At 66.5% G+C, this 56,645-nt stretch carries 53 protein-coding genes and 1 tRNA gene (1 of these 54 cut by a window edge); 35 read left to right on the forward strand and 19 right to left on the reverse strand.

Features of this window, described 5'->3' with window-relative positions; translation table 11 throughout:
• Positions 1-49 precede the first annotated feature (49 nt).
• Complete coding sequence (locus KO490_RS08855; protein WP_216019052.1) at positions 50-1,063, forward strand: GSU2403 family nucleotidyltransferase fold protein; 1,014 nt, start codon at positions 50-52, stop codon at positions 1,061-1,063.
• Here the strand turns inward: KO490_RS08855 and KO490_RS08860 are convergent.
• A complete protein-coding gene (locus tag KO490_RS08860; RefSeq protein ID WP_216019053.1) occupies positions 1,060-1,818 on the reverse strand; it encodes a DeoR/GlpR family DNA-binding transcription regulator in 759 nt (252 codons plus the stop codon). The genes KO490_RS08855 and KO490_RS08860 overlap by 4 nt on opposite strands.
• A gap of 262 nt (positions 1,819-2,080) precedes the next feature.
• Here KO490_RS08860 and glpD point away from each other — a divergent pair, with 262 nt between their 5' ends.
• The 14 genes from glpD to KO490_RS08930 all read left to right on the forward strand — a co-directional run bounded on the left by glpD (position 2,081) and on the right by KO490_RS08930 (position 17,151).
• Entirely contained in the window at positions 2,081-3,658 is a 1,578-nt protein-coding gene (gene glpD / locus KO490_RS08865; RefSeq protein ID WP_216019054.1) for a glycerol-3-phosphate dehydrogenase, read from the forward strand.
• A gap of 37 nt (positions 3,659-3,695) precedes the next feature.
• Positions 3,696-4,778 (forward strand): ABC transporter ATP-binding protein, encoded by a 1,083-nt coding sequence (locus KO490_RS08870; RefSeq protein WP_216019055.1) that lies wholly within the window; start codon positions 3,696-3,698, stop codon positions 4,776-4,778.
• A gap of 9 nt (positions 4,779-4,787) precedes the next feature.
• Entirely contained in the window at positions 4,788-5,858 is a 1,071-nt protein-coding gene (locus tag KO490_RS08875) for an ABC transporter ATP-binding protein (RefSeq protein WP_216019056.1), read from the forward strand.
• A 26-nt stretch (positions 5,859-5,884) separates the two neighbouring features.
• Positions 5,885-6,754 carry a carbohydrate ABC transporter permease gene (locus tag KO490_RS08880; RefSeq protein ID WP_216019057.1) on the forward strand — a complete coding sequence of 290 codons (870 nt, stop codon included), beginning with the start codon at positions 5,885-5,887 and terminating at the stop codon, positions 6,752-6,754.
• Positions 6,755-6,757: 3 nt separating this feature from the next.
• Positions 6,758-7,570, forward strand: coding sequence for a carbohydrate ABC transporter permease (locus tag KO490_RS08885; protein WP_216019058.1), 813 nt, complete (start codon positions 6,758-6,760; stop codon positions 7,568-7,570).
• A 14-nt stretch (positions 7,571-7,584) separates the two neighbouring features.
• Positions 7,585-7,857 carry a DUF2160 domain-containing protein gene (locus KO490_RS08890; protein ID WP_216019059.1) on the forward strand — a complete coding sequence of 91 codons (273 nt, stop codon included), beginning with the start codon at positions 7,585-7,587 and terminating at the stop codon, positions 7,855-7,857.
• A 63-nt stretch (positions 7,858-7,920) separates the two neighbouring features.
• Entirely contained in the window at positions 7,921-9,630 is a 1,710-nt protein-coding gene (locus KO490_RS08895) for an ABC transporter substrate-binding protein (protein ID WP_216019060.1), read from the forward strand.
• 75 nt (positions 9,631-9,705) lie between these two features.
• Positions 9,706-11,184, forward strand: a complete 1,479-nt coding sequence (gene glpK / locus KO490_RS08900) for a glycerol kinase GlpK (RefSeq protein WP_216019061.1) — start codon at positions 9,706-9,708, stop codon at positions 11,182-11,184.
• Positions 11,185-11,304: 120 nt separating this feature from the next.
• Positions 11,305-12,417 carry an FAD-dependent oxidoreductase gene (locus tag KO490_RS08905; RefSeq protein ID WP_216019062.1) on the forward strand — a complete coding sequence of 371 codons (1,113 nt, stop codon included), beginning with the start codon at positions 11,305-11,307 and terminating at the stop codon, positions 12,415-12,417.
• Between the two features lie 60 nt (positions 12,418-12,477).
• Positions 12,478-13,428, forward strand: coding sequence for a nucleoside hydrolase (locus tag KO490_RS08910; RefSeq protein ID WP_216019063.1), 951 nt, complete (start codon positions 12,478-12,480; stop codon positions 13,426-13,428).
• Between the two features lie 148 nt (positions 13,429-13,576).
• On the forward strand, positions 13,577-13,828 hold the full coding sequence (locus KO490_RS08915; RefSeq protein WP_216019064.1) for a hypothetical protein: 252 nt from the start codon (positions 13,577-13,579) through the stop codon (positions 13,826-13,828).
• 96 nt (positions 13,829-13,924) lie between these two features.
• A complete protein-coding gene (locus tag KO490_RS08920; RefSeq protein ID WP_216019065.1) occupies positions 13,925-14,806 on the forward strand; it encodes a LysR family transcriptional regulator in 882 nt (293 codons plus the stop codon).
• 58 nt (positions 14,807-14,864) lie between these two features.
• The gene (locus KO490_RS08925) at positions 14,865-15,824 is read left to right on the forward strand and encodes an NAD(P)/FAD-dependent oxidoreductase (protein ID WP_216019066.1); all 960 of its coding nucleotides are present in this window, start codon (positions 14,865-14,867) and stop codon (positions 15,822-15,824) included.
• Positions 15,814-17,151 (forward strand): AarF/ABC1/UbiB kinase family protein, encoded by a 1,338-nt coding sequence (locus tag KO490_RS08930; protein ID WP_216019067.1) that lies wholly within the window; start codon positions 15,814-15,816, stop codon positions 17,149-17,151. Before KO490_RS08925 ends, KO490_RS08930 begins: the two co-directional genes overlap by 11 nt.
• Here the strand turns inward: KO490_RS08930 and KO490_RS08935 are convergent.
• Positions 17,148-17,402 (reverse strand): hypothetical protein, encoded by a 255-nt coding sequence (locus KO490_RS08935; RefSeq protein ID WP_216019068.1) that lies wholly within the window; start codon positions 17,400-17,402, stop codon positions 17,148-17,150. The genes KO490_RS08930 and KO490_RS08935 overlap by 4 nt on opposite strands.
• Positions 17,403-17,492: 90 nt before the next feature.
• On the reverse strand, positions 17,493-19,637 hold the full coding sequence (locus KO490_RS08940; protein ID WP_216019069.1) for a malate synthase G: 2,145 nt from the start codon (positions 19,635-19,637) through the stop codon (positions 17,493-17,495).
• Positions 19,638-19,649: 12 nt separating this feature from the next.
• On the opposite strand from KO490_RS08940, the gene KO490_RS08945 reads away from it, so the two are divergent.
• The 3 genes from KO490_RS08945 to KO490_RS08955 are packed head-to-tail and all read left to right on the forward strand — an operon-like array spanning position 19,650 to position 22,185.
• A complete protein-coding gene (locus KO490_RS08945) occupies positions 19,650-19,826 on the forward strand; it encodes a hypothetical protein (RefSeq protein ID WP_216019070.1) in 177 nt (58 codons plus the stop codon).
• A gap of 41 nt (positions 19,827-19,867) precedes the next feature.
• Positions 19,868-21,103 carry an SRPBCC family protein gene (locus KO490_RS08950; protein ID WP_216019071.1) on the forward strand — a complete coding sequence of 412 codons (1,236 nt, stop codon included), beginning with the start codon at positions 19,868-19,870 and terminating at the stop codon, positions 21,101-21,103.
• A gap of 5 nt (positions 21,104-21,108) precedes the next feature.
• On the forward strand, positions 21,109-22,185 hold the full coding sequence (locus KO490_RS08955) for a hybrid-cluster NAD(P)-dependent oxidoreductase (RefSeq protein WP_216019072.1): 1,077 nt from the start codon (positions 21,109-21,111) through the stop codon (positions 22,183-22,185).
• Here KO490_RS08955 and KO490_RS08960 read toward each other — a convergent pair.
• The 7 genes from KO490_RS08960 to KO490_RS08990 all read right to left on the reverse strand — a co-directional run bounded on the left by KO490_RS08960 (position 22,182) and on the right by KO490_RS08990 (position 29,635).
• A complete protein-coding gene (locus tag KO490_RS08960; RefSeq protein ID WP_216019073.1) occupies positions 22,182-23,027 on the reverse strand; it encodes an SMP-30/gluconolactonase/LRE family protein in 846 nt (281 codons plus the stop codon). The two genes, KO490_RS08955 and KO490_RS08960, sit on opposite strands and share 4 nt — an antisense overlap.
• On the reverse strand, positions 23,024-23,629 hold the full coding sequence (locus tag KO490_RS08965; RefSeq protein ID WP_216019074.1) for a 2-dehydro-3-deoxy-6-phosphogalactonate aldolase: 606 nt from the start codon (positions 23,627-23,629) through the stop codon (positions 23,024-23,026). Before KO490_RS08965 ends, KO490_RS08960 begins: the two co-directional genes overlap by 4 nt.
• 4 nt (positions 23,630-23,633) lie before the next feature.
• Positions 23,634-24,524, reverse strand: coding sequence for a 2-dehydro-3-deoxygalactonokinase (locus KO490_RS08970; RefSeq protein WP_216019075.1), 891 nt, complete (start codon positions 24,522-24,524; stop codon positions 23,634-23,636).
• The gene (locus KO490_RS08975) at positions 24,521-26,572 is read right to left on the reverse strand and encodes an alpha-galactosidase (RefSeq protein ID WP_216019076.1); all 2,052 of its coding nucleotides are present in this window, start codon (positions 26,570-26,572) and stop codon (positions 24,521-24,523) included. The genes KO490_RS08970 and KO490_RS08975 overlap by 4 nt, the downstream gene beginning before the upstream one ends.
• Positions 26,569-27,414: a carbohydrate ABC transporter permease gene (locus tag KO490_RS08980; RefSeq protein WP_216019077.1), complete on the reverse strand. Its 846-nt coding sequence runs from the start codon at positions 27,412-27,414 to the stop codon at positions 26,569-26,571. Before KO490_RS08980 ends, KO490_RS08975 begins: the two co-directional genes overlap by 4 nt.
• 3 nt (positions 27,415-27,417) lie before the next feature.
• Entirely contained in the window at positions 27,418-28,332 is a 915-nt protein-coding gene (locus KO490_RS08985; RefSeq protein WP_216019078.1) for a carbohydrate ABC transporter permease, read from the reverse strand.
• A 61-nt stretch (positions 28,333-28,393) separates the two neighbouring features.
• Positions 28,394-29,635, reverse strand: a complete 1,242-nt coding sequence (locus KO490_RS08990) for an ABC transporter substrate-binding protein (RefSeq protein WP_216019079.1) — start codon at positions 29,633-29,635, stop codon at positions 28,394-28,396.
• Positions 29,636-29,738: 103 nt separating this feature from the next.
• Between KO490_RS08990 and KO490_RS08995 the strand changes: the two genes are divergently transcribed.
• From KO490_RS08995 to KO490_RS09015, 5 genes are read left to right on the forward strand one after another with little or no spacing between them, the layout of a single operon-like run.
• Positions 29,739-30,539, forward strand: a complete 801-nt coding sequence (locus KO490_RS08995) for an IclR family transcriptional regulator (protein WP_371822295.1) — start codon at positions 29,739-29,741, stop codon at positions 30,537-30,539.
• A gap of 7 nt (positions 30,540-30,546) precedes the next feature.
• Positions 30,547-31,602, forward strand: a complete 1,056-nt coding sequence (locus tag KO490_RS09000; RefSeq protein WP_216019080.1) for an ABC transporter ATP-binding protein — start codon at positions 30,547-30,549, stop codon at positions 31,600-31,602.
• On the forward strand, positions 31,599-32,516 hold the full coding sequence (locus tag KO490_RS09005; protein WP_216019081.1) for a Gfo/Idh/MocA family protein: 918 nt from the start codon (positions 31,599-31,601) through the stop codon (positions 32,514-32,516). Before KO490_RS09000 ends, KO490_RS09005 begins: the two co-directional genes overlap by 4 nt.
• A 4-nt stretch (positions 32,517-32,520) precedes the next feature.
• The gene (dgoD, locus tag KO490_RS09010) at positions 32,521-33,669 is read left to right on the forward strand and encodes a galactonate dehydratase (RefSeq protein ID WP_216019082.1); all 1,149 of its coding nucleotides are present in this window, start codon (positions 32,521-32,523) and stop codon (positions 33,667-33,669) included.
• Positions 33,670-33,671: 2 nt separating this feature from the next.
• Complete coding sequence (locus KO490_RS09015; protein WP_216019083.1) at positions 33,672-35,885, forward strand: glycoside hydrolase family 2 TIM barrel-domain containing protein; 2,214 nt, start codon at positions 33,672-33,674, stop codon at positions 35,883-35,885.
• Here KO490_RS09015 and KO490_RS09020 read toward each other — a convergent pair.
• The 3 genes from KO490_RS09020 to KO490_RS09030 are packed head-to-tail and all read right to left on the reverse strand — an operon-like array spanning position 35,864 to position 39,066.
• Positions 35,864-36,814, reverse strand: coding sequence for an aldose epimerase family protein (locus tag KO490_RS09020; RefSeq protein ID WP_216019084.1), 951 nt, complete (start codon positions 36,812-36,814; stop codon positions 35,864-35,866). The two genes, KO490_RS09015 and KO490_RS09020, sit on opposite strands and share 22 nt — an antisense overlap.
• Positions 36,815-36,865: 51 nt before the next feature.
• Positions 36,866-37,633, reverse strand: a complete 768-nt coding sequence (locus KO490_RS09025; RefSeq protein ID WP_216019085.1) for a hypothetical protein — start codon at positions 37,631-37,633, stop codon at positions 36,866-36,868.
• Positions 37,634-37,647: 14 nt separating this feature from the next.
• Positions 37,648-39,066, reverse strand: coding sequence for a dihydrolipoyl dehydrogenase (locus KO490_RS09030; protein WP_216019086.1), 1,419 nt, complete (start codon positions 39,064-39,066; stop codon positions 37,648-37,650).
• Positions 39,067-39,271: 205 nt separating this feature from the next.
• Here KO490_RS09030 and fdnG point away from each other — a divergent pair, with 205 nt between their 5' ends.
• The 7 genes from fdnG to KO490_RS09070 all read left to right on the forward strand — a co-directional run bounded on the left by fdnG (position 39,272) and on the right by KO490_RS09070 (position 48,370).
• Complete coding sequence (gene fdnG, locus KO490_RS09040) at positions 39,272-42,349, forward strand: formate dehydrogenase-N subunit alpha (RefSeq protein WP_368500148.1); 3,078 nt, start codon at positions 39,272-39,274, stop codon at positions 42,347-42,349.
• On the forward strand, positions 42,346-43,329 hold the full coding sequence (gene fdxH, locus KO490_RS09045; protein ID WP_216019089.1) for a formate dehydrogenase subunit beta: 984 nt from the start codon (positions 42,346-42,348) through the stop codon (positions 43,327-43,329). The genes fdnG and fdxH overlap by 4 nt, the downstream gene beginning before the upstream one ends.
• A complete protein-coding gene (locus tag KO490_RS09050; protein ID WP_216019090.1) occupies positions 43,329-44,015 on the forward strand; it encodes a formate dehydrogenase subunit gamma in 687 nt (228 codons plus the stop codon). The genes fdxH and KO490_RS09050 overlap by 1 nt, the downstream gene beginning before the upstream one ends.
• A 42-nt stretch (positions 44,016-44,057) precedes the next feature.
• Positions 44,058-44,972, forward strand: a complete 915-nt coding sequence (fdhE, locus tag KO490_RS09055) for a formate dehydrogenase accessory protein FdhE (protein WP_216019091.1) — start codon at positions 44,058-44,060, stop codon at positions 44,970-44,972.
• On the forward strand, positions 44,972-46,348 hold the full coding sequence (selA, locus tag KO490_RS09060) for an L-seryl-tRNA(Sec) selenium transferase (protein ID WP_216019092.1): 1,377 nt from the start codon (positions 44,972-44,974) through the stop codon (positions 46,346-46,348). Before fdhE ends, selA begins: the two co-directional genes overlap by 1 nt.
• Positions 46,345-48,213 carry a selenocysteine-specific translation elongation factor gene (selB, locus tag KO490_RS09065; RefSeq protein WP_216019093.1) on the forward strand — a complete coding sequence of 623 codons (1,869 nt, stop codon included), beginning with the start codon at positions 46,345-46,347 and terminating at the stop codon, positions 48,211-48,213. Before selA ends, selB begins: the two co-directional genes overlap by 4 nt.
• Before the next feature lie 61 nt (positions 48,214-48,274).
• A tRNA-Sec gene (locus tag KO490_RS09070) sits at positions 48,275-48,370 on the forward strand.
• 1 nt (position 48,371) lies between these two features.
• On the opposite strand, the gene KO490_RS09075 is transcribed toward KO490_RS09070, so the two are convergent.
• The 5 genes from KO490_RS09075 to KO490_RS09095 form a co-directional block, all read right to left on the reverse strand.
• Positions 48,372-49,013, reverse strand: coding sequence for an NrsF family protein (locus KO490_RS09075; protein ID WP_216019094.1), 642 nt, complete (start codon positions 49,011-49,013; stop codon positions 48,372-48,374).
• A complete protein-coding gene (locus KO490_RS09080) occupies positions 49,010-49,576 on the reverse strand; it encodes a sigma-70 family RNA polymerase sigma factor (RefSeq protein ID WP_252727086.1) in 567 nt (188 codons plus the stop codon). Before KO490_RS09080 ends, KO490_RS09075 begins: the two co-directional genes overlap by 4 nt.
• Positions 49,577-49,650: 74 nt before the next feature.
• Positions 49,651-49,815: a hypothetical protein gene (locus KO490_RS09085; RefSeq protein WP_216019096.1), complete on the reverse strand. Its 165-nt coding sequence runs from the start codon at positions 49,813-49,815 to the stop codon at positions 49,651-49,653.
• A gap of 304 nt (positions 49,816-50,119) precedes the next feature.
• Entirely contained in the window at positions 50,120-50,764 is a 645-nt protein-coding gene (locus KO490_RS09090) for a DsbA family protein (RefSeq protein WP_216019097.1), read from the reverse strand.
• A gap of 28 nt (positions 50,765-50,792) precedes the next feature.
• A complete protein-coding gene (locus KO490_RS09095) occupies positions 50,793-51,461 on the reverse strand; it encodes a GntR family transcriptional regulator (protein WP_216019098.1) in 669 nt (222 codons plus the stop codon).
• A 118-nt stretch (positions 51,462-51,579) separates the two neighbouring features.
• Between KO490_RS09095 and KO490_RS09100 the strand changes: the two genes are divergently transcribed.
• The 5 genes from KO490_RS09100 (at position 51,580) to KO490_RS09120 (ending at position 56,208) form a co-directional block, all read left to right on the forward strand.
• Entirely contained in the window at positions 51,580-52,893 is a 1,314-nt protein-coding gene (locus KO490_RS09100) for a malonyl-CoA decarboxylase domain-containing protein (RefSeq protein WP_252727087.1), read from the forward strand.
• 19 nt (positions 52,894-52,912) lie between these two features.
• A complete protein-coding gene (locus tag KO490_RS09105; RefSeq protein WP_216019099.1) occupies positions 52,913-54,433 on the forward strand; it encodes a malonyl-CoA synthase in 1,521 nt (506 codons plus the stop codon).
• 72 nt (positions 54,434-54,505) lie between these two features.
• The gene (gene madL, locus KO490_RS09110; RefSeq protein ID WP_216019100.1) at positions 54,506-54,898 is read left to right on the forward strand and encodes a malonate transporter subunit MadL; all 393 of its coding nucleotides are present in this window, start codon (positions 54,506-54,508) and stop codon (positions 54,896-54,898) included.
• Between the two features lie 3 nt (positions 54,899-54,901).
• Positions 54,902-55,666: a malonate transporter subunit MadM gene (madM, locus tag KO490_RS09115; RefSeq protein WP_216019101.1), complete on the forward strand. Its 765-nt coding sequence runs from the start codon at positions 54,902-54,904 to the stop codon at positions 55,664-55,666.
• 86 nt (positions 55,667-55,752) lie between these two features.
• Positions 55,753-56,208: a DUF302 domain-containing protein gene (locus KO490_RS09120; protein ID WP_216019102.1), complete on the forward strand. Its 456-nt coding sequence runs from the start codon at positions 55,753-55,755 to the stop codon at positions 56,206-56,208.
• A gap of 7 nt (positions 56,209-56,215) precedes the next feature.
• On the opposite strand, the gene KO490_RS09125 is transcribed toward KO490_RS09120, so the two are convergent.
• Positions 56,216-56,645 carry the 3' end of a YafY family protein gene (locus KO490_RS09125; RefSeq protein ID WP_216019103.1) on the reverse strand. 551 nt of this gene lie beyond the right edge of the window, so only the last 430 of its 981 coding nucleotides appear in the window; its start codon lies beyond the right edge, outside the window; it ends in the stop codon at positions 56,216-56,218.

Raw genomic sequence — 56,645 nt, forward strand, 5'->3', positions numbered from 1 at the left:
GACAAGTGTTGAACACGGGCGTATTCAACAGTTCAAACGATTGTTGAACATGATGCTGAAACCCCATTCCTCCATCGCTCATGCGGCCTACCACGATCTTTTGCGTTCCCTGCGCGAAGAGGCCGTGGCCGATCTGCGCGGCACGCCGACCCTCGTGACGCGGAACGGGCGCGGATACTGGTATGACAGCTTTCGCGTAGGGGCCGAGGTCCGCAAGCGTTACCTGGGCGAGGACGATCCGCGCATGACCGCCCGGATGGAGGCCGCACGGCAGGCGCGCGAACCGGCCGAGGCGCGGCGCCGCGCACGGGCGCGGCTGGTGCGGCTGCTGCGGGCCGAGAGGTTCCTGGGGCTCGACCCGACGACCGGCAGCCTGATGGCCGCCCTGGCCGGGGCAGGGGTGTTCCGCCTGGGCGGGACGGTGGTGGGCACCCATGCCTTCCGCCTCTACGAGGGCGAGCTGAACCTCGCCCTCTCGTTGGAGCAGACTGCCCAGACCGACGATATCGACATTGCCAGCTTCGAGCGCCTGTCGCTTGCGCTGGAGGATGCGGCCGCGCCGCCGGTGCAGGACGTGCTGCGCGATTTCGATTTCGCGCCGGTGCCCAGCCTGGAACCGGGCCGCACATGGCGCTGGCGACAGACGCAGGGGCAGGCGCTGGTCGAATTCCTGACCCCCGCCTTCGGCGAGGAGGGGCTGCGCGATCTGCCCGCCCTGGGCGTCCAGGCCCAGGCGCTGCGTCACCTGAACTGGCTGATCGCGGAACCGATCCCCGCGGCGATCCCCTATCGCAGCGGCGTGCTGGTCCAGATCCCGCGCCCCGAGCGTTTCGCCATCCACAAGCTGATCGTGGCCGAACGGCGCCAAGGGCAGTCCCGGCTGAAGGCCGCCAAGGACCGCGCGCAGGCCGAATGGCTGATCGAGGCGCTGGCGCGCGACCGTCCCGACGACCTTCTGGACGCGTTGGAGGATGGCCGCGACCAGGGACCGCGCTGGCGCGAGCGGATCGAGGCCAGCCTGCAGCGGATGCCTGATACGGCCGCGCTGTTGCGATCGCTCTAGGCGATGACGACCTCGGTCCCCCAATCGGCGCAGGACCGGGTCAGTTCGCGGGGCAGGGGGCGGTCGGTGAAGACGCTGTCCAGCGCCGAGAGCGAGGCGATGCGCGCAGGCGCGCTGCGCGACAGCTTGGAATGATCCGCCACGAGGAAGCTGCGCCGCGACTGGCGCAGGACCGTCTGGCTGACGCCGACCTCCTGGATGTCGAAATCCAGCATGTCGCCGTCGCGGTCCAGCGCGGAACAGCCGATCACCGCCAGATCGAACTTGAACTGACGGATCGTGTCGGCGGCCAGGTTGCCGACCAGACCGCCATCGGCGCGCCGCAGGCTGCCCCCCGTGACCACGACCTGGCAATCGGGGTTCTGGGCCAGGATGTTGGCGACATTGATGTTGTTCGTCACCACCAGCAGGTTGCGATGGTTCAGCAATTCGCGGGCCACGGCCTCGGTGCTGGTCCCGATATTGAGAAACAGCGAGATGTTCTCGGGGACCTCGGCGGCGCAGGCGCGCGCGATCGCGGTCTTGGCGGCCTCGTGCAGCGAACGGCGTTCCTCGTAGCCGATATTGGCCACCCCCGAAGGCAGGATCGCGCCGCCATGGACACGTTCGAGGCGGCCCGCCTCGGCCATGTCGGTCAGGTCGCGGCGGATCGTCTGCAGGGTGACGCCGAAATGCTGGGCAAGCCCCTCGACGGTGACCTTGCCGTCGCGGCGGGCGATCTCGAGGATCTCGGGCTGGCGGAAGGTTTGCGACATGATGCGTCCCCGTGGCTGTCCCGAATCTGTGCCATGCGGGGCAGGGGCTGGCAAGATGTTCGGTTTTGCGCGGTTTCGCGCATGGCGGCGATGGGGACGGGGTTTATGCATGGTTAAAACGGGTCATGGTTGCTGTCCTGCCACGCGCAAGCCACTGCAGGGTATGGTTTTTCACCAAGCGAACAGGAAGGAACGATGCCGGGTTTCCTTTTTGCGCGAAATGGGTCAGTCTTGTGACCGATCCAGAGACAAGAGGTGGCCCATGTCCGCGCCAGACGACCTGTTCATCATCGGAGGCGGCATCAACGGATGCGGCATTGCCCGCGACGCGGCGGGGCGCGGCCTCAGCGTGACGCTGGCCGAGATGGGCGATCTTGCGCAGGCGACGTCCTCGGCATCGACCAAGCTGTTCCATGGCGGGCTGCGATACCTGGAATATTTCGAGTTCCGCCTGGTCCGCGAGGCGCTGATCGAACGCGAGACCCTGCTGCGCGCGATGCCCCATATCAGCTGGCCCATGCGCTTCGTGCTGCCCTTCCATCCCGACATGCGGTTCGAGAACGACACGCCCACCTCGAAGCTGATGGGCATGGTGATGCCCTGGATGAAGGGCCGGCGCCCGTCCTGGCTGATCCGGCTGGGGTTGTTCATGTACGACAATCTGGGCGGTCGGAAGATCCTGCCCGGAACGCGGACCCTGTCGCTGGACGGCACGCCGGAAGGTGCGCCGCTGCAGGAGCGTTTCCACCACGCCTATGAATACAGCGACTGCTGGATCGAGGATGCGCGGCTGGTCGTCCTGAACGCCCGCGACGCCGAGGCCCGCGGCGCGCGCATCATGACCCGCACCCGCGTCACCGGCGCCGAGCAGCGCGACGGGTTGTGGCATGTCACGGTCGAGGGCGCGGACGGCACGACCCGCACCCATGTCGCGAAGATGCTGGTCAATGCGGGCGGCCCTTGGGTCGGCGACATCATCCAGGGCAAGCTGCGGCTGAATTCGAACGAAGGTGTCCGGCTGGTGCGCGGGTCGCATATCGTGACGAAGCGCCTTTTTGATCACGACAAGTGCTATTTCTTCCAGGGGACCGATGGGCGGATCATCTTCGCCATCCCCTACGAGACCGACTTCACCCTGATCGGCACGACCGACAAGGAACATACGGACGCGGGGCAGAAGCCCGAATGCACGCCCGAGGAACGCGATTATCTGCTGAACTTCGCGAACCAGTATTTCCGCCAGGACCTGACGGCCGAGGACGTGGTCTGGACCTATAGCGGGGTGCGCCCCCTGTATGACGATGGCGCCAAAAGCGCGACGGCGGCCACGCGCGATTACGTGCTGACCGTGGATCAGAGCGCGGGCGCGCCGGTGCTGAACGTTTTCGGCGGCAAGATCACCACCTATCGCCGGCTTGCGGAATCCGCGCTGGAAAAGATCGGCAAGCACCTGAGCCTGTCCAAGGGCGAATGGACGGCGGGCGTCGCGCTGCCCGGCGGCGATTTCCCGGTGGACGGGGTCGAGTCGCTGATCGCGGATCTGCGCGCGGCCCATCCCTTCCTGTCGGATCGGTGGGCACGCCGCCTGATCCGGGCATATGGCACCGAGGCCGCGCAGATCACCGGCTCGGCCAAGGATGCGGGTGATATGGGCGTTTCCTTCGGTGCGGACTTGACCGAGGCCGAGGTGATCTGGCTGATGGATCGTGAATACGCCGCCCGCGCCGAGGACGTGGTCTGGCGTCGCAGCAAGCTGGGCCTGCGCGTGGAGGATGCGCAGATCGCGGCCCTGGACGAATGGATGCTGGCCCGCGCGGGCCGTACGGAGGGGGCTGCCTGAGGCCACACCTCCATCCCTGGGGAGGGGGATGGGCAAGATGACACTGGAACTGCGAGGCGCGGCCAAATCGGTCGAGGGGCAGGTGCATATCCACCCCACCGATCTGCGGCTGGAAAAGGGCACGATGAACGTGCTGCTGGGGCCGACCCTGTCGGGCAAGACGTCGCTGATGCGGCTGATGGCGGGGCTGGATCGTCCGACCGAGGGCCGCGTCTTCTGGGAAGGGCGCGACGTCACCGGGATGCGCGTGCAGGACCGCAAGGTCGCGATGGTCTACCAGCAGTTCGTGAATTACCCGGCGATGACGGTCTTCGACAACATCGCATCACCCCTGCGCCTGATGGGCGTGCCCCGCCCCGAGATCGAGCGCCGCGTCCACGAGGCGGCCGGGATGATGCGCCTGACGCCCCTGCTGGATCGCAAGCCGTTGGAACTGTCGGGCGGGCAGCAGCAGCGCTGCGCCCTTGCGCGCGCGCTGGTCAAGGATGCCGGCCTCGTGCTGCTGGACGAGCCGCTGGCGAATCTCGACTACAAGCTGCGCGAGGAATTGCGGGTCGAGATCCCGCGCATCTTCGAGGCCTCGGGCGCGATCTTCGTCTATGCCACGACCGAACCCGAAGAGGCGCTGCTGCTGGGCGGCAATACCGTGACCCTGTGGGAGGGCCGCGTGACGCAGTTCGGACCGACCGCGCAGGTCTATCGCCGCCCGGTGGATGCGACCACGGCGCGGGTCTTCTCGGACCCGCCGATGAACTTCATCGACCTTGTGGTGACGGGCGGGCAGGCGAGGGCCGACGGGGTCCCGCTGCGGGGCGCTCCGTTCGAGGGGCTGGCCGATGGCAGCTATCGCGCGGGGTTCCGGCCCAACCACCTGATGATCGCCGATCCGGGCGCGGACGCGCTGAGATTCGAGGGCAGGCTGGGCGTGACCGAGCTGACCGGATCCGAGACCTTCATCCATCTGGACCGGGGGCGGGAACGGTGGGTCGGACTGGTCCACGGCGTCCATGACCTGCCCATCGGGCAGATCATGCCGGTCTGGCTGATGCCGCGCCATGTCTATGTCTTCGCGGCGGACGGGGCGCTGGTCACGCCCGCCGCCTATGCCGATGCGGCCTGAGGGGGAAACATGGCACAGATCACGCTGGACAACCTTGCCCATTCCTATCTGCCCGATCCGAAATCCTCGGACGATTACGCCCTGAAGGAACTGAACCACGTCTGGGAGGACGGCGCCGCCTATGCGCTGCTGGGCAGTTCGGGCTGCGGGAAATCGACGCTGCTGAACATCATCTCGGGGCTGCTGCGTCCGTCGCAGGGGCGCATCCTGTTCGAGGGGCAGGATGTCACCGATGCACCCACGGCGGAGCGCAACATCGCGCAGGTGTTCCAGTTCCCCGTCGTCTACGACACGATGACGGTCCGCGACAACCTGGCCTTTCCCCTGCGCAACCGGGGCCGCCCCGAATCCTACGTGGCCGAGCGCGTGGCCGAGATCGCGGCGATGATCGGGATGGAGCATATGCTGGACCGCAAGGCGCGCGGCCTGACGGCGGATGCCAAGCAGAAGATCAGCCTGGGGCGCGGCATGGTCCGCAAGGACGTGAACGCGCTGCTGTTCGACGAGCCGCTGACCGTGATCGACCCGCACATGAAATGGGAGCTGCGCACGCAGCTGAAGAAGCTGCATCACGATTTCGGCCATACGATGATCTATGTCACCCATGACCAGACCGAGGCGCTGACCTTTGCCAACAAGGTGGTGGTGATGTATGATGGCCGCGTCGTGCAGATCGGCACCCCCGAGGAGCTGTTCGAGCGGCCCGAGCATACCTTCGTGGGATATTTCATCGGATCACCCGGCATGAACCTGCTGCCCGCCGAGGTCGCGGGGTCCGAGGCGCGCATTCCGGGCGGCACCGTGCCCCTGGCCGCGAATTACGGATCGCCCCGGGGTCGCCTGCAGCTGGGCATCCGCCCCGAGCATCTGCGGCTGAGCGCGACGGAAGGCCTGCCCGTCACCATCCGCCGGATCGAGGATGTGGGCCGCCACCGCATCCTGCGCGCCGATCTGGCTGGGCACGATCTGAACATCATCGCGCCCGAGGATCAGCCCGTGGCCGAGGGCGCGAACCGGGTCGTCGTCGATCCCGCCAGGATCGGCATCTATGCCGACGACTGGCGCGTGACCGCCGCCTGAGGCGCGAAAGGGGAGGGGGGAGAGACATGGACAAACCCGTCAATCACAAGGCCTGGTTCCTTGTCCTGCCGGTGCTGGTTCTGGTGGCGTTCTCGGCGGTGATCCCGCTGATGACGGTCGTGAACTACTCGGTGCAGGACACGTTCGGCAACAACGTCTTCTTCTGGAACGGCCTCGGCTGGTTCCAGGATCTTCTGGCATCCGAGCGGATGTGGAACGCGCTGGTGCGCCAGCTGATCTTTTCTGGCGTGATCATCGCGATCGAGATCCCCCTGGGCATCTTCGTGGCGCTGAACATGCCCAAGCGGGGCGTCTGGGCCAGCGTCGTGCTGGTCCTGATGTCGCTGCCGCTGCTGATCCCGTGGAACGTGGTCGGGACGATCTGGCAGATCTTCGGGCGCGTCGATATCGGCCTGCTGGGCTACGGGCTGGACGCCTTGGGCATCGACTACAACTATACCCAGAACCCGATCCATGCCTGGATCACGGTGGTGGTCATGGATGTCTGGCACTGGACCTCGCTGGTGGCGCTGCTGGCCTATGCGGGGCTGCAATCCATCCCCGACGCCTATTATCAGGCGGCCAAGATCGACCAGGCCAGCCGCTGGAAGGTGTTCCGCTTCATCGAACTGCCGAAGATGGCGGGCGTGCTGATGATCGCCGTGCTGCTGCGCTTCATGGACAGCTTCATGATCTATACCGAGCCCTTCGTGCTGACGGGCGGCGGTCCGGGCAATGCCACCACCTTCCTGTCGATCGACCTGGTCAAGATGGCGCTCGGGCAGTTCGACCTGGGACCGGCGGCGGCCTTTTCGTTGATGTATTTCCTGGTCATCCTGCTGATCTCGTGGGTGTTCTACACGGTGATGACCAATCTGGACAAAAGGGGGGGCTGAGCCATGGCGACGCGAAGCGCACGCGGCAGTGCGGTGGTGATGACCCTCTATCTGCTGTTCCTGATGCTGCCGATCTACTGGCTGCTGAACATGAGCATGAAGACCAATACCGAGATCACGGGCACCTTCAGCCTGTGGCCGCGGGATCTGACGCTGCAGAACTATGTCACGATCCTGACCGATCCCAGCTGGTACATGGGTTACGTGAACAGCCTGGCTTATGTGGCGATGAACACGGTCATCTCGGTGGGCGTGGCGCTGCCTGCGGCCTATGCGTTCAGCCGCTACCGGTTCATGGGCGACAAGCACCTGTTCTTCTGGCTGCTGACGAACCGGATGGCGCCGCCCGCCGTCTTCGCGCTGCCGTTCTTCCAGCTCTATTCCTCGGTCGGGCTGTTCGACACGCATATCGCGGTCGCGCTGGCGCATTGCCTGTTCAATGTGCCGCTGGCCGTCTGGATCCTGGAGGGCTTCATGCGTGGCGTCCCCAAGGAGATCGACGAGACCGCCTATATCGACGGCTACGGCTTCGGGCGTTTCTTCGTGCGGATCTTCATGCCGCTGATCTCGTCCGGCATCGGGGTTGCCGCCTTCTTCTGCTTCATGTTCAGCTGGGTCGAGCTGCTCTTGTCGCGCACGCTGACCTCGGTCGCGGCGAAACCGATCGCGGCGACGATGACCCGGACGCAAGGGGCGTCGGGGGTCGATTGGGGGGTGCTGGCGGCGGCGGGCATCCTGACCATCGTGCCGGGTGCCCTGGTCATCTGGTTCGTGCGAAACTACATCGCCAAGGGCTTTGCCCTGGGCCGCGTGTAAGGGGGGGAACGCGCATGTCCTGGATGGCCTGGACCCTGCCGACGGGGATCTTCTTCGGCACCATCGCCTGCCTGCTGGTGATCTTTTCGGTCCTTGCGGTCCGTTACCCCGAAACGCCGCGCACCGGCGTTCTGGGGATCGAGACCACGCGGGGCGATCGCCTGTTCATCACGCTTCTGGGCTCGGCCTTCATCAACCTGGCGTGGCTGGGGTTGACGGGGATGCCGCAGCCCTGGGCGTTGCTGGTCTGCCTGATCTGGGCCGCCGCCGTCTTCCGGTGGGTCTGATCGGGAACGAATGCCGGGGCTGGAGGGGCCCGGCACAATGCAGAAGCTTCAAGGGAGGGTAAGATGAAGCTCAAACCGCAATTGGCGACCACCACCGCATTGGTGCTGGCGATGGCCGGCCCCGCGCTGGCCGACATGGAGGCCGCGAAGGCCTTCCTCGATTCCGAGATCGGCGACATGTCGGTCCTGAACCGCGAGGAACAGGAGGCCGAGATGCAGTGGTTCGTCGACGCCGCCGAACCGCTGCGGGGCATGTCGATCAACGTCGTGTCGGAAACCATCACGACGCATGAATACGAAAGCCGGGTTCTTGCGCCCGCCTTTACCGCCATCACCGGAATCGAGGTGACCCACGACCTGATCGGCGAGGGCGACGTGGTCGAGAAGCTGCAGACCCAGATGCAGACCGGCGAGAACGTCTATGACATGTATGTCAACGATGCCGACCTGATCGGGACGCATTGGCGTTACCAGCAGGTCCGCAACATGACCGACTGGATGGCGGGCGAGGGGGCCGATTTCACCAACCCCGATCTCGACCTGGACGATTTCATCGGGCTGGCATCCACGACCGGGCCCGACGACAAGCTGTATCAGCTGCCGGTCCAGCAATTCGCCAACCTCTACTGGTTCCGCCACGACTGGTTCACCGACCCCGAGATCATGGCCGCCTTCAAGGAGGAATACGGCTATGACCTGGGCGTCCCGGTCAACTGGTCGGCCTACGAGGACATCGCCAAGTTCTTCACCGGGCGCGAGATCGACGGCCAGACGGTGTGGGGCAACATGGATTACGGCAAGAAAGACCCCAGCCTCGGCTGGCGCTTCACCGATGCCTGGATGTCCATGGCCGGCATGGGCGACAAGGGCGAACCCAACGGCTTTCCGGTCGATGAATGGGGCATCCGCGTCAACGAGAACTATCAGCCGGTGGGGTCCTGCGTGGCGCGCGGCGGGGCCACGAACAGCCCCGCTGCCGTCTATGCCATCGAGAAGTATATCGACTGGCTGAAGAACTATACCCCGCCAGCGGCAGGCGGCATGACCTTCAGCGAGGCGGGTCCGGTTCCCGCGCAGGGCAATATCGCCCAGCAGATGTTCTGGTACACCGCCTTCACCGCCGACATGGTCAAGGAAGGCCTGCCCGTCATGAACGAGGACGGCACGCCCAAATGGCGCATGGCACCGTCGCCCTATGGCGCCTACTGGGAAGAGGGGATGAAGGTCGGATACCAAGATGTGGGTTCGGCCACGCTGATGAAATCGACGCCGGTCGATCGCGCGCAGGCTGCATGGCTCTATGCGCAGTTCATCGTGTCGAAGACCGTGGACACGAAGAAGAGCCATGTCGGCCTGACCTTCGTGCGCGACAGTTCCGTCCGCCACGAGAGCTTTACCGAACGCGCGCCGAAGCTGGGTGGCCTGGTCGAGTTCTACCGCTCGCCCGATCGCACCCGCTGGTCGGATACCGGTCTGAACGTCCCTGACTATCCGCGCCTTGCGCAATTGTGGTGGCAGAATATCGGGGACGCGTCCTCGGGGGCCAAGACCGCGCAAGAGGCGCTCGACGCGCTGTGCGAACAGCAGGAATCGGTTCTGGACAGGCTTGAACGCTCGGGCGTTCAGGGCGATCTGGGGCCGGTCCTGAACGAGGAACAGGATGCCCAGTACTGGCTGGACCAGCCCGGCGCCCCGAAGCCCGCGCTGGAAAACGAGAAGCCGGAACCGCAGACCATTTCCTACGAGGAACTGATCACCCGCTGGCAGGAATGAGCCTGCCCGCTTGATGACGGAAGGGGCGCGATCCGTTCGCGCCCCTTCCAGATGCCGCAGAAAGGATACCAAGGCATGACCCACATTTTGGCCATCGACCAGGGAACGACATCGTCCCGCGCCATCGTCTTCGACGGCGAGATGGGCATCGTCGCGCAGGCGCAGGAGGAATTTCCCCAGCATTTTCCGCGCTCGGGCTGGGTCGAACACGATCCGGGCGACCTGTGGGCATCGACCGCCGCGACCTGCCGGTCCGCCATCGAGAAGGCGGGCAACCCCGCCATCGCGGCCATCGGCATCACCAACCAGCGCGAGACGACGCTGGTCTGGGACCGCAAGACCGGCAAGCCCGTCCACAACGCCATCGTCTGGCAGGACCGCCGCACCGCCGAGTTCTGCCGAGAGCTTGAGGCCGAGGGCCACGGGCGCATGATCACCGACCGCACGGGGCTGCTGGTCGATCCCTATTTCTCGGCCACCAAGCTGAAATGGATCCTCGACAACGTGGATGGCGCGCGGGCGCGTGCCGAGGCGGGCGATCTGGCCTTCGGCACCGTGGACAGCTGGCTGATCTGGAAGCTGACCGACGGCAAGGTCCATGCCACGGATGCGACGAATGCCGCGCGGACCATGCTGTACGACATCCACAAGGGCCGGTGGAGCACGACGATCTGCAAGCTGTTCGGCATCCCGCAGGCCATGCTGCCCGAGGTGCGCGACTGCGCCGCCGATTTCGGAGAGACGCGGGCCGACCTGTTCGGACGTCCGATCCCGATCAGCGGGGTCGCGGGTGATCAGCAGGCCGCGACCCTGGGGCAGGCCTGCTTCCAGCCGGGCATGATGAAATCCACCTATGGCACGGGCTGCTTTGCGCTGCTGAACACCGGCGACAAGCCCGTCGCCTCGACCAAGCGGCTCTTGACCACCATCGCCTATCAGCTGGACGGCAAGCCGACCTATGCGCTGGAGGGGTCGATCTTCATCGCGGGCGCGGTGGTGCAATGGCTGCGCGACGGGTTGCAGATCATCCGCAACGCCGCCGAGACGCAGCCCCTGGCCGAACGGGCCGACCCGGAACAGAACCTGGTGCTGGTGCCCGCCTTCACCGGGCTGGGGGCGCCCTATTGGCAGCCCGATTGCCGCGGCGCGATCTATGGCCTCACGCGCAATTCCGGCCCCGCCGAATTCGCCCGCGCCGCGTTGGAGAGCGTGGGCTATCAGACCCGCGACCTGCTGGAGGCGATGCAGGCCGACTGGGACCCCGAAGGCCAGCCCGCCCTGCGCGTCGATGGCGGGATGAGCGCCTCCGACTGGGCGATGCAGTTCCTGTCCGACATCCTGGGAACGCAGGTCGATCGCCCGAAGGTGCTGGAGACGACGGCCCTTGGGGCGGCATGGCTCGCGGGGCGGCATAACGGGCTCTATCCCGACCAGGAAGGTTTCGCGAAGGCCTGGGCGCTGGATCGCAGCTTCGAGCCGCAGATGGAAGCAAGGGATCGCGACGCCCGCGTGGCCCGCTGGAAGCGCGCGGTGGATGCGACCATGTCGATCTGAGCGCCCGGGCCGTCGTCGCGGCATCGTGTGCAGGCCCGTCAAATCGCGGGAAATTTCGGGATTGCGTGACGGGCTGCCTCGGGGCAGTTTCGGGGCGCAATCCTGAAGGGACGTTCCCCGATGACTTCCAACGACCCGTCCGCGCCGGTCAATATTCTGCTGGTCGGCGCGGGCCATGCGCATCTTGTGGCGATCCCGGCACTGCGGCGGGCGCTGCCCCATGCGCGCATCACCCTGATCGATCCGGGGTCCGAAGCCGCATATTCGGGGATGCTGCCCGGCGTGGTGGCGGGGCATTACCCGGTGGCCCGGATGATGGCGCCGCTGGACCGGATCGCGCGGATGCACAAGATCCACCTGCTGCGCGCCAGCGTGACGGGCATTGATCCGGAGCGTCGCCTGATCACGCTGATCGGACCGCAGGGTGCGGGGACGCGCAGCTATGACATCGCCTCGGTCGATATCGGGTCGCATGCCTGCCTGGGCGACATGCCGGGGTTCCGCGAACACGGCGCACCGGTCAAGCCGGTCGGGCCGTTCCAGCGCCGTTGGCAGCAGTTTCGCGAAACCGCCCCGCCGCGAAGCCCCGTCGTCCTGATCGGCGCGGGCCTTGCCGGGGTCGAGATCGCCTTTGCCATCCAGCATGTCCATGACGGCCCGGTGACCGTGATCGACAGCGGTCGCGCGCCCCTTGCGGGTCTGCCCCCGCGCGCGGGGGCACTGTTGCGGGGGTCCATGGCCGCGCAGGGGATCGTGCTGGTATCGGGTCGCCGCGTCGCGCGGGTCGGTTCGGATCACGTCGAACTGGATGACGGTCAACGGATCGCTTGCGCCTTTGCCATCGGGGCGGGGGGCGCACGCGCCTATGACTGGCCCGGCGCGACTTTGCCGGTCGACGGTTCCGGCTTCATCCGCGTGAATGCCGATCTGCGCGTCATGGGGCGCAACGATCTGTTCGCCGCCGGCGATTGCGCGGTGCAGGCCAATGCGCCCCGGCCCCGGGCCGGGGTCTATGCCGTGCGGCAGGGGCCGGTGCTGGCCGCCAATATCGCGGCGCTTGCCGATGGGCGGGCGCTTCAGGCGTTCCAGCCGCAGCGCGACTATCTCAAGCTGATCTCGCTTGGGGGGCGGCAGGCGGTGGCCGTCTGGAAAGGGATGTCCATCCGGGGGCGCGCGGCCTGGATGCTGAAGGATCGCATCGACCGCAGCTTCATGGCATCGCTTGCCGATTAGACCCCTCGCCCGTGCGGGCGAAACCGGCTAAGCATGGCGCGACAACGGAAGGAGCGCGACATGAGCCAGAAGGTCATCTTCGATACGGATCCCGGCGTGGATGATGCGCTTGCGCTCTATTACCTGCTGCGCCATCCGCAGATCGACCTGCTGGGCGTCACCACCGTCTTCGGAAACGCCCCGATCGAGGTGACGACCCGGAACGCGCGCTGGCTGCTGCGCGAATGGGGCCGTGACGACATCCCGGTCCATGCCGGGGCATCGGCGACCATGACGCGCGACATGGCGGACGAATCCTTTCCGACGCATATCCACGGGTTGAACGGGCTGGGCGACATTCCCATCGACATGCCCGCGGGACCGGTCAGCGAAACCGCCGCGCGCTTCATCGTGGAAACCGTGCGCGCCAATCCGGGGCAGGTCCGGATCCTTGCCGTGGGGCGCATGACGAACCTTGCGCGCGCGCTGGCGCTGGACCCCGGCATCGCCGGGCTGGTCCGGGATGTCGTCATCATGGGCGGCGCCTTCCGCGTGCCGGGGAACATCACCCCCGCAGCCGAGGCGAATATCTGGGGCGATGCGCAGGCCGCCGATATCGTGTTCGGTGCCAGATGGCCCGTCACCGCGATACCGCTGGACCTGACCACGCAGACCTTCATGGATGCCGCGACGCTGCACGATCTTGCCCGGCGCGGGGGCGAGGGGATGCGCCTCGTGGCCGAGCTGTCGCAGGACTATGTCGGCTTCTATCGCGGCGCGGGCTATGACGGGATGCTGGTGCATGATTGCTGCGCGGCGGTCTTCCTGACCGATCCCGACCTGTTCGCGCTGACCCATGGCGAGGTGCGCGTCGTGGATCGCGGCATCGCCCTGGGGCTGACGATCATGAATCCCGAGGATCGCAAGGGCCCGCCCGCCGATTGGGAGGGGCGGCCCCGCCAGTCCCACGCCCATGACGGCGATGCGGCCGCGATCCTTGCCCGCATCGACGAGGTCTGCACTGCACGCTGAGCAGTCATGCAGCTGTCGCATTGTACACCGAGAGCGAATTCAGAAGGCAGTAAACGAAGTCTAATCTTTCCCGATCACGGGGACTATCTCCCTCTCATCGGAACGGACCTGACCGCAGGCCGTACCCACGACATTCAGGAGATATGACATGAAAACCATCGTTTACGCATTCGCCGCCCTCGCCCTCGCAACCGGTGTCGCACAGGCCAGCAGCCAGGGCCCGATCGACGGTTCCGAACGTGCGGCTCAGCCGACCGTCACCGTCGAAGTCCCCGCAGGTTCGGTCATGACCACCCGCGAACTGGCCCAGGCAGGTCTTGACGCCGATACCCTGGTCCAGGTGACCAAGGTTGCCGCACCGCAAGGCACGGTTGATAATTCGAGCCGCGGCTACTACTAATCCGTGACCGAACAGCCCTGCCTTGCGCAGGGACCATCGGACCGCCCGCCCCGGCTTCGGGGGCAGGCGGTCCTTTTTGCATTTGCGGAGCCTGTCATGGATCTCAAGCCCCTTCGCGCCTTCGTCGCCATCATCGAGGAAGGCAGTTTTGCGGGGGCCGCGCGCAGGCTGGGCATTTCCAAGAGCATGTGCAGCAAGATGATCGCGGATCTCGAGGCCGATCTTGGCGGGCGCCTGCTGTCGCGATCGACACGCGCCGTGAAGCCCACCGCCGTGGGCATCGCCTTTCATGCCGAACTGACGCAGATCCTGGCGCAGCTGGATGCGGCCGCCGAGGCCGTCAAGGCGGCGGGCGAACATCCGGCCGGTCCGCTGAGGATCGCGGCCCCCGTGCAATACACGCTGAAGGTGCTGCAGCCGCATCTGTTCCGTTTCATGGACGATCACCCCGACATCCAGCTGGAACTGGTTCTCGAGGATGGACGATCCGAGATGGTCCGCGACGGTTTCGACGCGATGATCCGCATCGGAGAGCTGGAGGACAGCGCCCTTCATGCGCGCAGGTTGGACGATGCGCATATCCTGCTGGTCGCGGCCCCCGATTACATCGACCGGCATGGCAGCCCGCGCGTGCCCGCCGATCTGCGCGATCACGCCTGCCTGCATTATACCAATCTTCGCGGTCCGGGGACCTGGCCGCTGCGCAACGGAAACGAGGTGATCTATCAGAAGATCACCCCCGCCTTTTCCAGCAACAATGGCGATCTGCTGCGCGCCATGGCCGTGAACGGGCGCGGCATCGCGCTGGCCCCCGGTTTCCAGGTGGCCGAGGATCTGGCCGAGGGTCGGCTGGTGCAGGTCATGGCGGATTACGCGCTGCCGGGTGTTCCGGTCCATGTGCTCTATTCCAGCCGCAAGCTGGTCACCGCGGCACTGTCACGTTTTCTGGACTTTCTGGGTGGGCTCAAGCTGGTCTAGACTGTCCGCGCCATGATGCCGCAGTGTCGTGCCATCCGTTTGCGGCCATGTTCACCACATGGAGGGTCTGGATGTGTCCGTGGAGGATATCGCGATTGTCGGGGCCGGCATAACCGGGATCACCTGCGCCCGGGCGCTTTCGGGCCGCGGGATGCGGATCAGGCTGTTCGACAAGGGCCGTTTCATCGGGGGCAGGCTGGCTTCGTGCTGCACCGGCGACAACATGCATTTCGATCACGGCGCGCAGGGCATTCAATGCTCGACCCCGGAATTCCGGGCCTTCCTGGAAAAGGCGGGGGCGAAGCTTGCGCATTGGTCCATCGGGCCGGGCGACGAATGGTGCATCGGGACGCCGACCATGGTCGATCTGTCGCGCGCGCTGGCATCCGGTCTGGATGTGCTGCAGGGCGTGACCATCGAGAGGCTGCAGCGCGACGACGGGCTGTGGCACCTGTTTGCGGGGAACGACATGTTCCGCGCCCGCCAGCTGGTCCTGGCCATTCCCGCGCCGCAGGCCGCACGGCTTCTGGGGCCTGACCACGCCCTGCACGACCGGCTGTCGGCGGTGCGCTTCAATGCCTGTGCCACGCTGATGGCCGGGATCGACGCGCCGCCGCCCTTCACCACGAGGCTTGGCAGGGGCGCGGTCGCCTGGGTCGCGAATGACGGCGCCAAGCCCGGACGGCAGGGGCAGCGGCTTACGACATGGGTGGCGCAGGCGGATCCGGTGTTCAGCGCGCGCCATGTCGATACGCCCCTGGACGAGCTGGCGCGCATCATGGCGCCCGAGCTTCTCCGCGTCGTCGGCGCTCCCGAAGAGGCGCTGCAGCATGCGGTGGCGCATCGTTGGCGATATTCGCAGGTTTCGGTTCCCCTTGGCGCGCCATTCGTGGCCGATGCCGCGACGTCGGTGATCGTCGGCGGGGACTGGACGCTTGGCCCCTATGCCGAGGATGGCTGGGCCAGCGGTCGAGAGATGGCAGGACATCTTCTGGCGCGGGGCGTGGATGAGCGATGATCCCCGCAGCAGGCCGGTCCCCACGGGGCGGCTGTCGCGCATGGCGCGGATCGGGGGCCTGGCTGGCGGGATGGGCGCGCGGGCAGTGGCGCAGGGTCTGCGCGATCTGGGCAAGGGTCGGCGTCCCTCGGCATCCGATCTGTTCCTGACGCCGGCGAATGCGCTGCGGATGACCGATCAGCTGTCGCGGATGCGCGGCGCCGCGATGAAGCTGGGTCAGCTGATCTCGATGGATGCGGGGGCGGTCCTGCCGCCGGAACTGGCCGAGGTCATGGCGCGTCTGCGTGCGGATGCGGATCACATGCCGCCCAAGCAGCTGCGCGCGCAACTGGATGCGGCATGGGGGCAGGGCTGGATCCATCGGTTCGACCGTTTCGAGACGCGCCCCATCGCGGCGGCCTCGATCGGGCAGGTGCATCGCGCGCGGCTGAAGGACGGTCGCGATCTGGCGATCAAGGTCCAGTATCCGGGTGTCGCCGGCAGCATCGACAGCGACATCGCCAATCTGGGACTGCTGCTGCGCATGCCGGGCGTGACGCCCGCGGGGATCGATCTGCCGGTCCTGATGGCGGAAGCCCGGACGCAGCTGCGGCAAGAGGCCGACTACCTGCAAGAGGCCGAGGCCATGCGCGCCTATGCCCGGCATCTGGGCGACGATCCGGGCTTCATGCTGCCGCGTCCCGTGGAGGAGCTGACCACCAGCTCGGTCCTGGCGATGGATTTCATCGACAGCCAACCCATCGAGGTTCTGGCCGACGCCCCGCAGGAAACCCGCGACAGGGTTGGTCATCGGCTTGCGCAGCTGGTCACGAAAGAGTTGTTCCTGTTCGACCACATGCAGACCGATCCGAATTTCGCGAATTTCCGGTGGCATCCAAAATCCGAACGCATCGTCCTTCTGGATTTCGGGGCCACGCGCGGGTTCCGCCCCGAGGTCGCGCCGCAATACCTGGCGATGCTGCGGGCAGGCCTGTCGGGCGACCGGGATGCCATCGCGGCAGCGGCAGTGGATATCGGGTATTTCCGGGACAGGACCGCCCCCGATCATCAGGCGGCATTGCTGGACATGATGCAGATCGCCTTCGCGCCGCTGCGGCAGGGCGGGGTCTTCGACGTGGCGACGACGCAGATCCCCCAGCAGATCGCGGACTTGGCGCTGGATCTGGCGCGCAGCCGCGCGGCGGCTGAGATGCCGCCGCCCGACATCCTGTTCCTGCATCGCAAGTTGGGCGGGCTGTATCTGCTGCTTGCACGCCTGCATGCGCGGATCGATCTGGACCTGCTGTTCGATCCCGCAACGCTTCAGGCGATGATCGACAGGCGTTAGCCTTCGTTCAGGCGGTCGCCCACAAGGCGATCGATGCGGCGGAATTCATCGGCCATCGCGTGATCCAGCGCCTGCCCGACCGAAGGAACGGCGCCCGGATCCTCTTGCCCGTCGCGGGGCAGAAGACGGTCGGTCATGAAGCCGCGAATATCCTCGCGCGCGGCATCGGGCATGGCGGCGATCAGCCGCGCCAGCAACCGGCGCTGTGCCAGAAGGCGGCCTTCGAATTCGGAAATCTGTCGGTCGTCCATGATGTCCCCCGTTTGATGGCGGCCCCAGACGGCGGGGGCGCGCAAGGGAAATCCCCCGCGCGCCCGAACGGTTCCCGCAAGGCGGGTGGGTCAGCCCTGGGCCTTGGCCTCGGCCCGGCGGGCATGAAGCGCGGGTTCGGTATAGCCCGAGGGCTGGCGCGTGCCCGTCAGGATCAGATCGCGCGCGGCCTGGAAGGCGGGACCGTCAAAGCCCGGTGCCATGGGACGATAGGCCGGATCGCCCGCATTCTGCGCATCGACCTTGGCGGCCATGCGGCGCAGCGCATCCTCGACCTGATCGGTGGTCACCAGGCCGTGTTCCAGCCAGTTCGCCAGGTATTGCGCGCTGATGCGGCAGGTCGCGCGATCCTCCATCAGGGCCACGTCGTCGATATCGGGCACCTTGGAACAGCCGATACCCTGATCGACCCAACGCACGACATATCCCAGGATGCCCTGCGCGCTGTTTTCCAGCTCGCGCTCGATCTGGGCCTGGGACATGGGTTCGGTCGCCAGCGCGGGCGTCAGCAGCGTGTCCAGATCGGGCAGGGGGTTGGCGGTCATCCGATCCTGCACCTGGCCCACATCGACGGCATGGTAATGCATCGCATGCAGCGTGGCCGCCGTCGGGCTGGGCACCCAGGCGGTCGTGGCCCCCGATTTCGGGTGGCCGATCTTGGCCTCCAGCATCTCGGCCATGGCGTCGGGCTTGGCCCACATGCCCTTGCCGATCTGGGCGCGGCCCCGCATCCCGGCAGCAAGGCCGATCAGCACGTTGCGATCCTCGTAGGATTTCAACCAGCCGGCCGATTTCATCCCGTCGCGACCGACGAAGGCGCCCGCCTGCATCGAGGTGTGGATCTCGTCCCCGGTGCGGTCGAGGAAGCCCGTGTTGATGAAGAAGATCCGGTCGCGGATGGCATGGATGCAGGCCGCAAGGTTCGCGCTGGTGCGGCGTTCCTCGTCCATGAGGCCCAGCTTGACGGTATTTGCGGGCAGGCCCAGCACCTTCTCGACATGCGCGAAGATGCGATTTGCGAAATCGGCCTCGGCCGGGCCGTGCATCTTGGGCTTCACGACATAGATCGCGCCGCAGCGGCTGTTGCGGGGACCTTCGGTCTTGGCCAGATCGTGCATGGCGCAGGCGGTCGTGACCATCGCGTCCATCATGCCCTCGGGCGTGGGCTGGCCGTCCTTCAGCACCGCATCCGTCGTCATCAGATGGCCCACATTGCGCACCAGCAGCAGCGCACGGCCCTGCAGGGTCAGTTCGGATCCGTCGGGGCGCGTGAAGACGCGGTCGCCCTGCAGTCGGCGGGTCATGTCCTTGCCGCCCTTGCGGAACGTCTCGGCCAGATCGCCCTTCATCAGGCCCAGCCAGTTGGCATAGACGGCGGTCTTGTCCTCGGCATCCACCGCGGCGACGCTGTCCTCGCAATCCTGGATCGCGCTGAGCGCGGCCTCCATCACGACGTCGCGCAGGCCGGATTTCGATGCCGCCCCGATCGGGTCGGTCGGGTTGATCACCAGTTCGACATGCAGGCCGTTATGGCGCAGCAGGTATCCGGTATCGCCTCCATCGGTACGCGTGCCGATGAAGGCCGCCGGGTCGGCCAGGCGCACGGGCTGACCGCCGATGGTGGCGACAAGGCCCTGATCATCCGCGCCGTACCCCTCGACCGCGGTATGGCTGCCGCCGGTCAGCGGGAAGGTCTCGTCCAGGAAGGCCGCGACGCGGGCCACGACGGCATCGCGGCGATCCGCGTCGAACCCGCCCGAGGGGGCAGGCCCCATCACGTCGGACCCGTACATCGCATCATAGAGCGAGCCCCAACGCGCATTCGCCGCGTTCAGCGCGAAGCGCGCATTGCTGACCGGAACCACAAGTTGCGGACCTGCGAGGGTCGCGATCTCGGGGTCGATATCGCCGTTCTCGATGGTGAAGGGCGCGGGTTCGGGGACCAGGTATCCGATCCGGGTCAGGAAGGCGCGATAGGCGGCGGCGTCCCAGGACTGGTTGCCGCGCGCGCGATGCCAGTCGTCGATCTGGGTCTGCAGTTCCTCGCGCTTGGCCAGCAGGGCGCGGTTCTCGGGGGCGAAGCCGTCGATCAGGTCGGCATAGCCGCGCCAGAAGCGGTCGGCATCCACGCCCGTTCCGGGCAGGACGCGGGTCTCGATGAAATCGGCAAGCTGTGCGTCCACGGACAGGCCGTGGCGGTCGAGGCGTTCGGACATGGTTCCCCCTTCATGGCGCAGGAATTTCCCTTGGCATCCTGTCTAGGGCAGCGCGCGGAACTTGCCAAGAAAATAATGGAATGTTTTTCCATTGATGCGCGGAACATTGCCATGCCGGATCGCATGTCCGTTTTCGCGCCCGGAATGTCGCAAATCGGCAAAACCGCCACGGGGCGCCGATTATCGTGAGGGGGAAGGATGCACCCAGCCAGCAGGAATCGCGCCGCGCCATGACCAATCCGACCCCCACGGCCCAGCTTATCGCGCAGCGGCAGGCGAAGCATTCGCTGCCCCGCGATCTCTATTGCAGCGAGACGACCTATCGCGACGATCTGGAGATGATCTGGTACCGCGAATGGCTGTTCGCGGGGCCCGCGGCCGAATTGCCGAAGACCGGCAGTTTCACCACGATGCAGGTGGGCGAATACCCGGTGATCGTGACGCGGGGTGCGGACGGGCGCGTCCGGGCGTTCCACAATGTCTGCCGTCACCGGGGTCAGCGGCTTTGCGCGACGGCCAGCGGGACGAACCCCAAGCTGGTCTGCCCCTATCACCAATGGACCTACGACCTGGACGGCAAGCTGATCTTCGCCCGCGACATGGGCCCGGATTTCGATCCCTCGAAATACGGACTGAAGCCCGTCCATTGCGTGGACATCGCCGGGCTGATCTTCATCTGCCTTGCGAAGATCCCGCCGCCCATCAACGAGATGGCGGCCCAGATCATGCGCTATGTCGGGCCGCACGGGCTGAAGGATGCGCGCATCGCCCACAGCTCGACCATCGTGGAGCGGGGCAACTGGAAGCTGGTGATCGAGAACAACCGCGAATGCTATCACTGCGGGGGCAGCCATCCGTCGCTGTGCCGGACCTATTCCGACGACCCGTCCATGACCGCGATGGAGGGGCCCGACAGCGCCAGCCCCGAGATCATCGATCACTGGAAGCGCTGCGAGGGGGCCGATCTGCCGTCGCGCTTCGTGCACCATCCGCAGATGCAGTGGCGGCTGGCCCGCATCCCGCTGCTGAACCACGCCGAAAGCTATACCCTCAGCGGCAAGGCCGCCGTTCGGCAGCGCATGGGAACGGTTCCCTTCGCGGATGCGGGGGCGCTGCTGTTCTTCAACTATCCCAACACCTGGAACCACTTCCTGGCCGATCATTCCGTCGTCTTCCGCGTCGTCCCCATCGGTCCGACCGAAACGCAGGTGACGACGCATTGGCTGGTCCACAAGGACGCGGTCGAGGGGGTGGATTACGACCTGGCCGACCTGACCCATGTCTGGATGCACACGAATGACGAGGACCGGATCGTGGTCGAGGAGAACCAGGCGGGCATCCTGTCCCCGGCCTACGAGCCCGGACCCTATTCGACGCTGCAGGAAGAGGGCGTGATCCAGTTCACCGACTGGTATTGCGCGACGATGGCCGAACGGCTGGGCCCGCAGACGATGGCGGCCGAGTGATGGCGATGAAGCGGATGCGCCTGAACTGGTCGGCCGAACCCTGGTCGGACGACGAACAGCTGGAATGCGTGATGGTCACGCCCGAGACGCGGGATTGCGCGACATTCACCTTCCGCGCGCCTTCGGGGGCCTGGTTCGATTATTCGCCAGGGCAGTTCATCACCCTCGACCTGCCGGTTCCGGGCGGGAACGTGCAGCGAACCTATACGATCAGCTCGTCGCCCTCGCGGCCCTTGTCGATCTCGGTCACGGTCAAGGCGCAGCCGGATTCGGTGGGCACGCGCTGGATGCTGGACAAGCTGCGCCCCGGGATGCGGCTGCGCGCATTCGGCCCCGCGGGGATCTTCAGCTTCCATCGGCATCCGGCGCGGAAATACCTGTTCATCTCGGCCGGGTCGGGGATCACGCCGATGATGTCGATGACGACATGGGCCTGGGACCAGCCGCAGGATACCGACATCGTCTTCGTCCACGCGGCCCGCACCCCGTCCGAGATCATCTTCCGCGACCGGCTGGAGCAGTTCTCGTCTCGTGTGCCCGGGGTCCAGCTGCGTTTCACGGTCGAGGAGCTGGAGCCCTATCGGACCTGGCACGGATACCAGGGCCGCCTGTCGCAGATCATGCTGGGCCTGATGGCACCCGACTATCTTGACCGGGAAGTGTTCTGCTGCGGCCCCGAGCCCTTCATGCAGGCGGTGCGAGAGATGCTCGCATCGCTCGGCTACGACATGGACCGCTATCACCAGGAGAGCTTCGGCGCGCCGGTTGCGACCCTTGCCGAGGCCCCGGTGCTGGACGACGTGTCGCCCGACGAGGATGCGCGCGCCCAGGTCGTCTTTGCGGGCAGCGGCGTGGCGGCGGCCTGTTCGGAAACCGACACGGTGCTGGCCGTGGCCAAGCGCGCGGGCCTGAACATCCCCTCTGGCTGCACCTTCGGTCTGTGCGGCACCTGCCGGATCCGGAAACTGTCCGGCGAGGTGCATATGGTCCATAACGGCGGCATCAGCGACGAGGATATCGAGGAAGGCTGGATCCTCGCCTGCTGTGCCAATCCGATGGGTCGGATCGAGGTCGAGGTCTAGTCGATCAGGACCCGGTATTCGGGCTGACCGGCGATGCCTGCCGGGGCGTGGAAGACGCAGCCGTCTTCGGGTGCCGGATCGTCCAGACCCTGCAGGGCCGATGTCGCGAACAGCGTCGTCAGGTCCGGGCCGCCGAAGGCGGGGCAGCTGACATGGCGGGCGGGCATGTCGATCGCGCGGTCGAAACGACCTTCGGCATCATACCGCGCCACGCGCGACGCGCCCCATTGCGCGGTCCAGAAGCCGCCCTGCGTGTCGATCACCGCGCCGTCCGGGTTCAGCCCCTCGGCCGACAGGTCCAGCCATGGCTGGGGGTCGCCCGCGGGCCAGCCATCGGCATCCAGCGCGACGCGCCAGACGGTCGATCTGGCCGTGTCCGCGAAATGCGCCATGCGCCCGTCGGGCGTGAAGCAGATCGCGTTGGTGATCGTGATGTCCGGGAACAACCGCCGGATTTCGCCCTTGTGATAACGCCAGATCGATCCCGCGCCCTCTTCGGCGCTCAGGCCGATCGTTCCGATCCAGAAACCGCCCTGCGGATCGGCGCGGCCATCGTTCGATCGGGTGACGGGCTTGTCGGCCTCCAGCGGGACCAGTTCCTGGCTGGTGCCGTCGCGCAGGTCGAACAGCGACAGCGCACGGCTCGAGGCGACCAGCAGGCGGTCGCGATCCACGATCCCCGCCGCCGAGACGTGATCGTCGAAGCGCCATTCCTGCCGGTCGCTGTCAAGCGCCCGCATGAACATGCGGCGGCCCAGGATGTCGAACCAGATCAGCGCGTCGCGATCCGAATGCCACAGGGCGCCTTCGCCCAGGGCGCATTGGCGGTCGTCGAAGATCATGCTGCGACCTCGTCCCATGCGGCGACCATGCGGCGGGCCTTCTCGGCCACGATCCCGGGGGTGTCGCCCGGCTTGTACATCGACGACCCGATGCCGAATCCCGCGGCCCCGGCCTTGCGCCATTCGGCCATGTTGTCGGCGGACACGCCGCCCACGGCCCAGCATTCGGTGCCCTGCGGCAGGATCGCCCGCATGGCGCGCAGACCCACGGGGCCGATCAGTTCGCCCGGAAACAGTTTCAGCCCCGACGCCCCGGCATTCAGCGCGACGAAGGCCTCGGACGGGGTCATCACGCCCGGAAAGCTGTCCATGCCCGCCTGACGGGTGGCACGGATCACGTCTGCATCGCAATTGGGCGACAGGACCATCCGCCCGCCCGCATCTGCCACGGCCGCGACCTGATCGACATTCAGCACGGTGCCCGCGCCGATGGTGGCATCCTGCCCGAATTCGCGCGCGATCAACCGGATGCTGTCGATCGGATCGGGCGAATTCAGCGGGACCTCGATCCGGGTGACGCCCGCCTCGATCAGGGCGCGGGCGATGGCGGGGGCCTCGGGCGGGGTCAGGCCGCGCAGGATGGCGATGAGGGGTCGTGACATGGGGTCAACCTTCCGATCTGAAGCGGTCATATGCGGCGCTCAGCCCGGCCAGGGTCGCGTCCTCGACCGAGACGCTGCGGGGGGCCAGCCCCTGCGCGCTCAGCGCTTCGGAATAGAGCCGGGCCAAGCTGGATGCGCCGATGATGGTGATGTCGCTGCCAAGCCACCAGGGCTTGGTCGCCGCCAGTTCCCAGCCGATCAGCGTGCCCGACAGGCGCGCGCGGGCGATCTGGGGCGGCAGGTCGCCCAGCAACCCCTCGGCGCGGATCTGAAACAGGTTGCCATAGCCGCGCTCGGGGCGGGCCAAGGCGTCCGATACGGCGGCAAGGAAGGCGGGCATGTCGCATTCGCCGCCCTCGACCGAATGGCGCAGGACCGATTGTCCCGCGATCAGGCCGAAGATCTCGCCTGTCATGACGGATTTGAAGTTGCAGATCTCCTCGGCGGAAATGCGGACCCATTTGGTATGGGTGCCGGGCAGGCAGGCCACGCCGTCGAACTTGGGATGGGCGGCCAGAAGCCCCGCGATCTGGGTTTCCTCTCCACGCATGACATCGGCGGGATCGTCCTGCCGGAGGCCGCAGACGATGCGCACGGGCCGCCCGCCGGGGTCGCCCGGCACCGGCACGAGGCGCGGCGTGGCCGGACAGGGGACGGGGGCATAGGGGGCCTCGGACCAGCCCTGGCGCGACCCGACCATGCCGCTGGCGATGACCGGAACGGCGGGCCAGCCCGCGGTCGCCTCGGTCAGGACGGTGCCGTAATCCCCGGGCGCAAGGCCGCTCATGCCGCGGGGGTCGGTCCGGGCCTCGACGGGCACGCGGCCCGACATGGCCCAGAGCCGCAGGTTGGTCGTGCCCCAGTCGGCGGCGATCCAGTCGATCGTTCCTGTCACAAACGCTCTCCTTCGATGACGGCGATGGACTGCGGGAAGGCGGGCGGCAACGCAACCCCCTGCGCCATGAGAACTGCGCCGGACAGGGTGATTTCCCCCTCGGTCAGCGCGACACGAGAGGTCGCATGCCGCAAGGGCGCCTCGATCAGGCGCAGGCGATAGGTCGCGTCCGCGTCCAGCCCGGTCAGCCGCAGCAGCGGCGGCTGCAGCGCGACGGGCGCGGTGATCTGGGCCGCGAAGACCGCGAAGCGCGACCTGTCGGCGGCCAGCTGCATTTCGGCCAACGCGTCGTCGGGGCGGTCCAGCCGCCAGATGTCGCCCGCCATCATCCAGTCGCGATTGGCCTTCCACCAGGCGGTGACGCGGGTCAGGGTTGCGGCCTCGTCCTCGGTCAGCTCGTGGGGGTCCATCTCGAAGCCCATGTGCCGCTGCGCCGCGGTCCATGCGCGCAGGGCCATCGGCAGGACGCGGTGGCTGGTGTGACAGTCGCGCGGGCCGACATGGCTGCCCGTCGCGCAGGCGGGCAACAGCGATGCCGCGTGATGCTGAATGCGCAGCCGTTCCAGCGCGTCGTTGCTGTCCGACAGCCAGACCCGTCCGCAGCGGGTCAGGATACCCGCGTCGATGCGCCCCCCGCCCGAGGCGCAGCTTTCGAATTCGACGCCCGGATGCGCCGCCCGCAGCCGGTCCAGCAGGGCATAGACACCGCGCGTCTGGGCCGCGTCGGGGAAGGGCGTCAGCCGGTTGTGGTCCCATTTGACGTAATCGATGTCGTTATCGGACAGCACGGCGTCGATGCGGGCGAACAGGTGGTCGCGCACGTCCTTGCGGCTCATGTCCAGGTGCAGTTGGTTGCGGCCCCGGATCTGATCGGCGGGGCCCATGACCCAGTCGGGATGCGCACGGTGAAGGTCGCTGTCCTCGTTGATCATCTCTGGTTCGAACCACAGGCCGAAGCGCATGCCCAAGGCACGCACATGATCGATCAGCGGGCTGAAGCCTTCGGGGTGCTTACGCGGGTCGATGACCCAGTCCCCAAGCGACGAGGTGTCGTCGTCGCGCAGCCCGAACCAGCCATCGTCCAGCACGAAGCGCTCGGCCCCCAGTTCGGCGGCGCGGTCCGCGATGCGGCGCAGCTCGGCCTGGTCGTGGCGGAAATAGATCGCCTCCCACCCGTTGTAATGGACGGGGCGGGGCTGGCGCGCGGGCGGCAGGTGGTCGCGGATATGGCGCTGGAACGGGATCGCCGTGCCGTTCAGGCCCTCGTCGCTGCGTGCGACGATCATCTCGGCGGTGGCGAAGGCCGTGGCCGGGGCGCGTTCCGACCCGGTGACATGGCCCAGCTGCAACTGGCGGCGACCCTCGGGCAGGGTTTCGACCACCATGCGGTGACCGCCCGACCAGCCGTAATGAATGGCCAGGTTCTCGCCCCGCGTGTTGGTCGTGCCCTGGGCCGCAAGGATCATGTGCGGCGGATGTTCATGCCCCGAGCGCCCGGTGCGGGCCTCGCGCACCCGCATGCCGTGGTCCAGCACCGTCGTCACCGGTTGCCATTCGCGCGTCCAGCGACCCGCGAATTCGGTCAGCCGGTCCAGATGCGCGGGCAGGGGCAGCGCCCCCGCCGTCAGCCAGTGCAGCCGGATCGGCAGGTCGGATCGCAGCTGCGCCGAGATCGCGACAAGCCCGTGATCCAGCGCGCGGATGGTGAAGTCCAGCGCCAGCCCCTGCGCCTTGTGGCGCAGGGCAAGCGTGCCGCCGTCATGGTCCGCCCCGGCGAATTGCCATTCGGGTTCCAGCTGCGCGCCGTCGGGTCCGAAGGCCACCAGCCCCGGCTGCCCCGGAAAGCTGCGTCGCGCCTCGGGGGCCAGCGACAGGGGCGGCACCTGGTCCAGCATGCCGCCGGTGATGCCCCCGCGTCCCGCCGCGACCATCGCGGCAAGGTCGGTGCCGTCGGGCAGGGGCGCGCCCCAGTAGTGGCAGCAGGCAAGCCCGCCATCCGATCCGAAGACCAGCGTCTGTGTCGGGGTGTCGATACGCCAGAAGCTCATTTCACGGCACCGAGCGTCAGACCGGCGATGAAGTGCCGCTGCATCAGGAAGAACATCAGGACCGGCGGAAGCGCCGCCAGGATCGAACCCGCGCTGACGAGGTGCCAGGCCGCGATCCACTGTCCGTTCAGGCTGTTCAGACCCGCCGTGATAGGCTGCGTGCTGGCACCGGTGGTCAGGACGGTGGCCCAGAAGTAATCGTTCCAGATGAAGGTGAAGATCAGGACCGACAGCGCGGCGATGGCCGGACGCACCAGCGGCATGACGATGTGCCAGAAGATCTGCCACTCGCTCACGCCCTCGACGCGGGCGGCCTCGATCAGCTCCTTGGGCAGCGCCTTGATGAAGTTGCGCATGAACAGCGTGCAGAAGCCCGTCTGGAACGCGATGTGGAACAGCGCCAGCCCGGTGATGCTGTTGTACAGCCCCATGTTCACCGTCAGGTCGCGCACCGGCACCATCAGGATCTGGAAGGGCACGAAATTGCCCGCGACGAACATGAAGAACACCACCATCGACAGGCGGAACCGGTACACGGCCAGCGCGAAGCCTGTCAGGCAGGACAGCCCGACCGCGCCGATGACGACCGGAATGGTCACGCGGAAGCTGTTCCACAGGTATTGCGCGAAGGGCGAATTGCGGAACACGTCCAGATAGTTCTCGAAGGCGATGCGCGAGGGCATGCCGAAGTAGTTGCCCTGGGCCAGGTCGCTCGAAGGCCGGAACGAGGTCAGCGCGACCCCCAGAAGCGGCAGCAGCCACAGGATCAGCATGATCGGCAGGGCGATCTTGTATCCACGCTGCGCGGCAGGCGACAGGGTCTGGATGGGACGGGGAAACATGGGTCAGACCCCTCTCTCGTCGCGCCACATCTTCCAGATGAAGCCCGAAATGAAGATCATCATGATGGCGAACAGCACCACGGCGATGGCCGCGCCGTAACCCATCCGGTAGCCGTATTCCGACAGGGCCTGTTCGTACATGTAGTAGGACAGCACGCGCGACGACCCGAAGGGGCCGCCCGCGGTCATGATCGACACGAGGTCGAAACTGCGCAGCGCGCCGATGACGGTGACGACCACGGCGATGAAGGTCGCGGGACGCAGCTGCGGGATGACGACGTGCCACAGCATCCGCCAGCCCTTGGCACCGTCCAGACGCGCGGCCTCGATCTGGTCGGGTGCGACGGCGTTCAGGCCCGTCAGGTACAGGATCATGCAATAGGCGATCTGCGGCCACAGGCCGGCCGCGATGATGCCGTAGGTGACGAAGCGTTCATCGGCAAGGATCGCGACGCCGTTCCCGGTCACGGCCTCGATCAGGGTGTAGAAAAGGCCGAAATCGGGGGCGTAGAACCACGAGAACATCAGGCCCACGACGACCTGGCTGATCACGAAGGGGAAGAAGAACAGTGACTTGTAGATGCGAATGCCGCGCACGGTCTGGTTCAAGAACAGCGCGATCAGCAGCCCCAGGGGAACTGCCAGCATGTAAAGGACCAGCCAGATGATGTTGTTCTTCAGACTGGTATAGAAGGCGTCGTCCCACCACAGCTCGGAATAGTTGGAGAGCCCGACCCAGCTTGCCTCTCCGATGCCGTCCCAGGAATGGAACGAGATCCAGAAGGACTGGAAGATCGGGATGACGACATAGACGGCAAACATCAGGATGCCGGGCGCAAGGAACAGCCAGGGCGTCAGCTGGTTGCGGCGACGCTTGCGCGGCGCAGGCGTGCCGAAGGTGTCGGGGGTGAGGGACATCTCGTCCTCCGGATGGGGTGGGCGTAAGGGAGGGGGCGGACAGGCCGCCCCCTGTCAGGCATCACTTGCCGGCAAGGCGCTGACGCTGGCGTTCCAGACGATCGAGGATCTGGTCGAGGCGTTCGGGGCGGACCATGAATTCCTGGAAGCCCTCCATCCCGGCCTTGGCCATCTCGGGGCTGGCGTCGCGGTCGAAGAACTGCGCGATCCCGCCCTCGGCCGAGGACAGCATCTCGAAGCCCTGCTGCAGATAGGGGTCGTCGACGACCGTGCTGTCGGCGTTGATCGGCAGCTGGCCGAGCGTCTCGTTCATCTTGGTCTGGACGTCGGCGCGGGCAAGGAAGGCCAGGAACAGCTTGGCATCCTCGGGGTTCTTGGCGCCTGCGGGGATGTGGATGGTGTCGGTGGGCGCATCCTCCGCCCGGGCGATGCTGTCATCGATGGTCGGGAAGGGCATGAAGCCCAGGTTCTCGTCGGTCATGCCGCCATCCTTGAAGGCCGCGACCGCGAAGTTCCCCATGACATAGTTGGCGGCCTTGCCCTGGACCAGGTTCGCCACCGCGTCCTGCCAGTCGATGGCCGCATGGTTGTCGGTGGTATAGGGCAGCACCTTTTCCCAGTTCGCGAAGGCCGCCTTGACGCGATCGTCGGTCCAGGGAACCTCGCCCGAGGTCAGCTGCATGTGGAAATCGTAGCCGTTCGTGCGCAGGTTCACATAGTCGAAGATCCCCGCGATAGGCCACAGCGCCTTGCTGCCGGTGGTCAGGCAGTCGATGCCGGCGGCGTCGATCTTCTCGCAGGCGGCGATGAAATCGTCCCAAGTCTCGATGGATTCGGGGTCCACGCCCGCCTGCGCATAGGCGTCGCGGTTATAGTAGATGCCCCACTGGTAGTAGGTGTAGGGCACGCCCCATTGCTTGCCGTCGATGGTCATCGAGGATGCGGCGGAATGCAGGCTCTCCTCCAGCCCGTTTTCCGCCCAGACATCCGACACGTCCATGAACTGGTTCGCCTCGACGAAGGGGCGCATGCGGTTGCCCGCGTACCAGTTCGCCAGATCCGGCGCGTCGGCCGTCAGGAAGTTGCGGATCGCGGTCTTGTACCCCTCGTGATCGAAGACGTTCACCTCGACCTTGATGTCGGGATACTCGGCCTCGAAATCCGCGATCAGCTGCTCGAACGCCGCCTTGGGGGCGGGGTCGGACGCGTCGGTGTTCATCACCAGCGTCCGCGTCTGCGCGAAGGCCGGTGCGGTCGTGCCCAGCAATGCCGCCAACACCAGTCCGTGCTTAACCTGGAACATGGTCTCCTCCCGAGTTGGTTCCATTATTTGAAACTTGGTTTTGAATATTGAAACTATGCTGCGAATCGACTAGCCTGTCAACAACAGCCAGAGCGGGAGGGGGATCGACGTGACGGCGCATGATCGCGAAACTTCGGACGGGACGGTGGGTCGCACCCTGGCGGTGCTGGACCTCGTGGCCGAATTCGGCCGGCCCGTGCGCTTTGCGGAAATCATGCCGCGCGCGGGCCTGCCCAAGGCGACGCTCTATCGTTTCCTGCAGGTGCTGGCGAACCAGGACATGCTGCTGTTCGACGAGGATCGCCAGACCTATGCGCCGGGCATGCGCCTTGTGCGCCTGGCGCATTCGGCCTGGGCGCAATCCAGCCTGGCGCCCCTGGCCAAGGGCATCATCGACGATCTGGCCGACCGGATCGGGCAGACGGTGCACCTGGCGCAGCTGGACAACGGTGCCGTCCTTTATGTGGACAAGCGCAACGCCCGCCAGCCGGTCGAGATGTTCTCGCAATCGGGCAAGATCGGACCGGCCTATTGCACGGGTGTGGGCAAGGCGATGCTGGCCCATCTGTCCGATGCGCGGCTGGAACAGGCGATATCCCGGCAATCCTTCCACGGGCATACGCCCCGGACCATCACCACCCCCGAGGCGCTGAAGGCCGAACTGGCCCTTATCCGCGACCGCGGATACGCGCTGGACGACGAGGAACACGAGGCGGGCATCGCCTGCATCGCCGTGCCGATCCTGTCGAAATCGGGGCGCATGCTGGGCGCGCTGTCGGTAACCACCACCACCGCCGCCACCTCGCGCGATCAGCTTCTGGCGCTGGCCGGTCCCGTGACCGATGCCAGCGCAGCCATCGCCGCCGCCGCCGAGGCGTGGCGCTTTCCTGAAACCAAGCAATGAGGTCCGCATGTCCGGCGTACAGCTGAACCGCGTCACCAAGGATTTCGGCCCCGTGCGGGTCATTCACGGCGTCGATCTGAAGGTCGAGCAGGGCGAATTCTGCGTCTTCGTCGGGCCTTCGGGCTGCGGCAAGTCCACGCTGCTGCGCATGATCGCGGGACTGGAGGAGACCAGCGACGGCCAGATCCGTATCGAGGATGACGATGTCACCCATGCGGAACCTGCCGATCGCGGCGTGGCGATGGTCTTCCAGACCTACGCGCTCTATCCGCACATGACCGTGGCCGAGAACATGGGTTTCGGCCTGAAGATGAACCGCCATCCCAAGGCCGAGATCCGCGACAAGGTCGCCGAGGCCGCGCGCATCCTCAAGCTGGAACCGCTGCTGGATCGCAAGCCTGCCGCCCTGTCGGGCGGTCAGCGCCAGCGCGTCGCCATCGGTCGCGCCATCGTGCGGGGGCCCAAGGTCTTCCTGTTCGACGAACCGCTGTCGAACCTGGACGCCGAATTGCGGGTCGAGATGCGGGCCGAGATCGCGCGCCTTCACCGCGAGATCAAGGCCACGATGATCTATGTCACCCATGACCAGGTCGAGGCGATGACCATGGCCGACAAGATCGTCGTCCTGCGGGCGGGCCGGATCGAGCAGGTCGGCGCGCCCATGCATCTGTACGACGATCCGGACAACCGCTTCGTGGCGGGCTTCATCGGCAGCCCCTCGATGAACTTCGTGCAGGGGCAGGTGAAGGACGGCCGGCTGGACGTGCCCGCCTTCGCGATGCCGATCCCCCATTCGAACGGCAACCTGCTGGAGGGGCGCAAGATCGAGATGGGCCTGCGCCCCGACGTTCTGAAGATCGAGGGCGACGGGCCCTTCCGGGTCGAGCTGGCCGAGAACCTGGGCGGGATGACCTTCGCGCATCTGACCGCCCCGTCGGGCGAGAAGCTGGTCGTGCAGACCGACAAACGCCTCGACCCGGCGGGCGGTGGCACCGTGGGGCTGACCTTCGACCCTGCGGCGGCCTATTTCTTCGACGCCGAGACTGGGCAGCGCCTGAGATGAGCGATCTGAAGCTTGGCCTTGTGGGTCTGGGGACCATTGCCCGGGCCCAGCACCTGCCCGCCATCGATGCGACGCCGGGCATCGTGCTGACCGATATCGCCAGCCGCAACGCACAGGCCGAAGGCGTGGCGAACCATTCCGATGTCGATGCGTTGCTGGCGGCGGACAGCGTCGATGCCGTGTCGCTCTGCACGCCCCCGCAAGGTCGGTTCGAACAGGCCATGTCGGTCCTGCGCGCGAACCGCCACCTGATGCTGGAAAAGCCCCCCGGTGCAACGCTGTCGGAACTGGAACTGCTGGCGGCCGAGGCGAAATCGCGCGGCCTGACCATCTTCGCGACCTGGCACTCGCGAGAGGCCGCGGCGGTCGATGCCTGCCGCGACTGGCTTGCGGGCCGCACCCTGCGCCGCACCCATATCGACTGGGCCGAGGATGTGCGCAAATGGCATCCGGGTCAGCAATGGATCTGGCAGGCGGGCGGGCTTGGCGTCTTCGATCCGGGAATCAACGCGCTGTCGATCCTGACCGCCGTGCTGCCCGCGCCCGCCCGCATGGTCGGGGCCGAGCTGCACATTCCCTCGAACTGTCAGACCCCCATCGCCGCCGATCTGGTGCTGGATGCGGGTCACCCCGTCACCGCGCGTCTGGATTGGCGCCAGCAGGGCGCGGATATCTGGCAGATCCGCTTCGAGACGGATGACGGCACCGCGATCCTGGCCGATGGCGGGGCGCGCCTGATCGTCGACGGAACCGAGATGCAATCGGGCGGGAACCGCGAATATGCTCGGCTCTATGCCCGTTTCGTCGAACTGGTCGCCCGTGGCGAGAGCGATTTCGACCTGGCCCCGCTGCGCCTTGTCGCGGATGCATTCATGAACGGCCGCACCCACGCGGCACCCGAATTCCAGGACTGAGACCATGAAGATCACCCAGATCGAAACCTTCATCGTTCCGCCGCGCTGGTGCTTCGTCAAGATCAGCACCGACGAGGGCATCAGCGGCTGGGGCGAGCCCGTGCTGGAAGGCCGCGCCGCATCCGTCGCCGCCTGCGTCGAAGAGCTGTCGGATTACCTGATCGGCCGCGACCCGCGCCTGATCCAGGATCACTGGACGGTCATGTATCGCGCGGGCTTCTATCGCGGGGGCGGCATCCACATGTCGGCCATCGCGGGCCTCGACCAGGCGCTGTGGGACATCAAGGGCAAGGATCTGGGCGTTCCGGTCCATGCGCTGCTGGGCGGCCAGCTGCGCGACCGGATCCGGGTCTACAGCTGGATCGGCGGCGACCGTCCGGGCGACACGGCACGCATGGCGCGCGATTGCGGCGACCGGGGCTTTACCGCCGTCAAGATGAACGGCACCGAGGAGATGCAGTTCGTCGATACCCACGCCAAGGTCGATCAGGTGCTGGAGCGCGTTCAGGCCATCCGCGACGAGATGGGCCAGGATTTCGGCATCGGGATCGATTTCCACGGGCGCGTGCATCGCCCGATGGCCAAGGTGCTGGCGCGCGAGCTGGAGCCCTTCCGCCTGATGTTCATCGAGGAGCCGGTCCTGTCCGAACATGCCGAGGCCCTGCGCGAGATCGCCAATCATTGCTCGACCCCCATCGCCCTGGGCGAGCGGCTGTATACGAGGTGGGATTTCAAGGCGATCCTGCAGGGCGGCTTCGTTGACATCGTCCAGCCCGATCCCAGCCATGCAGGCGGCATCACCGAAACTTATCGCATCGCGTCCATGGCCGAGGCGCATGACGTCGCGCTTGCGCTGCACTGCCCGCTTGGGCCGATCGCGTTGGCCGCGAACCTGCAGCTGGATGCGGTCTGCTACAACGCGTTCATCCAGGAACAGTCGCTCGGTATCCATTACAACGAAGGCAGCGACCTGCTGGATTACCTGGTCGATCCGAGCGTCTTCGACTACGAGGACGGTTTCGTGAAGATCCCGCAGGGCCCGGGCCTGGGCGTCGAGGTGAACGAGGATAAGGTCCGCGAGATGGCCGCACAGGGCCATCGCTGGCGCAACCCCGTCTGGCGCCATGCCGACGGCAGCTTTGCAGAGTGGTGATCATGCGCGAGACGCTGAAACTGAATGACGGCTGGACCTTCGCGCCCGGCCATTCCAACCCTGCAGCGGTTCTGGCGGGACAGGCGGTGCGCCTGCCGCATAACGCGGTGGACATGCCGCTGACCTATTTCGACGAGGCGTGCTTTCAGAAGCCCTTCACCTATCAGCGGGTGATCGACGCCGATCCGGCATGGCTGGGCCGCCATGTGCGCCTGCGGTTCGATGGCGCGATGGCGGATTCGAGGGTCTTCGTGAACGGGGTGCAGGTCGCGGCCCATGCCGACGGCTATACCCCCTTCACCGCCGATCTGACCGATCACCTGGGCGACGGCCAGGCGGTGGTGACCGTGCATCTGGACGGGTCGGAAAACCCCGCGATCCCACCCTTCGGCGCGCAGATCGACTATCTGACCTATGCCGGCATCTATCGCGATGTCTGGCTGGAGGTTCTGCCCGAACGGCATCTGACCAACGCGCGCATCCTGACGCCGGACGCGCTGTCGGACGAAAAGACCGTCGTGATCCGCCCCGAGGTCACGGCCCCCGGCCCGGTCCGCGCCCGCCTGCTGGACGGCGACCGGGAAATTGCCGCGACCGAGGGCGAGGGAGAGCTGATCCTGTCGGGCCTGACCGGCCTGCGCCTGTGGTCGCTGGATGATCCGGCGCTCTATACCGTGGAACTGACGCTGCCCGACACGGGCGACGTGACGACCCACCGCTTCGGCTTCCGCACCGCCGAATGGACCCCCGAGGGGTTCGTGCTGAACGGCCAGCCCGTCAAGCTGCGCGGCCTGAACCGGCATCAGAGCTGGGCACATGCGGGCTATGCCGCCGGGCGTCACGCGCAGGAACGCGACGCCGAGATCCTGAAGCGCGATCTGGGCTGCAACATGGTGCGCACCTCGCATTACCCGCAGAGCCCGTGGTTCATCGACCGCTGCGACGAGATCGGCCTGCTGGTCTTCGAGGAGATCCCCGGCTGGCAGCATATCGGCGATCAGGCATGGCAGGATGCGTCGGTGGAAAATGTCCGCGCGATGATCCGCCGCGACTGGAACCACCCCAGCATCGTCATCTGGGGCGTGCGCATCAACGAGAGCCAGGACAATCACGACTTCTATGTCCGCACCAACGCGGTCGCGCGGGAACTGGACCCGACGCGGGCGACGGGCGGCGTGCGCTTCATCACCGACAGCGAGATGCTGGAGGACGTCTATACGATGAACGACTTCATCCTGGACGAATCCGAGGTGCCGCTGGTCCAGCGCCCGCGCACCCCCCTGCGGTCGCAGACCGAGGTGACGGGGCTGAAGGCGCCGGTCCCCTATGTGGTGACCGAATATAACGGCCATATGTTCCCCACCAAGGCGGGCGACCCCGAACTGCGGCAGATGGAACATGTCGTCCGGCATCTGGACGTGCTGAACGCGGCGCATGGCGATCCGAACATCGCGGGCTGCATCGGCTGGTGCATGTTCGACTACAACACGCACAAGGATTTCGGCGCAGGCGACCGCATCTGCCATCACGGCGTGATGGACATCTGGCGCGAACCGAAATTCGCGGCCCATGCCTATGCCAGCCAGAAACCCGCATCCGAGGGCGTGGTGATGGAGCCGGTGACCTTCTGGGCGCGGGGTGAGCGCAATATCGGCGGCGTGCTGCCCCTGATCGTGCTGACGAATTGCGACGAGGTCGAGTTCGAATGCGCGGGCGTCACCCGGCGCGTGGGCCCCGATCACGAACGATATCCGCATCTGCCGCATCCGCCGGTCATCATCGACCACCGCCATATCGGCCCCGAGGAACTGGGCCTTTGGGGGATGAGCTGGCATCCCGGAAGCATCACCGGCCTGATCGACGGCAAGCCGGTCGCGCGGCGCGATTTCGTGGCCGACCCGCTGCCCACCACGCTGCAGGTCGCGCCCGATCTGGACGCCGTCCCCGCCGATGGCGATATCGACCTGCGGGTGATGGTGCGCGCCCTGGATCAGGCGGGCAACCGGCTGCCCTTCCTTGCGGGCAGCGTCGAGGTCACAGTCGAAGGGCCCGCCACGCTCATCGGCCCCCAGGCGCGGCCCCTGCAGGGTGGCACCACGGGGATGTGGCTGCGCCTGACGGGGGATGCGGGTCAGATCCGCATCACCGCCCGCCATCCGCAATTCGAGGATGGGGTCGCGCGGGTCGCGGTCGGTCAGGCGGGCTCGATCTCGTAACGGGTGCGCTGCTGCCAGATGTCGCCCGGACGCAGGATCGCGTTCGGGAAATCCGGCCTGTTCGGGGCGTCGGGCCATGCCTGCGCCTCGAACGCGACGGCGGCGCGGGGGCGGGCCAGCTGACCCTTGTGCGCGGGAATGCCATGGGCCGGGAAATGCCCGCCGTCATAGATCTGCAGCCCCGCCGCCGTGGTCATGACGCGCAGGCGCAGGTCCTGCGACTGCAGGGTCGCGACTTCGCGCATCGGCAGATCGCCATCCGACAGGCAGAAGCAGTGATCGATGCCGTCGCGTCCCAAGGGGCGCGGTTGGCGATAATCGAAGCGCGTGCCGAAAACGGGGGCGGGCGCATCGGGCAGGGGAATGCCCGTTCCGTCCACGGGCAGGTAACGGTCGGCATGGACGGTCAGCAGCTGGTCCCCCGCATCCCCTCCAAGCGCGAAGTATCCGTGATGCGTCAGGCTGCAGGGCGACGGGCTGTCGCAGGTCGCCTGAAGGTCGAAATCCAACGAGGTCCGGCGGCCGTCATCGTTCAGCGTGATCCGCAGCCAGGCCTGCAGTCTGCCCGGAAAGCCCGCCGCCCCGTCGGGCAGGGTCAGCGTCATCATGGCGCTGTCCTCGGTCGTGCGGGTCAGGGTCCAATCCTGCAGGGATGCGGCAGCGGACCCGCCATGCAGGCAGTTGCCGCGATCATTCGCATCCAGCTGGTATGACGTGCCATCCAGATCGAACCGGGCCCCCGCGATGCGGTTCGCAAACCGGCCCACGACGGCGCCCACATGCGCGAAACTGTCCTTGTAGGCTGCGGGATCGGGGTGACCCAGCACCAGCGGGCGGTCGATGCCCTCGACCCGCAGATCCTGCAGGATCGCCCCGAAGCGCAGAAGCCGGGCCCTTGCGCGGCCCGATTGAAGGGTGATCGGTTCCATCGGCACCTCTGTTTCGCCCAGCCCTAGGACGGAGAAGATGCCGACGCAAGATCAGGGCTGCATCGCCTTCTGAAGGCCGGGCAGACTGCGCTGGAACGCATCGCGCAGCGCCGGGGCGAATTCACCCGCGCGGAACTCTCGGATGCCGTTATGCGCGGCACACAGGTTGCGCAGACCGGCGCAGATCTCGGCCAGCTCGTCGATCCAGGCGGTCAGTTCCCGGATGCAGTCGGGATCGGCGGTCAGCGCCTTGGGCATGGTCGGGTGCATGATCAGCTTGTCCTTGCCGAAGACGCGCTTCAACGGGCCGGGGACGGGCAGGATGTTCAGCGTATCGTCCACATGCAGCGACGCGCTGGCCGGGTGCCAGGCCAGCACCGATCCCGCATGCACGCGGTCATTCTCGGTCGTGTGGTCGATGCCGCGCGGCACCGTCAGGACCAGATCGGATGCGAAGATGGCCGCAGCCTCGGGGGTGTCGATCAAGGTGGGCTGCCATGCCAGATCCGGATGCTGGGCACGATGCCGTTCGGTCCCATAGAGCCGCGCCTGCGGAAAGTCGCGCGCCACGGCCTTGCAATGCAGCGTGTGATAGGGATGCAGGTTCAGCACCGCCGTCACGGCGCGGCCCTGATCGGTCAGCGCCATCACCTGGTCGCGGATGTCGCCCGACAGGGGATAGCTGTCCAGCATCACGAATTCGCCCGACCCAAGCTGCACCAGCGATGCGTGCGTCCCGACATTCAGCACCCCGCCAAGGCGCAGATCGCCACGGATGTTCCAGAACCCGTTGCCGAGGTCGATGATCTTCTCGCTCATGTGTCCGTCCTGCCTTATGCGCCCGGGGGCGTGCCGAAATCGCGATCCGAGGGTTGGGGTGCATCGACCTGGGCGCAGATCTCGCGCAGCGCCGGTTTCATGCCCTCGACCAATGTAGGGTGATAGAAGGGCATGGCAAGCAGCTGGGGCGCGGTCGCGCCCGACTGGATCGCCCAGGCCAGGATATGGGCCAGCATGTCGCCCCCCGGACAGCACAGGTCCGCCCCGGTCAGACGACCCTGATCGTCGGCATAGATGCGCATCAGCCCCTCGTTGATCGCCTCGACCTTGGCACGGCCCTGGTCGCCGTAATCGGAACTGCCGCAGATGCGTCCTTCCTCGGGGGCGACGCCGATCACGGCCATGGGCGGATCGGTGAAGGTCAGGGCGAAGGCCGGGCTGCGGTCCGCGGGGCTGATCCGGGGCAGGTTCGCGGCATTGCGCCCGGCCACGGCGCCTTCGGTCGATGCCTCGTGCAGGAAGGGCGCATCGGCATTGGCATCGCCCGCGATGAAGATCGCGCTGTCCCTGCATCGCATGGTGCGGCGGTCGAAATCCGGCATGCCCTTGTCGTCCAGATCCAGCCCCGAATGTTCCAGCGACAGGCCCTTCAGGTTGGGCGGACGCCCCGCCGCGACCAGCACGCGGTCGAAATACTCCTCGCCGCTGTCATCCTCGGATTTCCAGCTCAGGCGCAGGCCGAAGCCTTCGGCACGGGCCTCGGTCTCGACGCCCAGATGCAGATCGACATCGCGGGCAAGCGCCTGTTCCAGCGCGCGACCCACGCGGGGGCAGCGGGCCTTGCCGACGCTGGTGCCATGATCGAACAAGGACACGGCCACGCCCAGACGGGCCATGCCTTGTGCCAGTTCGCACCCGATGGCACCCGCGCCGATGACGGCCAGGCTGTTTGGCAGGTCTTCAATCTCGAACACGGTCTCGTTCGTCAGCATCCGGTCGCCCAGATCCTCGAACGGCCCGGGGATCGCATTCGCCGACCCCGTCGCGATGACAACGGCGCGGGCCTCGACATGGCGCCCGTCCGACAGGATCAGGCGGTTCGGTGCGGCGAATTGCGCCGTGGCGCGCACCATGACGCCTTCGGGCAGGTCGTCATAGCTTTCGCGCGTGCCCTGGACAAAGCGGTCGCGTTCCTCCCGCAGGCGCTGCATCACCGCCGGGCCGTCGATGCGGGGGGTGCCGGGATGGACGCCGAAGACGGGTGCCCTGCGCGCATCATGCGCCGCATGGGCCGCCGCCAGCAGCAGCTTGGACGGCATGCAGCCGGTATTCGCGCAAAGCGTCCCGCGGAATTCCGGATCGATGAGCAGGGTCGAGGCCCCGGCATCGCGCGCGGCGCGTTCGGCGGACATGCCTGCCGTTCCGGCACCGATGACGGCGACGTCGCAACGAAGATCGGGGCTGTCTGGCATGGGGTTCTCCTGCATGAAACTCGCAGGACAACAAGACCGGACAATCTTCGTTCCCCGTCCCGTGCGCAGGTTGCGGCGAAAGGTCGCGCGCGGCTGATGAAGGATGCATCGTCTGCGACGGATATTGACAATCCCGCGTTGCGGGCAGAGCATATGTACACAATTTGTACCAAGCCTAATCGCAAGGGAGAGGGGTCGAATGAATATGGACCTTTCACGCCGCAGTTTCCTGCGGCTGGCGGGTGCAGGGGTTGCAGCCACATCGCTAGGCGCGATGGGTTTCGGCAAGGCCGAGGCGGCAGAGGCGGCACATGTGCGCGCCTTCAAGCTGGCCACGATGACCGAGACGCGCAACATCTGCACCTATTGTTCGGTGGCATGCGGGATCATCCTGTATTCCAAGGGTGACCTCAAGGCGGGCGAGACCGCCGAGCTGGTCCATGTGGAAGGCGATGCCGACCACCCCACGAACCGCGGCACGCTGTGCCCGAAAGGCTCGGCGCTGAAGGATTTCGTGAAATCCGAGACCCGCGCGACCAAGCCCCGGTATCGTGCCCCCGGCGGCGGCGAATGGCAGGACATCACCTGGGACGAGGCCTTCGACAAGATCGCCCGCGCCATCAAGGATGACCGCGACGCCAACATGATCGAGCGGAACGAGATCGGCACGCCGGTCAACCGCTGGACGACGGCAGGTTTCCTTGCCGCATCGGGTTCCACCAACGAGGCCGCATGGACCACCTACAAGGTCGTGCGCTCGATGGGGATGGTCGGCTTCGACAACCAGGCACGCGTCTGACACGGACCTACGGTGGCCAGTTTGGCTCCGACATTTGGCCGTGGCGCGATGACGAACGCCTGGACCGACATCAAGAATACCGACCTCGTGGTCGTCATGGGCGGCAATGCCGCCGAGGCGCATCCATGCGGGTTCAAATGGGTGACCGAAGCCAAGGCCCGTCGCGGCGCGAAGCTGATCGTGGTCGACCCGCGCTTTACCCGCACCGCATCGGTTGCGGATTACTATGCCCCGATCCGTCCGGGCGCAGACATTGCCTTCCTGATGGGGGTGATCCGCTGGTGCATGGAAAACGACAAGGTCCAGTGGGAATACGTCCGCAACTATACCAATGCGGCGTTCCTGGTGAAGGACGGCTTCGGCTGGTCCGAGGGCATGTTCAACGGCTATGACGAGGAAACGCGCAGCTACGACATGGACGACTGGGAATACCAGATCGGCGATGACGGCTTCGCGATGATCGACCCGACGCTTCAGGATCCGCGCTGCGTGTGGAACCTGCTGCGCGAACATGTGGACGTCTATACCCCCGAATTCGTCGAGAATGTCACCGGCACGCCCAAGGACAAGTTCCTGACCATCTGCGAGATGATCGGCGAATGCAGCGCGCCCGACCGCGTCATGACCTCGGTCTATGCGCTTGGCTGGACGCAGCATTCCAAGGGTGCGCAGAACATCCGCGGCATGGCCATGCTGCAGCTGATCCTGGGCAATATCGGCATGATGGGCGGCGGCGTGAACGCGCTTCGCGGGCATGCCAACATCCAGGGTCTGACCGATCTGGGCCTGATGTCGAACCTGATCCCGGGATACATGAACATCCCGCGCGATACGGAAGTCGACTTCGAGACCTATATCGCGGGCAAGGCGAACGCCCCGCTGCGGCCGAACCAGATCAGCTACTGGCAGAACTATCCCAAGTTCTTCGTGTCCTTCCAGAAGGCGATGTGGGGCGATGCCGCCACGGCCGAAAACGACTGGGCCTACGATTACCTGCCCAAGCTGGACGTGCCGACCTACGACATCCTGCGCATGTTCGACATGATGTCCAAGGGCGAGGTGAACCTGTATTTCTGCCAGGGCTTCAACCCGTTCCTCAGCTTCCCGAACCGGGCCAAGCTGCTGAGCGCGCTGTCCAAGCTGAAGCTGCTGGTCGTCATGGACCCGCTGCAGACGGAAACGGCGCATTTCTGGCAGGATCACGGCATCTACAACGATGTCGACATGGCCTCGATCCAGACCGAGGTGCTGGAACTGCCCACGACCTGCTTCGCCGAGGACGAGGGCGCGACCGTGAACTCGGGTCGCTGGCTGCAATGGCATTGGCCGGGCGCGACCGCACCGGGGCAGGCCAAGCCGGATACGTGGATCATGTCGAACATCTTCCTGCGGGTGCGCGAGCTCTATCGCACCGAGGGTGGCGTGTTCCCCGATCCGATCGTGAACCTGAACTGGGAATACGAGGATCCGATGGAGCCCTCGCCCGAGGAACTGGCCAAGGAGATGAACGGCCGCGCCCTGCGCGACGTCTACGACCTTGCCGATCCCGAGAAGCTGCTGGTCCCCGCGGGCGAGCAGGTCTCGACCTTCGCGCATCTGCGCGACGACGGATCGACCATGGCCGGGTGCTGGATCTTCTCGGGGTCGTTCACGCCGGAAGGCAACATGATGGCGCGCCGGGACAATTCGGACCTGGGCGACACGGGGACCTTCCTGAAATGGTCCTTCGCATGGCCGCTCAACCGACGGATCCTGTATAACCGCGCATCGGCGGACATGAAGGGGCGCCCATGGGACCCCGAACGCACGCTGATCGAATGGAACGGCGAAAAATGGGTCGGCTTCGACGTGCCCGACACGGCACCGACGGCCAAGCCCGACGAAGTCATGCCCTTCATCATGACGCATGAGGGCACGGGACGCCTGTTCAGCCGCAAGATGATGGTGGACGGACCCTTCCCGACGCATATGGAGCCCTTCGAGAGCCCCGTGGAAAACGTGCTCAATCGCAAGATGCGGGGCAACCCGGCAGCACGGATCTTCCCCGGCGATCTGGAACAGCTGGGCAGCAGTGCGGACTTCCCCTTCGTCGCGACCTCCTATCGCCTGACCGAGCATTTCCACTACTGGACCAAGCACAACAAGGTGAACGCTGCCTTGCAGCCCGAGTTCTTCGTGGAGATCAGCGAGGAACTGGCGGCGGATCGCGGCATCACCAAGGGCGGTCGCGTGCGCGTCTGGTCCAACCGTGGCGAGATCTGGGCCAAGGCCGTGGTCACCAAGCGGATCAAGCCGATGATCTGCGACGGCAAGCCCGTCCATGTCGTGGGCATCCCGCTGCACTGGGGCTTCATGGGCGCCGCCAAGAAGGGTTTCGGGCCGAACAGCCTGACGCCGTTCGTGGGTGACGCGAATATCCAGACGCCCGAATACAAGGCCTTCCTGGTCAACATCGAACCCGCAGCAGAGGAGCCGGTCGCATGAAGGATACCGCATCTGGCCCGACCACCGCGGTCTCGAACCCGCCGGTCCAGCCGACCGAGGCCTATTTCGACCAGGGTGACATCACCCGCATCTCGGCCACGCGGAACGTTCCGCAGCCGGATCGCGAGCTGACGAAGCTGGCCAAGCTGATCGATGTCAGCAAGTGCATCGGTTGCAAGGCCTGCCAGTCGGCCTGCGTCGAATGGAACGACACTGATCCCGGTGTGGGCGAAAACGTGGGGGTCTATGAAAACCCCCACGACCTGACGCCCGACATGTTCACCCTGATGCGCTTCAGCGAATGGGAGAACCCGGTCACGAACGAGCTGGAATGGCTGATCCGCAAGGATGGCTGCATGCATTGCGAGGATCCGGGCTGCCTCAAGGCCTGCCCGGCCCCCGGCGCGATCGTGCAGTATTCGAACGGCATCGTGGACTTCAACCACGACAACTGCATCGGCTGCGGATACTGCGTGACGGGCTGCCCGTTCAACATTCCGCGCATCTCGGATACCGATCACAAGAGCTACAAATGCACGTTGTGTTCGGACCGCGTCGCGGTGGGGCAGGGTCCGGCCTGCGCCAAGGCGTGCCCGACCCAGGCCATCGTCTTCGGCACCAAGGACGATATGAAGGCCCATGCCGAGGGCCGGATCGAGGACCTGAAATCGCGCGGCTACGAGAACGCAGGTCTCTATGACCCCGAGGGCGTGGGCGGGACGCATGTGATGTATGTGCTGCATCACCGCGACCAGCCCGGGCTCTATGCCAACCTGCCCGAGGAGCCGCGCATCTCGCCGGTGGTCGAGGGCTGGAAGGGTGTCACCAAGACCGCCGGTCTGGCCGTCATGGGCATCGCTGCTGCGGGTGCCGCGCTGCATGGCCTCTTCGCCCGCCCGAACGAGGTCGAGGAGCATGACGAAGTCGAGGCCGATCGTCTGGTCGATGGCCGGGATCCGCAGGATGGGGGGCAGGTCTGATGGCGCGCCCCCAATATTCCGAGAAGGGCGATCACATCGCCAGCCATGAGCCCGTCCGGGTCAGCCGGTATCGCGGCTTCACCCGTGCGAACCATTGGGTGACGGCGGTCTGCCTGATCGTGCTGGCCCTGTCCGGGCTGTCGCTGTTCGACCCGGCGCTGTATTTCCTGACCGGCCTCTTCGGGGGCGGTCAGACCACGCGCTGGCTGCATCCCATCGTCGGCGTCGTCCTGTTCGTCAGTTTCGCGCTGATGTTCGTGCAGCTGTGGCGTCTGAACATGCCCCGGCGCGAGGATGCCAAATGGATGGCGCGGATCGGCGATGTCGTGAAGCAGAACGAGGACAAGCTGCCCGAGCTGGGGAAATACAACCCCGGCCAGAAATTCGTCTTCTGGGGCATGTCCGGGCTGATCGTCGTGCTGATCCTGACCGGCATCGCGATCTGGGAACAGTTCTTCCCGGGGCTCGTGTCGATCCCGGTCCGGCGGATTGCCGTGCTGATCCACGCGCTGGCGGCCGTCGCGATCATCCTCGTGTTCATCATCCACGTCTATGCCGCGATCTGGACGCGCGGCACGCTGCGTGCGATGACTCGGGGAACCGTGACAGGTGGCTGGGCGTATCGCCATCACCGCAAATGGCTGCGAGAGCTTGCGGCCCGTGACAACAAGGGTCCGGCGGAATAATCCGCCGACCCCACCCCGTGGCCGGTCGGCCCAGAGAGGATCATGACTTCCACCGTTCAACCCGACCCGACGGTCATTGGCGGCGTCCCTCAGGCGCCGCTTGCCTTTTTGCCGAACCCCGCGCGCCTTTTCGGCACCCGTGCGCGGCGCTTCGAATTCCTGTCACAGCACAGCGAGAACTTGGGCCCCTATCTTGAATTCCTGGGCCGGCTGGTCGCCCTGCAGGATCGCATCGCGCGTGACCTGCCCCAGGTGACGCCCCTCCCGCGCGACCGGATCGAGCTGGCCCGCGAAAGCCGCATGCCGCCCATCGACCGCGCGAAGCTTGCGACCGATCCCGATCTGCACATTCTGCTGGACCGCGTCCTGTCCGAGGCCCAGTCGATCGAGATGCCCGAAGAAGCGCGCCTTGCCCTGTCGGCCGTGACGGCGGCGGGCGTCGCCGACCGACATTGGCTGGTCGAGAACCTGCTGGCCGACCAGATCCCCGAAGACAGCGTGGCGCCGCATCTGTTCGTCGCCTTGGCCGTGCAATTGCACCTGTCGCGGCTGGCCGCGACGCTGGATGCCGATGCGCTGGTCCCGATCCGCACCGGGGTCTGCCCGTCCTGCGGGGGGCGTCCCGCGACATCCTCGATCACGACGGTCGGGCAATTGGAGGGCGTGCGCTATGCGACCTGCGCCTGCTGTCAGACCCGTTGGAACGAGGTTCGCGTCACCTGCCTCTGTTGCGGTTCGAACGAGGAAATCTCCTATCGCAGCGTCGAAACCGCCGAGGCGACCGTGCGCGCCGAGGAATGTGCCAAATGCGATCACTGGGTGAAGATCCTGACCCAGAGCAGCAACCCCAGCCTGGAACCGATCGCGGATGATGTCGGATCGCTTGGGTTGGATCTGCTGATGAAAGACAAGGGCATCGCCCGCGGAGGCTTCAACCCGTTCCTGGCGGGGTTCTGATGCAGGGCTTCCGGGCCCTTCCCTCGGTCGATCAGCTGCTGCAATCGGATGCGGTGGCAGCACTGATCGACGAACATGGGCGGCAGGCGGTGACCGCCGCGGCCCGGACACGGCTGGACGCCGCCCGGCAGGCGATCCGCGACGGGGCCGACGGTGCGGCGCAGGCGGCGGCGCTGCCGCATCTGATCGGTGCCGATCTGGCCGCCGCCGCCGCAACGGCCCTGCGTCCGATGCTGAACCTGACCGGGACCGTGCTGCACACCAATCTGGGCCGCGCGATCCTGGCCTCCGAGGCGGTGACGGCCGCTGCGACCGCGATGGCCGCCCCGCTTGCCCTGGAATTCGATCTTGCTACCGGCGGGCGCGGTCAGCGCGACGACCATCTGCGCGGGCTGCTGCGTGAACTGACCGGGGCCGAGGACGCGACGATCCTCAACAACAACGCCGCCGCCGTTCTGATCGCCTTGAACACCTTCGGGCAGGGTCGGGGCAGCATCGTGTCGCGCGGGGAACTGATCGAGATCGGCGGCGCCTTCCGCATGCCCGACATCATGTCCCGCGCAGGCACCCGTCTGGTCGAGGTCGGCACCACCAATCGCACCCATCCCCGCGATTACCAATCCGCGATCGACGCGGATACCGGGCTGATCCTCAAGGTGCATACGTCGAACTACCGGATCGAAGGCTTCACCGCCGAGGTCGAAGCGCCCGCGCTGTCGCGCATCGCGCGCGAGGCCGGCGTCGTTCTGCTGAACGATCTGGGGGCGGGGTCGCTGGTGGATCTGTCGCGATGGGGCCTGCGCCGCGAACCCACCGTGGCCGAAGCCGTGGCCGAGGGTGCGGATCTGGTCACCTTCTCGGGGGACAAGCTGCTGGGCGGACCGCAGGCGGGCTTCATCGTGGGCCGCCGCGAGTTGATCGCAGAGATCAATCGCAATCCGCTGAAGCGCGCGCTGCGCCTGGACAAGATCCGCATCGCCGCGCTCGAGGCCACGCTGAGGCTCTACCGCGATCCCGACCGGCTGGCCGAACGCCTGCCGGTGCTGCGCATGCTGTCGCGACCCAAGGCCGAAATCGCGGCCCAGGCCGCACGGTTGCAGCCGAAGGTCGCCGCGATCCTGGCGGACTGGGGCTTCGATGCGCAGGTTTGCGAGTGTCAGAGCCAGGTCGGATCGGGGGCGCTGCCGACCGACACGATCCCCTCGGCGGGGTTGCGGCTGACCGGGCAGGGGGGCGATGCCCCCGACAGGCTGGCGGCACGGCTGCGCGCGCTGCGGCACCCGGTGATCGGGCATATCCATGACGGGGCGCTGATCCTCGACCTGCGTTGCCTCGGCGCCGACGATGACCTGATCGGGGCGCTGAGCGGGCGATGATCGTCGGGACGGCAGGGCATATCGACCATGGCAAGACGGCGCTGGTGAAGGCGCTGACCGGCACCGATGCCGACCGGCTGGCCGAGGAGAAGGCCCGCGGCATCACCATCGATCTGGGGTTCGCCTATGCCGATCTGGGCGGTGGTGCGATCACGGGCTTCGTCGATGTGCCGGGCCATGAGCGGCTGATTCACACGATGCTGGCAGGGGCCGGCGGGATCGACATGGTGCTTCTGATCGTCGCCGCCGATGACGGGATCATGCCCCAGACGCGCGAACACATTGCCATTCTGGACCTGCTGGGGATCGAGCGGGCCATCGTCGCGCTGACCAAGTCCGATCTGGTGGACGACGCGCGGCGGGGGCAGGTCACCGCGCAGATCGCGGATGCGCTGGCCGGCACCGCGATGGCCGGGGCACAGGTCATGGCCGTATCATCCGTCACCGGTGCCGGGATCGACGCGCTGCGCGCCGCCTTGATCGCCGAGGAGGATCGCACCGCCGCCCGGGCCGATGCGCTGCCATTGCGCATGTCGGTCGATCGCAGCTTCACGCTGTCCGGCGCGGGCACCGTCGTCACGGGCATGATCGTGCAGGGGCAGGTCTCGGTCGGGGATCAGGTCGTGGTCGGCCCGGACGGGATCGCGGCGCGCGTGCGCGGCATCCATGCCCAGAACCGACCGGCATCCGTCGGGATTGCGGGACAGCGCTGCGCGGTGAACCTGTCGGGCGAGGGGATCGCCAAGGATGCGATTCACCGCGGCGACATGGTTATGGCCCCGGAACTGCTTGGCCCCACCGACCGGATCGATGCCTGGCTGTCGGTCCTGCCATCCGAGCCCAAGCCCGTCGGAACCTGGTTTCCCGCACGTCTGCACAGTCACGCCGCCGAACGCGGTGCCCGGATCGTCCCCCTCGGCGATCCCATTTCTCCGGGTCAGGGCGGCCCGGTCCAGATCGTGCTGGACCGACCCATCGCGGCCGCCGTGCAGGACCGCTTCGTGCTGCGCGACGTATCGGCCAGCCGGACCATCGGGGGCGGACGTTTCCTGGACATGCGCCCGCCCGCGCGGCGCAGGCGCACGCCCGAACGCCTTGCATTGATCGATGCCGCGCGCCTGCCCGAACCGTTGCAGCCGATGCTGGACATTGCCCCCGTGGATCTGCGCGTCTTCTTTCGCGACAGGGCGCTGCCGATGCCGGGGGACATTCCGAATTTCGCCGGGGTGGCGCTGTCGCCGTCGCATCTTGGGGCGCTGCGTCACCAGCTTCAGGAACAGCTGGCGGCGTTTCACGAGGAAAACCCCGACATGCCGGGCCTGGGACGCGAACGTCTGCGGCTGTCGATGTCGCCGCGCCTGCCCAAGGACGCGCATCTGGCGTTTCTGCGGGCCGAGGCAGCCGAGGGGCGCGTCGTCCTGGACGGTGCCTTTCTGCGCCTGCCAGGCCACTCGGTCCGCCTGTCCCCCGAGGATGAGGCGCTGTGGGTCCGCGTTCTGCCGGAACTGACGGGCGACCTGCGGTTTCGCCCGCCCCGCGTGCGCGATTTCGCGACCGAATTCGGCGTCGATGAACGCGAACTGCGCCGCACGATGCGGCTGACCCAGAAGCTGGGACTGACCGATCAGATCGCCAACGACCATTTCTTCGCGCGGCAGGTCACGGTCGAGATGCTGGCGATCCTGCGCGATGTGGCCGAAAGCTCGGACGATGGCTGGTTCGCGGCCCCGGCATTCCGGGACAGGCTGAACAACGGGCGCAAGGTCGCGATCGAGATCCTGGATTACTTCGACAGGATGGGTGTGACGATCCGGCGCGGGGACATGCGCAAACTGAACCCGCACCGGCTGGATCTGTTCGGATAAGGCGCTTGCAAAGCGCGCGGGGCTTGGCCATCAAGGCGGCCCCGCATGCCGTGTGGGTCATGGAAGGGAATCGTCCCCGGTGGGGCGGCCGGACTTCAAATCCGGTTGGGGCAGCGAGCCTGTCCCGGGTGGGTTCGACTCCCATTCCCTTCCGCCAATCACCAGCGCAGCCAGTGTCGTCCCAGAATGGCCCCGACGGCCGTGGCGATGGCGATGCCGATCCCGTACCAGGTGACGAAGAACAGCGGGTTGTCGTCTAGGCAGTGCAGGGCATAGCCGGCAGCCGCGCCCGCCCCCGAGGCCAGACCGATCAGGGCGCCCGTCAGGGTGGGACGCGTCGTGGCCCCCCGGCGCATCAGCGCGGTGCCCACGATGATCGGCGTCAGCGACAGCGCCGTGATCGAGGTCAGGCAGGTGGCGATCGAGACACCGATGATCCGCTGCGGGATCATCGAGACGGGCGTTCCCGCCATCGTCGCAAGATAGAGCGCGACCGCGACCGCGATGGGCAGGGCCAGCAGCCACAGCGGCGGATGGGCATCGGGACGGGCCGTCAACATGGCGGCAGGCAGCGCGATCGCGGCAAGCGACAGCGGGATCGCCGTCTTGGCCAGCGTGATCGGCGTCGTCAGGGCCTCTGCCAGGTCGGGGCGCAGCCCGGTGGTGAACAGCAACGCGAATATGCCGATGGCGACCAGCCCGACGATCTGCAGGGCGATACGGGACATGCGCAGCCGGGGCGGCGCAGGCATGGCCGCAAGGCTGGCGATCAGGTCTTCGGTGGTTTGTCTGTGGCTCATTTCGTCATCCTCTCGGCGAGGGAACTCAGGCGTTTCATTGCACGGTGCATCGTGACCCTTGCGGCGCCGGCGCTTATGCCGACGCGTTCGCCGGCGGTTTCGGCGTTTTCTCCTTCGATGGCGATCGCGCGCACGATCTGTGCGGATCGCTCGTCGATCTGGCTCAGCATCGCGGCGGCATCGCGCGCGGCCATCGGTTCGTCGCTGCGATCCTCGGGCAGGGTCTCGGCGAATGTTTCGATCGGGACATGGACGGCCGAGCCGCGTCTGCGGAAGGCATCGACGATCTTGTGGCGCGCCACGGCATAGAGCCACGGCCGCACGGGGCGGTCCCCCTGCCATGTGCCCCGTTTCAGATGGACGGCCAGCAGAACCTCCTGCAGGATATCCTCGTGTTCGTCGGGGCCCATCGTGACGGCCCTTGCGCGGATGATCCCGCGAATGACCGGTGTGATCTGCATCAGGAACCGCGCGAAGGCAGCGCCGTCACCCGCGTTTGCGGCCGTCAACAGCCTTTCCCATTCACCCTGCGGTTCCAGTGCCACCTCCCGTTCGTCAGCCAAGCTTCTGAGCAGGATACCGCCTATTGCAGGCAGGGGGCAATGCCGGGGGGGCGCATATGTATCCATGAACGCCATCACTTCTCCCTCAGCCGGGGTTCGGGGCGCGGTCGGGCGCCCTGCAGAACCGGCCATGATGCCGCTTCGATCAGCGCCGTGTCGCCATGGCGGACGCCGAAGGCGGGCCGGGCGGAATGCCCGGGATCAGGGCGCGCGGGGAAGGGCAAAAGGGGCTGAAACATGGCAACGACCTTGACGGTGGGGCGGGCTGAACGGCGGCGCGGGCAAGAGGGTCCGTCTGGTCAGACGGGAACGCCGCGCAGCGGCCGGTTGTCCGGGCGCCTCGGCCCTAGGGCATGTTTCGGGAATGCGGCATTCGCGCCCCTGAAACATGCCGTCCCCGGCATGGCGGCACCAAGGTCGGATGGGGTCGTGCAACGGGTCATGATATCCTCCTTGGCAGGTGAAAAGGACGATCCTGCGCCGTCCTTCCCCTGCCAGTTCGAGGATATCGAACCGTTCGTTACGGAGATCACGCGTTCGTGATCAAGCCTCGGCCAGATGGCGCAGGATGCGGCCGTAATTCTCGGTCCCCTGCGCACCGGTCACCAGGTGCTGCTGCATGAAGACCATCGCGGGCACGCCCGAGATGCCGTGACCCGTCCAGAACTGCTGCTTCTGGCGCACATCGTCCGCCATGCGTTCGTCCTGCAGGACGGCCAGCGCCTCGTCCCGGTCCAGCCCGGCCTCGACCGCCGCATCGCCCAGCACATCCAGCTGCGACACGTCGCGGCGATCCGTGAAGAAAGAGGCGAACAGCGCCATCTTCACCTCGTGCGCCTTGCCCTGTGTCGCGGCCCAGTCGATCAGCTGATGGGCGCGGAAGGTGTTCACCATCCGCATGTCGGCGGCATAGTTGAACTCGAATCCCAGCTCGGCCCCCAGATCGGTCAGGCGATGGCGCGAGGCTTCGGATTCCTCGATGCTGGTCCCGTATTTCTCGGCGATATGCTCGCGCAGGTTCTGCCCCTCGGGGGGCATGTGGCTGTTCAGCTCGAACGGGTGCCAGTGGATATCGACGGGAATGCCCGTCTCCTCGGATGCGCGCGCCAGCTGGCGATAGCCGATCACGCACCAGGGACAGACGACGTCCGAGACGATATCGACGCGGATCGGTGTTGCTTCGGTCATGGCTTCCTTCCTTGTTCAGTCCCCCAAACTAGGCACGACGTTCGAACCTTTCCAGAAGCGCGACCAGATCCCGGAAGCGTTCGCCCTGAATCAGCACGTGATCCTGCATGATGCGACCGGCTTCGGCCTCGTCCCCGTCGCGGATGGCATGCGCGATGCGGCGATGTTCGTCCAGCGACGTGCGGACCCGGCCCCGCGCCTGCAGCTGACGCCGACGATAGGGCTGCAGGATCGCCTGCAGGCGCAGGGTCTCGACCTCCAGAAAGGCATTGTGCGCCGCGTGATATATCGCCTGATGAAACTCGGTATTTTCGGCATAGTAGCGGTCGCTGTCGCCGGCATGGGCGGCGGTCTCGCAGGCCATGAGGCTGGCCTGGATCCGCGCATGGTCCTGATCGTCGGCGCGTCTGCAGGCAAGGCGGGCGCAGAAGCCCTCCATCTCGGCCATCAGTTCGAACCGCTCCATCAGCTCTGTCACGCCCAGCTTGGCCACGAACGTGCCGCGCTTGGGCTGCACGATCAGCAGGCCGGATGCCTCGAGCGCCTGGAGCGCCTCGCGCACGGGGGTGCGCGAACAGCCGTAATCGGCCGCGATGGCTTCCGGATCGATTCTGTCGCCAGGCTGAAAGCGTCCGTCGACGATGTCGTTTTCCAGCGCCAGCCGGATGCGTTGCGCGGTGGGCAGGTTTGTCTTCATGCGATGTCTCTGTCCTTGCTGCCCATTTCACCCGGCATTGCCGGTTTTGTCCATTCCGATGCTTGTTATATACAACATGACCGTTCAGGTGTATATCTGAGGTGAAGGGAGAATTTTCATGGGTAAGCAGAGACTGACCTTCCTGACCGATTTCGTCGAGGCGATCACCCGCCGCAAACGGGCGGGCGAAGCCGAGACGCTGAAGGCGCTGGCACATCCGGCGCCCGAACGGCTGATCGCGGCCTGCAGCGTGCTGATGGGGCGGATCGGCGATGCCTCCAGGGTGGCGGTGGCCGAACAGGCGCTGGCGGCCTATGCCGAGTTGTCGGTGGACGAAAGGCGCGTCTTCTTCGCCCATCTTCGCGACGATTACGGGGTGGATGCCGATGCGATCCGGAACGCCTATGCCGCGTGGGACGCGGGCGGCGATGCGGTCGCGGTGGCCGATCTGTTCCGCGCCGTGGAACCTGCGCGCCAGACGCTGCTGCGCCGTCTGAACCTTGCGCCCGGTGCCACGCTGCAGCTTGTCCGCATGCGAGAGGACCTGCTGAAAGCCATCGCCGACGATCCCGCACTTGCCCCCATCGACGAGGATTTCGCCCATCTCTTTGCATCCTGGTTCAACCGGGGGTTCCTGACGCTGCGCCGGATCGACTGGGCCTCGCCTGCATCGATCCTGGAAAAGATCATGCAATACGAGATCGTCCACAGGATGCAGGGCTGGGACGACCTGAAGCGGCGCCTGGCCGACAACGACCGCAGGCTCTATGCCTTCTTCCATCCCGCCACGGGCGAGGAACCGTTGATCTTCGTCGAGGTGGCGCTGACCCGCGGCATCCCCGATGCCATCGGCCCGATCCTGACCGCCCCCGAGGCGCGCGATGCGGTCGAGGCCGACACGGCCGTCTTCTATTCGATCAACAACAGCCTTGCCGGGCTGAAGGGCGTGTCCTTCGGCAATTTCCTTATCAAGCAGGTGGTCGCGGTCCTCAGCGCCGAACTGCCGCAGCTGTCGCGCTTCGTCACGCTGTCGCCGGTGCCGGGCTTCGCGCGCTGGCTGGAACGGCAAACCGACGATCGCGCCGGCGAACTGGCCCTGGCGCTGAATGCGGGCACATGGCGCGACGATCCGGATGCCGCGACGGCCCTGCGCCCAGAGGTCGAGGCCGTCGCCGCGCGATACATCGTGCAGGAAAAAGGCAGGGGCGGGATGCCCGCCGATCCGGTCGCGCGGTTTCACCTGGGCAACGGCGCCAGCGCCCACCGCCTGAACTGGCCCGCGGACCTGTCGGACGCTGCGGTCAGAACCGCGCACGGGCTGATGATCAACTATCTCTATGAACTGCCGCTGATCGAGGCCCGACACGAGGGCTTCGTCCGGGACGGCACCGTCGCCCATGGCGAACAGCTTGCCGTCGCCCTGCAACGATAAGAAGGAGAGGAGGCCTTCGATGCAGACCATCCATGAGCAATTCATCCAGACGGCCGAACTGCTGGAGGGAAAACCCCTGTTCCAGCGACCCGGCCTGCCCGATATCAGCTTTGCGCAGATGCGCGAGACGGTCGAACGCATGGCCGGCGCGCTGACCGGAATGGGCGTGACGCCCGGCGACCGCGTGGCCGTTCAGGTCGAGAAATCGCCCGAGGCCATCGCGCTGTACCTGGCGGTGCTGCAGGTCGGCGGCATCTTCCTGCCGCTGAACACGGCCTATACCGGCCCCGAGATCGACTATTTCCTGGGTGATGCCTCGCCCCGGATCTTCGTCTGCGATCCCTTGGTGGCGGGGGATCATGCCCACCGCGCATCGGATGCATTGCGGGTCGAGACGCTTGGCGCGGATGCCGACGGCACGCTGATGGACGCCGCCCGCAGTGCCACCCCGCGCGAGGATCGCGTCGAATGCGGCCCGTCGGATCGTGCCGCGATCCTCTATACCTCGGGGACGACGGGGCGGTCCAAGGGTGCGGTGCTGACGCATGGCAACCTGACCTCGAACACCGAGGCGCTGCTGGAATGCTGGCGCTTCACCGCGGATGACCGGCTGATCCACGCGCTGCCGATCTTCCATACCCACGGGCTGTTCGTCGCCGCCAACATGGCGCTGACCGCGGGCGCGACGATGGTCTTCCTGACCAAGTTCGACCCGGAACAGGCGATCGACCTGATGGACCGCGCGACCGTCCTGATGGGCGTGCCGACCTTCTACACCCGCCTTCTGAAATCCGATCGCCTGACGCGCGAGGCGACCGCGAACATGCGCCTGTTCGTGTCCGGTTCGGCCCCGCTGCTGGCCGAGGATCACCGGGCCTTCGAGGAACGCACCGGCATGAAGATCCTCGAACGCTATGGCATGACCGAGACCTGCATGATCGCGTCGAACCCCTATGACGGCGATCGCATCCCGGGCGCGGTGGGCATGGCGCTGCCGGGCATCGCCATCCGCGTGACCGACCGCGAGTCCGGCGCGCCGCTGCCCGACGGGCAGATCGGCCTGATCGAGGTGAAGGGCCCGAACGTCTTCGAGGGTTATTGGAACATGCCCGAGAAGACCGCATCCGAGTTCCGCGACGACGGCTTCTTCATCACCGGCGATCTGGGGCTGATCGGCGAGGACGGATATCTGCGCATCAGCGGGCGCGACAAGGATCTGGTCATCTCGGGCGGGTACAACGTCTATCCGAAGGAGGTCGAGGAGGCGCTGGACGCGCTGCCGGGCGTTCTGGAAAGCGCGGTGATCGGCCTGCCGCATCCCGATCTGGGCGAAGGGGTCACGGCGGTGGTCGTGCCCAGGGGCGATGCTCAGCTGGACCCCGAGGCGCTGCGCGACGCATTGGCCGACAGCCTTGCGCGCTTCAAGCAGCCAAGGCGCGTGATCCTGGCCGATGCCCTGCCGCGCAACGTGATGGGCAAGGTCCAGAAGGCGGAACTGCGCCGCACCCATGCGGACCTGTATTCCGGTGTGGATGCCTGAATGACGGACCCCGGCACGCGCGGCGGAGGAGGTCGCGCGCACCGGGGATGACAGAAGAGAGGGAGGAGAGAAATGATCATCTACGGAGTTGCGGCCCTGGCCGCCTGCCATCTGGTGGGCGTCATCCTGGGCGATCTGCTGGGCGACCTTCTGGGGGTCCAGTCGAATGTGGGCGGGGTCGGTTTCGCCATGCTGCTGCTGGTCGTCGTGACGGACCGGATGCGGCGTGCCGGTCGGCTGCCCGCCCTGACCGAGCAGGGCGTCCTGTTCTGGAGCGCGATGTACATCCCGATCGTCGTGGCGATGGCGGCCAATCAGAACGTCGTGGCGGCCCTTGCAGGCGGCCCCGTCGCGATCGTCGCGGGGGTGGGCGCGACGGCCGTCTGCCTGGCGATGGTCCCGGTCGTGGCCCGCGTCGGCGGCCGCGAAGCACCGCTGCCGCCCCTCATGCCGCAGGAGGCATGAGCGATGGAGGACATCATCGGACTGATCGAGAAGAACGGCCTCGTCTTCGCCTTCGTGGTGGTCGGCGTGATCATGTGGCTGTCCTATCAGCTGTCGGACCGGCTCAGCGCGGGTCGGTTGCACGGATCGGCGGTCGCCATCATCATCGGGCTGCTGCTGGCCTGGATCGGCGGGCGGGTCACCGGCGGATCGTCGGGCCTGTCGGATGTGCCGCTGTTCGCGGGCATCGGGATCATGGGCGGGTCGATGCTGCGCGACCTGGCCATCGTGTCCACCGCCTATGGCGTGGATATCCGCGAGATCCGCAAGGCCGGGACCGCCGGCGTGCTGTCGCTGGTTCTGGGCATCGCGCTGTCCTTCGTCGTGGGCGCGGTGGTGGCGGCGTCCTTCGGCTATACCGACGCGGTCAGCATGGCGACAATCGGGGGCGGTGCCGCGACCTATATCGTCGGGCCTGTGACGGGAACCGCGCTTGGGGCCAGTTCGGACGTGATCGCGCTGTCGGTCGCGGCGGGGCTTCTGAAGGCGGTTCTGGTGATGATCGGCACGCCCTTCGTCGCGCCCCTGATCGGGCTGAACAACCCGAAATCGGCCATGGCCTATGGCGGGCTGATGGGGACGACCAGCGGCGTGGCGGGTGGTCTTGCGGCCACGGACAAGCGGCTGGTGCCCTATGGCGCGATGACGGCGACCTTCTATACCGGCCTCGGATGTCTGATGGGGCCGTCGGTCTTCTACCTGTTCCTGCTGCAAATCACCGGCGGCTGAGGAACCGGACCCCGGTTCGACGTGTTTGCCAACGGCCCTTCCCCGTTCCGGGGCGGGGCCATCGGGATGGAACGAAAGGAATGCCAATGCGCCTGCCGCTGATCGCCACCGCCATGACCCTGATGGCCGCACCCGCCTTTTCCGATGACGGCCCCGACGACTGGATCGTCAAGGACAGCCCCCATGACGTCGTGACGACCGCCGACAACCTGGAGGCCGCGATCGAGGGAAGCCCCGCCAAGCTGGTCACCCGCGTGGATCATCAGCGCTCGGCCGAGGCGGCGGGGCTGGAAATGCCCGGCGCGACTGTCCTGATCTTCGGCAATCCCGAAATCGGAACGCCCCTGATGAACGCCGATCCGCGCGTCGCCTACGACCTGCCGGCCCGGGTGCTGATCTGGGACGACGAGGGGCAGACCAAGATCGGCTACATGGATCCGGACGAGCTGGAGGACATGTACGACCTCGATGCAGCCGAGGAATCGCTGGAGAAGCTGGCAGGCGCGATGTCGATGCTGACCGACAAGGCGATCGAGGATTAAGCGACGCCTAGGGGGTGCCGCCGAAATCGGATCGGCGGTGCCCCTCGACCATGCGGGCAAGACCTTCGGGGGCCAGAACCTCGACCAGGTCGCCCCACTGATACAGATGCCACGCCATCTCGAGCCAGCCCGAGGCGGTGAAGCGCACGATCAGGCTGCCATCCGCGCATCGCTCCATCGTCTGCCGTGGATGAAAACGGAACCCCGACGCGCGTTCGGCCGCCGAGGGCACGAAGCGCCAGACGACCTCTCCGTATTCGGTCGGATCCTGCCAGACACCGAAGGACCGCGCGGCGAAATCCGACAGCACGAAATCGGGATCGAGGGCGAAGCTTTCGTCCAGCACCGTCGCGCCCGTGATCAGGTCCATCCGAAAGCTGCGCATGCCGTCGGGCTTGTCGATATCACGCGCCACCAGATAGGTCCGGTGCCCCAGC

This window comes from Paracoccus sp. C2R09, from assembly GCF_018860625.1.
In the GTDB taxonomy this organism is placed as follows: domain Bacteria; phylum Pseudomonadota; class Alphaproteobacteria; order Rhodobacterales; family Rhodobacteraceae; genus Paracoccus.

What these genes read in the sequence shown, in the direction of transcription:
- KO490_RS08955 (WP_216019072.1), top strand. Translation starts at nt 21,109, where the DNA reads ATGAAGCGGATGCGCCTGAACTGGTCGGCCGAACCCTGGTCGGACGAC.
- KO490_RS09095 (WP_216019098.1), bottom strand. Translation starts at nt 51,461, where the DNA reads ATGAAGACAAACCTGCCCACCGCGCAACGCATCCGGCTGGCGCTGGAA.
- KO490_RS08945 (WP_216019070.1), top strand. Translation starts at nt 19,650, where the DNA reads ATGGCGCAGGAATTTCCCTTGGCATCCTGTCTAGGGCAGCGCGCGGAA.
- KO490_RS08880 (WP_216019057.1), top strand. Translation starts at nt 5,885, where the DNA reads ATGGACAAACCCGTCAATCACAAGGCCTGGTTCCTTGTCCTGCCGGTG.
- dgoD (WP_216019082.1), top strand. Translation starts at nt 32,521, where the DNA reads ATGAAGATCACCCAGATCGAAACCTTCATCGTTCCGCCGCGCTGGTGC.
- KO490_RS09005 (WP_216019081.1), top strand. Translation starts at nt 31,599, where the DNA reads ATGAGCGATCTGAAGCTTGGCCTTGTGGGTCTGGGGACCATTGCCCGG.
- KO490_RS08950 (WP_216019071.1), top strand. Translation starts at nt 19,868, where the DNA reads ATGACCAATCCGACCCCCACGGCCCAGCTTATCGCGCAGCGGCAGGCG.
- KO490_RS08870 (WP_216019055.1), top strand. Translation starts at nt 3,696, where the DNA reads ATGACACTGGAACTGCGAGGCGCGGCCAAATCGGTCGAGGGGCAGGTG.
- KO490_RS09050 (WP_216019090.1), top strand. Translation starts at nt 43,329, where the DNA reads ATGGCGCGCCCCCAATATTCCGAGAAGGGCGATCACATCGCCAGCCAT.
- KO490_RS08910 (WP_216019063.1), top strand. Translation starts at nt 12,478, where the DNA reads ATGAGCCAGAAGGTCATCTTCGATACGGATCCCGGCGTGGATGATGCG.
- KO490_RS09085 (WP_216019096.1), bottom strand. Translation starts at nt 49,815, where the DNA reads ATGTTTCAGCCCCTTTTGCCCTTCCCCGCGCGCCCTGATCCCGGGCAT.
- KO490_RS08875 (WP_216019056.1), top strand. Translation starts at nt 4,788, where the DNA reads ATGGCACAGATCACGCTGGACAACCTTGCCCATTCCTATCTGCCCGAT.
- madL (WP_216019100.1), top strand. Translation starts at nt 54,506, where the DNA reads ATGATCATCTACGGAGTTGCGGCCCTGGCCGCCTGCCATCTGGTGGGC.
- KO490_RS09100 (WP_252727087.1), top strand. Translation starts at nt 51,580, where the DNA reads ATGGGTAAGCAGAGACTGACCTTCCTGACCGATTTCGTCGAGGCGATC.
- KO490_RS08890 (WP_216019059.1), top strand. Translation starts at nt 7,585, where the DNA reads ATGTCCTGGATGGCCTGGACCCTGCCGACGGGGATCTTCTTCGGCACC.
- KO490_RS08965 (WP_216019074.1), bottom strand. Translation starts at nt 23,629, where the DNA reads ATGTCACGACCCCTCATCGCCATCCTGCGCGGCCTGACCCCGCCCGAG.
- KO490_RS09030 (WP_216019086.1), bottom strand. Translation starts at nt 39,066, where the DNA reads ATGCCAGACAGCCCCGATCTTCGTTGCGACGTCGCCGTCATCGGTGCC.
- selA (WP_216019092.1), top strand. Translation starts at nt 44,972, where the DNA reads ATGCAGGGCTTCCGGGCCCTTCCCTCGGTCGATCAGCTGCTGCAATCG.
- KO490_RS08960 (WP_216019073.1), bottom strand. Translation starts at nt 23,027, where the DNA reads ATGATCTTCGACGACCGCCAATGCGCCCTGGGCGAAGGCGCCCTGTGG.
- KO490_RS09105 (WP_216019099.1), top strand. Translation starts at nt 52,913, where the DNA reads ATGCAGACCATCCATGAGCAATTCATCCAGACGGCCGAACTGCTGGAG.
- KO490_RS08920 (WP_216019065.1), top strand. Translation starts at nt 13,925, where the DNA reads ATGGATCTCAAGCCCCTTCGCGCCTTCGTCGCCATCATCGAGGAAGGC.
- KO490_RS08895 (WP_216019060.1), top strand. Translation starts at nt 7,921, where the DNA reads ATGAAGCTCAAACCGCAATTGGCGACCACCACCGCATTGGTGCTGGCG.
- KO490_RS09000 (WP_216019080.1), top strand. Translation starts at nt 30,547, where the DNA reads ATGTCCGGCGTACAGCTGAACCGCGTCACCAAGGATTTCGGCCCCGTG.
- KO490_RS08905 (WP_216019062.1), top strand. Translation starts at nt 11,305, where the DNA reads ATGACTTCCAACGACCCGTCCGCGCCGGTCAATATTCTGCTGGTCGGC.
- glpD (WP_216019054.1), top strand. Translation starts at nt 2,081, where the DNA reads ATGTCCGCGCCAGACGACCTGTTCATCATCGGAGGCGGCATCAACGGA.
- fdxH (WP_216019089.1), top strand. Translation starts at nt 42,346, where the DNA reads ATGAAGGATACCGCATCTGGCCCGACCACCGCGGTCTCGAACCCGCCG.
- KO490_RS08930 (WP_216019067.1), top strand. Translation starts at nt 15,814, where the DNA reads ATGAGCGATGATCCCCGCAGCAGGCCGGTCCCCACGGGGCGGCTGTCG.
- KO490_RS09015 (WP_216019083.1), top strand. Translation starts at nt 33,672, where the DNA reads ATGCGCGAGACGCTGAAACTGAATGACGGCTGGACCTTCGCGCCCGGC.
- fdhE (WP_216019091.1), top strand. Translation starts at nt 44,058, where the DNA reads ATGACTTCCACCGTTCAACCCGACCCGACGGTCATTGGCGGCGTCCCT.
- KO490_RS08855 (WP_216019052.1), top strand. Translation starts at nt 50, where the DNA reads ATGATGCTGAAACCCCATTCCTCCATCGCTCATGCGGCCTACCACGAT.
- glpK (WP_216019061.1), top strand. Translation starts at nt 9,706, where the DNA reads ATGACCCACATTTTGGCCATCGACCAGGGAACGACATCGTCCCGCGCC.
- KO490_RS08940 (WP_216019069.1), bottom strand. Translation starts at nt 19,637, where the DNA reads ATGTCCGAACGCCTCGACCGCCACGGCCTGTCCGTGGACGCACAGCTT.
- KO490_RS09120 (WP_216019102.1), top strand. Translation starts at nt 55,753, where the DNA reads ATGCGCCTGCCGCTGATCGCCACCGCCATGACCCTGATGGCCGCACCC.
- KO490_RS08925 (WP_216019066.1), top strand. Translation starts at nt 14,865, where the DNA reads ATGGAGGGTCTGGATGTGTCCGTGGAGGATATCGCGATTGTCGGGGCC.
- KO490_RS09090 (WP_216019097.1), bottom strand. Translation starts at nt 50,764, where the DNA reads ATGACCGAAGCAACACCGATCCGCGTCGATATCGTCTCGGACGTCGTC.
- KO490_RS08885 (WP_216019058.1), top strand. Translation starts at nt 6,758, where the DNA reads ATGGCGACGCGAAGCGCACGCGGCAGTGCGGTGGTGATGACCCTCTAT.
- madM (WP_216019101.1), top strand. Translation starts at nt 54,902, where the DNA reads ATGGAGGACATCATCGGACTGATCGAGAAGAACGGCCTCGTCTTCGCC.
- KO490_RS08860 (WP_216019053.1), bottom strand. Translation starts at nt 1,818, where the DNA reads ATGTCGCAAACCTTCCGCCAGCCCGAGATCCTCGAGATCGCCCGCCGC.
- KO490_RS08985 (WP_216019078.1), bottom strand. Translation starts at nt 28,332, where the DNA reads ATGTCCCTCACCCCCGACACCTTCGGCACGCCTGCGCCGCGCAAGCGT.
- selB (WP_216019093.1), top strand. Translation starts at nt 46,345, where the DNA reads ATGATCGTCGGGACGGCAGGGCATATCGACCATGGCAAGACGGCGCTG.
- KO490_RS09075 (WP_216019094.1), bottom strand. Translation starts at nt 49,013, where the DNA reads ATGAGCCACAGACAAACCACCGAAGACCTGATCGCCAGCCTTGCGGCC.
- KO490_RS09020 (WP_216019084.1), bottom strand. Translation starts at nt 36,814, where the DNA reads ATGGAACCGATCACCCTTCAATCGGGCCGCGCAAGGGCCCGGCTTCTG.
- KO490_RS08980 (WP_216019077.1), bottom strand. Translation starts at nt 27,414, where the DNA reads ATGTTTCCCCGTCCCATCCAGACCCTGTCGCCTGCCGCGCAGCGTGGA.
- KO490_RS09025 (WP_216019085.1), bottom strand. Translation starts at nt 37,633, where the DNA reads ATGAGCGAGAAGATCATCGACCTCGGCAACGGGTTCTGGAACATCCGT.
- KO490_RS08975 (WP_216019076.1), bottom strand. Translation starts at nt 26,572, where the DNA reads ATGAGCTTCTGGCGTATCGACACCCCGACACAGACGCTGGTCTTCGGA.
- KO490_RS08915 (WP_216019064.1), top strand. Translation starts at nt 13,577, where the DNA reads ATGAAAACCATCGTTTACGCATTCGCCGCCCTCGCCCTCGCAACCGGT.
- KO490_RS08990 (WP_216019079.1), bottom strand. Translation starts at nt 29,635, where the DNA reads ATGTTCCAGGTTAAGCACGGACTGGTGTTGGCGGCATTGCTGGGCACG.
- KO490_RS08935 (WP_216019068.1), bottom strand. Translation starts at nt 17,402, where the DNA reads ATGGACGACCGACAGATTTCCGAATTCGAAGGCCGCCTTCTGGCACAG.